The sequence below is a fragment of the Pantoea sp. X-Soil-TKNS-1279 genome, assembly GCF_059730565.1.
The window spans coordinates 1-57404 of sequence record NZ_AP035950.1; the positions used below are offsets into that span (position 1 = coordinate 1).

Genomic DNA, 57404 nt, shown 5'->3' on the forward strand with positions numbered 1-57404 from the left:
GGGTTGTTTATTGATGAGTCGAGTGTGTTACGCGGTATCAGTAAGCCTGCTATAGCCTTTGGCATTACCGGGAATCGACCCCCTCTGTCTTGCTGAAATCCATTCCGACTTATTCACGTTATTCACAGGGTAGATCCAATAATCTGATCTTAATACGATCTTATATCGATCCTATAAAAGCCAAAACGATCCCCGGATCGCTACAGGCCTTGGTATCTCTGGGTTACGTTAAGGTCTGGGTTATCAGTCATATGCAAAAGGTTTCCGTCTGTATGCAAAAGGTTTCTCGTCATATGCAAAGGGTTATCTGTCAGGTGCACTTTGATTTCCGCTTATATGCTGGTAAGGTTATCGGTCATATGCGGTGGCTAATTTAACTGTTGATAAATGGATCCTGTTTATGGCTAAGAAAGTCAATGACTTAGATAGCATGACCGAGGAAGTTAATAAGAAAACGGGCGAAGTTGTCCACTTAAATCCTTCGGCAACTGCAACGGTGCAGCCTGTAGCTCTGATGCGGCTGGGGCTTTTCGTGCCAAATACGGATCACGCGAAGGCTAAGAGCTCCGTCAATACGGTTAAGTCCACCGTGGATGCTACCGAGGATCTTTACCATCTGGAAGTCGTAAAGCGGGAAGGGTATAAAGATATCTCTATCCGCTCTGAACGCCTTGATATGGCGACAGATTTCCGTGTCTGGCTGGGGATCATTCGTTCGATCTACGATAACGGCACCTTTGCCGGTAAGTTAAAACTCCCTTTCACCAAGTTTTTACAGAACTGTGGGTTCGACTCAAAACGTTCAAACAAAGACATGAAGAAGCGTATCGATGACTCATTGATGCGCCTGCGTGGTGTGACAATTCAGTTCCGTAATGACACTGGTTCTCTGACTACCGGCCTGGTCAATAGCGCGCATTACAACATGGTGAAGAACGAAGTCGAAATTGAGGGAGATCATCGGCTGGCTGACCTCTATCAGATGGATTACAAAGTTTATCTGCGTCTCAAGGCTATCGATCATTTGCCCCGTAAAGAGTCTGCACAGGCCCTCTACACGTTTATTGAAAGCCTTCCCAGAAATCCGGCCCCGGTCTCAATGAAACGCCTGAGAGAGCGTCTGAGGCTGAAATCGCGCATTGCTTACCAAAATCACATTGTGCGTAAGGCGCTGGAGGAGCTCAAAGAGATCAATTATCTCGAATACACCGAAACCAAGCGGGGCAGGTCGGTCTATTTCAACATTACCAAGCGAAATCCAAATCTTATCCCGGATAAGTCGTTGAAACTCGACAGGAGCACGGAGGATGAACCTCAGGTTGTTGATGAGGCGATGATCGCCAAAATCAGTAAGCTGAAAGATTCCGGCTTTAGCGAGGAAGAGATAGCCAAGATCCTGATCAGTCTCGATTCCCGGTGAGTGGCATCTCAGTGATAACTTTGCCAGCATACCACGGCTAACCTTTCTAATTTCATCAGCTCATTCAGCCAGTTATGGATGAGCTGATTGTTTTTCTCTGGTGCAAACCATCGCTTTCACACTGCGGTTACCTGCAAACATAACCGCAAAACAGCATACAACCGATAACCTTTCCATTTAATCAACCCTGATAAGCATACGACCGATAACTTTTAAACCCCATGTACTTCATCAATACAATATCTGCGTACGACAGCCAACCTTCCAGTTATGAAACCCTGAAAGATAAACCTAATATTCTGATGTTTAGCGGGAAAGCGAGCATCACACGTTGCCACAATGCATCAATAAATGCGGTATCTTCAGCATACGGCAGATAACCTTTTAGCATACGACTGAAAACCTTTTATGCATCATATGGCAAAAAACAGGAAGTTAACGCATTTGCGTCATTCGACTGACTGGCATATGACGGGAAACTTTTTGCATACGACAGATAATCTTTTGACCCGGCAAATACCCTGTCTGCGTACATTGTGTTTAAACTTCAAACGGCCAGAGGATCCTCGACGTGTTTAGAGCATATGACGGGAAACCTTTTGCATATAACAGCCAACCTTTATTGATCAGAAAAGGGCCGTAAACGATCTTCACACGACCGCCAATACTGCTGATTTCTGGCATATGACAGATAACTTTTGGCATACGACTGGAAACCTTAAAAGATTGAAAGTGAGTGAGTTGACTGATAAATAAGAAGAAGTCATTTTGCATATGACTGATAACCTTGCTCTCCATCCTGGAGCGTGATTCACGTCACATTTTTCCAGATCTCTGAATTATCAAAGAGTAGAAGCGTATGAATGCCAATTTTCAGCATACGACTGGAAACCTTTGAGCAAACACTGCGGTGTAGCTTTAAAAGATCGCAGCCCGGATCCGATATGTGATCCTGTCACGTTGAACGTTTTGGCATATGACCGATAACCTTTTTGGGGGATACCCAGAAGAGCCAGCCGTAGAGTATTAATGTATCAATATGAATTTTATATGTTTTTAATATTGGTTAGCTCATATTTTCTTCATTTTAATCCGTCTGACCGTGTTTCACTTAACCCCTACTGAGCATATAACTGGAAACCAATGCGCAAATATTCATCAGCAATGTGACAGGATCACAAATTGATTCTTGTGACACGGCATTGTTGAGAGCAGAACCTTCTATTTAACGCACACGTCTTGTTCAGGAGATGTACTGGCATTGTCGGCGCGTACAACTTTTTCCTGAAAAACGAAAAATGTTGCACGTAGCAAAATGCCATGTACACTTAGGAAAAATTTTGCCAATGGAGTAATGGTATGAAAAGTAACTATGGTGGCGTGGACGAAACTGCCCGCAGGGCGAACGCTATGCTGCGCAGTATGAGTGACGACATCATCGATAAACGTCATGAATTTGGACTTGACCGTTACTATCAAACCTTTACCCGAAATTCAGTTGCAAACATGCCGAAACTCAGCCGTCGTGCTGTTGAGCAGGCCATTGATGAAATGGAAGCCGCCGGTCATGAGTTTGGTAAGAAAGATGCCGGTAATGCCCGACATTACGCGCTGACCGTGCAGGATGTGGTGGATATTTATGCCCATCGTAAGGTGCCTAAGTATCGCGATATTCATGCCGGCAAAGGCCCGTTCGTTATCTTTGTGGTGAACCTGAAGGGTGGGGTATCTAAAACCGTCAGCACCGTAACGCTGGCGCACGGGCTTCGCGTGCATCCGGATCTGTTGCAGTATGATCTGCGTAACCTTGTCATCGATCTCGACCCGCAGGCTTCCAGCACCATGTTCCTGAACCATACCAACAGTATCGGTTCCATCATGGAAACAGCGGCACAGGCTATGCTGAATGACCTCGATGCCGAGCAGCTGCACAAGGACATCATCCAGCCAACCATCATTCCTGGCGTGGATATCATCCCAGCCTCCATCGATGATGGCTTTGTCGCCAGCCAGTGGAATGAGTTAGTGCACGAACATTTGCCTGGCCTGTTGCCCTCTGAGGTGCTGCGTCGCAATATTATCGACCGTGTCGGGAACGATTACGATTTCATCTTCGTGGATACCGGGCCGCATCTGGATGCCTTTATGCTCAACGCGATTGCGGCAAGTGATTTGCTGCTCACCCCGACACCACCGGCCCAGGTCGATTTTCACTCGACACTGAAATATCTGACTCGTCTGCCAGAAATGCTGGAGCAACTGGAAGAGGAGGGGATTAACCCGCGCATTAAGGGCAATATCGGATTCATGTCAAAAATGACCACCAAACGTGATCATGAGATGACACATGGTCTGGCCCGCGACGTATTTACATCCTACATACTGGACGCCACTTTGCCGCGTCTTGACGGATTCGAGCGTTGTGGGGAAACCTTCGACACGATAGTAAGTGCTGACCCACAATCTTATCCTGGTAGTGCCGAAGCGCTGAAAAATGCTAAGCGCGAGGCGGAGCGATTTACCCAGGCGGTTTTCAAAAGGATCGAATTTGTGAGGGGTATCAAATGACCAAAGTCATGAAGAAAATGGGCCGCACATTAGGGAACTCTAATTTCTCTAAAATGCTGAGTGAAAGCGAAGGTGCCCGAGTATTCGTTCTCAAGTCTGGAAAAGAAGCCCGTTTTGTCCTCACGAAAGTACTGCACGACGAGATTGAAGCGCAGACCTATATCGATTCTTCCGTTAATGGACGTGATCAGTCGTTGCTGACACCTGAATCCGTGGCGGATATTTCCCGTACCATTACGTTGCAACAGTTCTTCCCGGCGATTGGCAGGGAAGTCGATGATCGTATCGAAATTCTCGACGGATCGCGTCGTCGTGCTGCCTGTCTGTACAACGGGACGCCATTCGAGGTTCTGGTGACCAAAGATGAGCTGGATCTGGCCGATGCGCGCCAGCTTGCCGTGGACATTCAGACCGCTAAAGAACATACCCTGCGTGAACTGGGTAAACGTCTTGAACTGATGTATCCCGGTGATATGAGCCAGGCAGAGATTGCGAAATCAGAAGGGATTTCTGCGGCAAAAATCACCCGTGCTTTCCAGGCGGCATCCGTCCCGGAAGAGATGATCGCCGTTTTCCCGTCAGGCAGCGATCTCGCGATCGCCGATTACCAGTTTCTGCTCGATGTGGCGGAAAAGGCCAAAAGCAAAAAGCTGGCTATCAGCGACATTGTGGCTGGGGTGCGCGAGCGTATTGAGAAACAGGGCGAAACGGAATTTGATGATCCGGTCACCAAAGCGAAAATCATTAGCTATTTCCGGGCCGAAAGTAGCCGTCTGAAACCCCCCAAAGCGACCAAAAAAGCGGCGGCGGAAAATCTGGTGGTGTTTAAAGACAAGAAACAGTTTGCCCGTAAAAAGGTCGATACGGAAAAACGTCTGGTGACGTATGAATTCTCGCGTATTTCTGCGGAATTTCAGGCCGAGCTTGATGCGGCGATCCGGGCGGTGGCTGAAAAAATGGTCGCGGATAAACAATCTTAACGACCACATTTCCCGTAGCGTCGCGATTTATCGCACTGTTTAAACCTGCGCGATAAATCGCGACGCTACGGATTTTCCAACCTGCTGATTTTTTGTTTTCAATTGTAGATTGATCGATCTACAATTGTCGCAACATCCAACCAGAATGATGCAATCATGAAATCAGGCCCAGGCAGACCCAGAGAATTTGATCCGCAGGTTTTCCTCAATTCAGCGCTCGAATGCTTCTGGCAAAGAGGTTATCGATCGACATCAATGGCCGATTTAATGCAGGCATCCGGGTTAGCGAGCGCCAGCATTTACAAACTCTATCCCGATAAGCGTTCAATCTTTCTCGCTGCTCTCCAGCAATACATGGACGCCGGACTGGTGCGCGGTCAACAACGTGACGAGGAACTGGCACCAGAAACTGCATTGCGGGAAACGCTGGAATTTGTCGCGCTGTTTTCTTCCGGGCCACAAGGCGAGAAGGGGTGTTTCACCATCGCTGCGGCCTGCGAGTTGCTGCCGGGGGATGATGAAGTCAGAAGCCGGGTTGAATACAAATTTCGCGGGATAGTTGCGCGCCTGAACAGCATCCTGCGCAAAGGTCAGGAAACGGGGGTATTCCGTTCTGACGAACCGGCAGAAGTGATGGCGGAATGCATTTTTATGCTGCTGGAGGGCATGCGTGTCTACGGCAAAATCAAACCGGAGATAAGCGTGCTGAGAAAAAGTAATGAATTTATTATCCAGTCCGTACTGGCCGGTGCAGGGCAAAGGTGAGCATGCTGATGCCCGGGGCGCTGGTTCGTCGCCAGAGAAGAAGAAAAGTGATGGTGGTCCTGCAAACTGAGGGCGATAGCATCACCTGCGGCTGGACAGACAATGGCCGGTTTTATAAGCGACGTTTTCCGGCCGACCAGTTGCGCTTGTGTATGCCCTGGTCGGATATGTGGCCCATGACCTGAAGATCAGATCTTCACAGGATCACGCTGCCAAAATGCAGCGGATTACGCATGACATGAGCAATAGTTTGCAGGTTCTCTGCGCACATCTCGCGTGACCAGGAACCCCCGAGGCAGATACGCAACGCGTCCGGAGGATTATTATCGGTACAGAAAGCCGCGCTTGAAACTGCGCTGACCCCCAGTTCACGCAACCGTACCGCCATTTCAGCCGGATTCCAGTCAAAATGACGTGGCAACAGTAACCAAAGGTGGAAACCCTGCGGCGTGGCGCGGAAAGTAAACTCCTTCAGGATCTCCGATGCCATTTTTTGACGAATCACCGATTCCGCGCGTACCGATTGCAGCACCCGGTCAGCGGTGCCGTCGTTGATCCACTGCGAAGCCAGTGCGTTGGTGATCGGACTGGCCATCACATTCAGGGCGCGTAATGCCCCCGCCAGCAACTGCGTCTGGTGTTTGCCCGGACCTTTAATAAAGGCGGTGCGCAGCCCCGGACCAAAGCATTTTGACATGCCGGTAATGTACCAGGTGAGTTCAGGGATAAGTTCACTGAACGACGCAATATGTTGGGCCGCCAGCGCCGCATAGGCTTCATCTTCAATTACCGGAATGCTGTAGCGTGCTGCCACATCAGCCAGCGCTTCGCGTCGCCTTAACGGCAGGGTCAGGGTGGTGGGATTCTGGATCGTGGGATTGATATACAGGGCGCTGATGTTACCGGTCTGGCACTGGTATTCAAACACCCGCGGCAGCGGGCCATCTTCATCACAGGGCAGGGATTGCAACGTAATATTCAGTTGGCTGGCGATGGCTTTCAGGCCGGGATAAATCAAATCACTCACGCACACGCTGCCTCCCTTGCGGCACAGCAGCGTCAATAATCCCACCAGCGCGCTGTGAATACCCGGTGCTATCAGGATTTCATCCATATTCACCGAGGGTAGTTGCTTCTCCAGCCAGACTTTCGCCATCGCTTTATCATCCGCCTGGCCGCCGAAGTCCTGATAACGCAACAAGCCAAGAATGTTTTTTTGGCTAAAGAGATTGATTGCTCCCTGACTGATGGCCTGCGCCAGCTCTTCTCCCGGCTCAATCGGTGAATTCATGGTCATTTCATAGCTGCTGCCGCCACTCAACGGTACCGCAGGCACCTTACCGCGAATATAACTGCCGAGCCCCCGGCGCGAGTCGATCAAGCCGCGCCGGGTGGCCTCGGCATAACCACGCGTGACGGTGGTGTAATTCAGGGCGAGTTGGATCGCCAGTTCGCGCAGCGGCGGCAGGCGGTCGCGCGGTTGAAACTCGCCGCTGTTGATGCCATCAGCAATGATGTCAGCAATCAACAGATAAGCCGGACGTGCGGTGTTCTGACTTTGGTGGTGATGCCAGCGGCTGACGAGTTTGGTAAGCATGGATTCGATTCCGACAAATGGAGAAGAGAGCATCACTATTGCCTGGCGGAGGTTATTCTGCAATCACCTTTATCATTGATTGCATCAATGATTGCATGATGATTTTTATTGTGTGCATTTTTGGTGCGAATTGGCATCAATCTGGTGCAAAATTCCGCGTAACGCTGTTGTGCCCCTGCGCTAATCCCGTGTGATTGACAGGGTTTAAAAATTTTTCAGCTCACAAGTTGAGCAGTTGATGGGATCTTGATTGCATCCCTGCATTTGGCGGCTGGCACGACCCTTGCTCCATTCTCCCTGCATCACCTGCGGATGTGCCATAACGGGGAGCGTGGCTCCCCCCTGATAAAGACTGGGAGAAAAGTGCTATGCCAAAAGTTACGATGCCTGCCCACCAGACCGGTGATTTCTTTGTTGACTACGAAGAGAAGGTTTTTGAGGACGTAAAAGCGGAACCGGGCCAGAAAGCGTTGGTGACCTTTCATACGGTCGCGTTTGAAGGCTCCATTGGCTTCGTCAATATGTTGCAGGCAACCCGTCTGCAACGCAAAGGCTTCGAAACCTCCATTCTGCTGTATGGACCGGGTGTGCTGCTCGGCGTACAGCGCGGCTTTCCTACTCTCGGCGCGGAAGCCTTTCCCGGGCACCAAAACTACGCCAACCAGCTGAATAAATTTATGTCGGAAGGTGGCAAGGTTTACGCCTGCCGCTTCGCGCTTCAGGCGCTCTACGGTCATGGTGAACCGTCGCTGCTGGAAGGGGTACGTCCGATCAATCCGCTTGATGTGCTGGATCTGAAGCTGCTGCATGTCCGTGACAACGCGGTGATTATCGACACCTGGACTATGTAAGCGGAGGCGCGCTATGGCTGGATCACGCATTATCCGTGCCGCCGCAGCCCAGATTGCGCCAGATCTCCATGAGGCCAGCAAAACGCTGGCCCGGGTACTGGAGGCAATCGATAAAGCGGCAGAGCAGGGTGCAGAGATCATCGTTTTCCCTGAGACTTTTGTGCCTTATTACCCTTACTTCTCGTTCATCACACCCGCAATGACTGCCGGTGCCGCCCATCTGAAACTTTACGACCAGGCGGTGGTGGTCCCCGGTCCGATTACCCACGCGGTGGGGGAGCGCGCCCGGCTGCGCAAAATGGTGGTGGTGTTGGGCGTCAATGAGCGCGATCACGGCACGCTTTACAACACCCAACTGGTGTTTGATGCCAGCGGCGAGCTGGTACTTAAGCGCCGCAAAATTACCCCGACCTACCATGAACGGATGATCTGGGGGCAGGGTGATGGTGCCGGGCTGAAAGTGGTCGACACCGCCGTTGGGCGCGTGGGGGCGCTGGCCTGCTGGGAGCATTACAATCCGCTGGCTCGCTACAGCCTGATGACGCAGCACGAAGAGATCCATTGCAGCCAGTTCCCCGGTTCACTGGTGGGGCCGATTTTTGCCGAGCAGATGGACGTCACCATCCGTCATCACGCGCTGGAGTCTGGCTGCTTTGTGATCAATGCCACCGGCTGGCTGACTGAGGAACAAATCAATGAACTCACCGCTGATCCGGCGTTGCAAAAGGGGCTACGGGGTGGTTGCAATACCGCCATCATTTCCCCGGAAGGGCGTCATCTGGTGCCACCGCTGACGGAAGGTGAAGGCATTCTGATTGCCGACCTGGATATGGCGTTAATCACCAAACGCAAACGCATGATGGATTCCGTCGGGCATTACGCGCGCCCGGAATTATTGAGCCTGCGTCTGGACGCGACCCCTGCCCGCTACGTGGTGGCGCGTGATGATGAATCCGAAACCGGAGGAGAGCGCGATGCAGAACGTTCCGTCTACTCGCCAGCAGCTGATCACTGAGTTACTGACCCAGGGGGTCAACGTCATCAACCCGCAGCAGGAGCATGTCAGTCGTCATGGTGGTGCCGGGCCGTCTGACCACCAGGCGATGAACATTGATGGCGTGACGGTGATGGTGCCGATCTACACCCATTCCGCCCGTCAGTCGCCGTGGCAGGTGAAGCATGAGACGTCCGGGGTCACCCGGCTCTACAACAACACCATTCCGGTGCGGGAAATCAGCATCGCCCATAAGCCCAGGTTTTATGAACGGCAGACAGCGGAGGGTATCCCCTATTCACAGATCGCCACGTTACACGGCACCGATGTGCTGGCGACCACCGTGTTGCAAACCTGCATCCGCTATGAAAATCGCGCGAAGGCTTGCCAGTTCTGCGCCATCGGCCAATCGCTGGCGGCGGGCAGCACCATTGCGCGTAAAACACCGGAACAACTGGCCGAGGTGGCGAAAGCGGCGGTTGAGCTGGATGGCGTCAAGCATATGGTGATGACCACCGGCACGCCATCCGGTAGCGATCGCGGTGCACGCATTCTGGTGGAAAGTGCGCTGGCGATTAAAGCCGCCGTGGATTTGCCTTTGCAGGGGCAGTGTGAACCCCCTGGCGATGCGAAGTGGTTTCAGCGCATGAAAGATGCCGGGATTGATGCGCTCGGCATGCATCTGGAGGCGGTAACCCCGGCAGTGCGCGCCCGCATTATGCCGGGCAAGGCGCAGGTCAGCGTTGATCAATATCTTGAGGCGTTTGCCGAGGCGGTGGCGGTGTTTGGTCGCGGTCAGGTCAGCACCTATATCCTCGCGGGACTGGGCGATACCCCCCAGGCGATTCTGTCGCTGTCGGAAACCCTGATCGCGCTTGGTGTTTATCCGTTCGTCGTGCCGTTTGTGCCGATCAGCGGCACGCCCCTGGAGCACCATCCGGCACCCGACAGCCAGTTTATGTCATCCATTCTGCAACCGTTGGGGCAGATGCTGAGTCAGGCCCGTTTGCGATCCAGTGATATCAAGGCGGGTTGCGGTCGTTGCGGTGCCTGCTCGTCACTTTCCAGCTTCGAGCAGGCGATGGCGTAAGGAGTGAATGATGAACGAGTACGCGGGTTACACCATCAAGTGGGTGACGCTGCCGTGGGAACGGGAGCAGGCTTATGTGTTGCGCCAGCGGGTATTTTGCCAGGAGCAGGGGCTGTTCGCCGGACATGATCTTGATGATATCGATCGCCATGCCCGCCTGCTGGTGGCGCTGGGTAGTGTTGGCGGGTGGCACGATGCGGTGGTCGGTACGGTGCGTATTCATGAGACAGCTCCCGGTATCTGGCAGGGATCGCGTCTGGCGGTGGATAGCGACTACCGTCGCCAGGGACAGCTTGGCCCGACGTTGATCCGCCTGGCGGTGTGCAGCGCACATGCGCTGGGCTGTCGGGAATTTTATGCGCAGGTACAGCATCAAAACGAACCGCTGTTTCGCCGTATGCACTGGCACACGCTGGACTGGCTGGAATTGCGCGGCGTGCGACATGCACGCATGCAGGCCGACCTCAACTTCTACCCGCCCTGTCACGATCCCCTCAGCGGCATGGTCATTAGCGCAGCGACACGCAGGCGGGTTGTGGAGATGCCAACCTTTTTAACGGGGGCGACGGTATGAACCTGAGTTTACCGGCGCTGATTGAGCGCCTGCATACCTTCAGCGGCATCGCACACAAGCGAGATATCCAGCAGGTGGCAAAACAACTGCGGGAAGCCTGGCCGAATCCCAACCCGAATGGTGACGACTGTGCGCTGATCCCTGACGGCGACGGCTACAAGTTGCTGGCGATGGAGGGCTTCATCAACCGTTTTGTGGCGGATGATCCCTGGTTCGCTGGCTGGTGCGGGGTGATGGTGAATCTGAGCGACATCGCGGCAATGGGAGGACGTCCCCTGGCGGTGGTGAACGCTCTGTGGGATGACGCGTTGCCCCATGCGGAACAGATTTTACAGGGCATGGCTGCGGCCTCACGCGCGTATCAGGTACCGATCGTGGGTGGGCATACCAATTTGCGTAGCGATCAGCCGCAACTGGCGGTGGCCATTTTGGGCGAAACCCGCACCCCGCTCAGTAGCTTTGCGGTGCAATCGGGTCAGACGTTGATGGTAGCGATCAATCTTCAGGGACGCTGGCATCCTCCCGGTTACAACTGGGATGCCGCCACCGAGGCGTCTCCTGCGGCACTGCGCCAGGCCTGGTCATTGCTGCCCGAGCTGGCGGAAACCGGGTTAATCCACGCCGCGAAAGACATCAGCCAGGCGGGTCTGACCGGGACTCTGGTGATGATGCTGGAAAGCTGTGGTCTGGGCGCTGAACTGGATTTGGATCAGATCCCGATACCGCCAGACGTCACGCTGGAGCAGTGGCTGTGCGCCTTTCCCAGCTTTGGTTTTTTGCTGGCGGTGGAGGAGGAACATCGCGAGGCGGTACAACAACGCTTTGCCCACTGTGACATCGCCTGTGCTGCGGTGGGTCGTTTCACCGCGCACAGAAAGCTCGACCTGCATTTCCGGCAGCAGCACGCCTGCTACTGGGATCTTACACAACAATCCCTTACCGGGATGACCTGTTAACAGAGGAAGACATCATGCCTGCTATGCACTTTGTCGTTTGCTGGCCTGACGGCAGCAAAGATACTTGCTACTCCCCCTCCACCGCGATTGAGAAGCACCTGGAGGTTAACCATCCTTATGCCCTGGAAGAATTCGTGACTATCACCACCCGCGCCCTCGACGAGGCCAGTGAGCGGGTGAAAGCGAAATTCGGCTATTACTGTTCCAGCGCCCAGGATCAGTCAGCGGTGATCGTGCAAAAAGCCCGGCAGTTCGGGGCCGAGCAGCAGGTCATTGTCGAAAAGATCACTCCCGTCCCGGCCTGATAACCAGCGAGAAAACCATGAACAACAACCATTATCCTGTCGTCATTATTGGCGGCGGGCAGGCCGGTCTCGCCATGAGCTGGAACCTGGCACAAAAAAATATCCGTCATCTGGTGCTGGAACGTCACCGTCTGGCCTGGGCGTGGCGTGAGCAGCGTTGGGACAACTTTTGTCTGGTGACACCGAACTGGCAATGCAAACTGCCCGGTTTTCCCTATGACGGTGACGATCCGCACGGCTTTATGCTGCGCGATGAGATCGTCGATTATGTCGAACGTTATGCGCGGAGTTTTGACGCGCCGCTGCGTGAAGGGGTCAATGTACTGCGGGTAGTGAAAACCGATGGCGGCTTCCTGCTGCATACTTCGGCAGGTGAATTTAGCGCGGATCAGGTGGTGGTTGCCGTCGGTAACTACCATCGTCCACGCTTCCCGGCGATTGCCGCAGAGCTGCCCGCACATATCATGCAGGTGCATTCCGCCAACTATAAATCGGCGCGGCAACTGCCGGCAGGCGAGGTACTGGTGGTCGGTTCAGCGCAATCTGGTGCGCAAATCGCTGAAGATCTGCATCTGGCTGGTCGCCGCGTCCATTTGTGTGTGGGAAGCGCACCGCGTGTGGCGCGTTTCTATCGCGGGCGTGACGTGGTGGACTGGCTGGATGATATGGGCCATTACCGGTTGACGGTGGATGATCATCCACTCGGCGAAGATGCGCGACGCAAGACCAACCACTATGTCACCGGACGTGATGGTGGACGTGATATCGACCTGCGCGCCTTTGCGTTACAAGGTATGCAGCTTTATGGCCGTCTGCTGGGTTATGGCGATGGCGTGTTACTGACCGCTGATGACCTGCAACAGAATCTTGACGGCGCGGATGCGACCTCGCAAAAAATCAAAGACAGCATTGATGTCTGGATTGCAGAACAGGGTATCGATGCACCGGAAGAGGCACGCTATCAACCGCTGTGGCAACCGGAGAATCCCGCCACCCGCATTGATCTGACCGCTATCTCCGCCATTATCTGGGCTGTCGGTTTTCACACCGATTTCAGTTGGATCGAGGCGCCTGCATTTAATGATAACGGCTATCCCCTGCATAGCCGGGGTGTTTCGGTACAGCCGGGCCTCTATTTCCTTGGCTTGCCCTGGTTGTGGACATGGGGTTCCGGCCGTTTTGAGGGGGTAGGGGAAGATGCGGCATGGCTGGCAGAGGCCATTGCCGCACACCCGCTGCAAGCCACGCATGTGGAGGGTGTTTATGTCCACGATCACCGTTAATGACGCGGCTTTCTGGCAACAGGAGGCGCAGCGCCTCGACTGGCAGCAGGATTTCACCTCCGTGGTTGAAGAGATCGACGGTGGGCCACGTTGCCGCTGGTTTCCTGGCGGGCGTACCAATCTGAGTTATAACGCGCTGGACCGTCATCTGGCGGAAAAAGGCGATCGCTGTGCGATTATCCAGCGTGACTACCGGGGAGCGACGCAGCGACTCAGCTACCGTGAGTTATGGCAACAGGTGAATGCGTTAAGCCACCTGATGATCAGCTGGGGGATCCGTCAGGGTGACCGGGTAATGATTGTGCTGCCGATGACGCCGTTGGCTGCCGTTGCCATGCTGGCCTGTGCCCGATTAGGGGCGGTGCATGTGGTGGTCTATTCGGGCGTGACCAGCGATGCGCTGGCGCAACGTGTCGTTGCTTGTCAGCCTGCGCTGCTGCTGCATTGCAGCGAACCCCGTGGCCGTCAGGAATTACCGTCGATCCCGACAGCCAGCGCCCCCTTACGGGCGGTGGATTGCTATTCCCCGGACTTTACCCAGGCACTGGCACAGCATATCGGTTGTGTCGTGCCCTGCGTCTGGCTGGAGGCTTCTCAGCCCTCACATCTGTTGTTTACCTCCGGCACCACCGGGGCACCAAAGGGGATTGTGCGGGATACCGGCGGCTACGCGGTGGCTTTGCTGGCCAGCCTCCGACATCTGTTTCATGTTCAGGATGATGAGATCTTCTTTACCACTGCGGATGTGGGTTGGGTCACGGGCCACAGCTACGGTATTTACGCGCCGTTGTTGGCGGGGATCACCACGGTGATGTACGAGGCCAGTACGGTCAATACCCCTGGAGAAAGTTGGTGGCAGATGGTGGCGGAGCTGGGGATCACCCGTATGCTGACCATCGCCGGGGCGATTCGTCTGGCACGGCAGCAGGGAAAACCCCATGCCAGTCTGGCATCGCTGCGTTCTCTCTATCTTGCGGGGGAACCGCTGGACCCTGCGACCCACGGCTGGGTCACCCGCGGGATGGGCGTTATCTGTGAAAATCACTACTGGCAGACTGAATCTGGCTGGCCGTTGCTGGCAGGCACCGGCAGCGGTTTAGCGCCGGTATTTACGCGCGCGGTGGACATTGTTGATGTCACCAGCGGTGAGTCCTGCGCGTCGGGGCAGGCGGGTATGCTGGTGATTAAGGACACCCTTGGGCCAGGGGGAATGTCGACCCTATGGCAGGACGACACACAACACGATCAACGTTACTGGCTGCGGCGTGATGGGCGGTGGTTTTACGCCACGCATGATTGCGCGGTACGGCAAAACGACAGCATCGTCATTCAGGGACGGATGGATGATGTGATCAATATCGGCGGTAAACGTCTGGCGACAGCCGAGGTAGAAAATGCTCTGGCTGGTATCGCGGGTATTATTGAAGTCGTCGCCACCCGTACGCCGCACCATTTACTGGGCGAAATGGTGGCTTTGTTTGTTGTCACCGAGGGGTTAACCGTGCAGCAGGAAGGGATGCTGAAACAGCAGATACGTGAACGGTTGGTCAGTCGTTGTGGCCGGTTTGCCTTGCCGAGAAAAATCCATTTCCGTCGTTCATTGCCGAAAACGTTTTCGGGAAAGTTTCTACGCCGGATGCTAACGGCATAGCCAGCGCGGGTGATGCGATATCGCACGCTGAATATCGCATCACACCTGCCGGTAAACACCGTTTTTATGCCAGATTCATGGGTTTAGGTTGATAACGTTGTGCCCAGCTATCCAACACGTCGGTGTCGCCATCAAGGGTACCGAACACAATCACCGTGGCTTTACGACCATGTGATTCAATGACATTCAACAGCTCCGCGTTGGGAAACGTCACCAGATAAACAGCGTCCAGCAGGATATGTTCTTTCCTGAGCGTCTGACTTGAGAACAAACCGATCTTCACGCCTGATGAGATCAGTTGTTTTTTATTACGCATCGCGCGGTAAATTTGCCCGTCAAACACCTGACTGAGAAAATCTTCACAGAATGGGGAAGATTTGTTTGGCACGCAAATCCTGACATTACGTCCGGACTGGCTGGCATGGTTGATGGCAAATGCAACCACGTTGTTGTACTGCGACACCAATTCATTCTGAGGTTTAACAAGGATAAATCTTTCTTTCAACGGCATGATTTTATGTAAAGTTCCTGAGCAAAAAAAAACGAAGCCCCGACGTTAATCGGCGAGGTTTTAGTTAGCGCATCATCTCATCAGGAAGATAACGACACAGATAATGGTGCGAACTGCCTTCAGGGCGACCAGCATATTTTCCTTTCTGCTGCTGTTCTGAGTTTGGGGCATCGCCTTGTGCAGTCAGTTGGAGGAATCCATTACTTTGATAATAGCCTGGGCTATGATTTCGCGCCATGAAGGGCAGCAGGTTCTTATGACGTTATGATTGGGCTGTCGCTAATTTTTTAATAGCCGGCGCATTGTCTAAAGATTGATCAGTAATCATTCTCATCATTCCATTCTTTTCCCGCACTTAACGCAAATCATCTTGTCGGATTTATTTATTTCCAAAGTATGCTTTTGTTCGCAAAACGGTCATTCACACACAAACGGTCAAACTCGGTCACGATAGTTTCATTTTAAAATTATTTCGCACCGTTGCGATTTGTTCTGCGTTTTTATTAAAACAGCCGTTATCTGTGATGAAGGTCGCGTTATTAAATGTATATAAATCCATTTTTCATTTTTTTTTCAATAAAAGTCACTTTTTTGGCGGCGGTAAATTCGCTGCCTGACACTTTTGCCTGGTGCACATTTTGCACCGGTCGAATCCACTAACTTAATGGCATCGGAGGTCACCATGTTACCGATTGAACGTCACCGTCAGATCATGGAGGAATTAAATTTACATGGTCGGGTATTGGTGGTTGAGCTGGTTAAACTTTGTCGGGTTTCTCAGGAAACCATTCGCAGGGATTTATCTCAGTTAGAAAAAAAAGGATTATTACAACGCAGTCACGGCGGTGCGGTGATGGCGCAGAAACACCAGGGGAATCTGGCAGGGAAAAATAATAAACCGAACGAGTATGAATCTACATTTCGCCTGCGCATGAATGAGAATACTCAGGCGAAAACATTAATTGCTAAAAGAGCGCTCGATTTTATCACGCCGGGCGACTGTATATTGCTGGATAGCAGTACCACCTGTTGGTTTTTGGCCCGGCAATTGCCAGACATCGAACTGACGGTGCTGACTAACTCGCTACGTATCGTGCAGACACTGGCCGCCAAAGGCCATATCCGCACCATCTGCCTGGGAGGAGAGTATTCCGATCACAATGAAGATTTTAATGGCATCGTTGCCGAGCAGCCGCTGAAAGATTATTTAATCAACAAAATATTTTTCTCCTGTAGCAGCCTGGGCAATGACGGATATTTACGTGCGGCGAACGAAAATAACGCACATCTAAAACAACAAATGCTGATGGCATCAGAAAGAAAATATCTGCTTATTGATGCGGGGAAATTCCTTCGGCCATCTTTTGCCAGAATTTGCCATTACCGTGAAGTGGATTTTTTAATTACCGACAGCATGAAAGATAAAGAATTACAACAGGAGCTGGCCTGGAACGGTGTCAATATTATCGATTGTTCACAACGCCAGAATACCATGCAATTAATGAACTCTCAGGATATTTAACCCTATGAAAAAAACACTTATCGCCTGTTCCCTGCTGGCGCTGTTTGCTGCCACCACCGCCCATGCTGCTGACAAGCTGCGCATGGGGATCGTGGTCAAAGTAGGCGGCATTCCGTGGTTTAACGCGATGGAAGCGGGCATCAAGAGCGAAGCGGCCAAGGAGGGGATCGATGCCTGGATGGTTGGCCCTACCTCGGCTGACCCGGCGTTGCAGGTCAGGGCGATTGAAGATCTGATTGCGCAGAAAGTTGACATCATCGGCGTGGTACCGAATGACCCGAAAGTGCTGGAGCCGGTGCTGAAACGCGCCCGTGATGCTGGTATCCGCGTGCTGGTGCATGAATCGCCGGATCAGAAGTACGCCAACTGGGACTTTGAGTTGGTCGATGCCAAAACCCACGGCGAAAACCATATGAAGGCGCTGGCCGAATGCATGCATGGCGAGGGCAAATATGTCGCCTACATGGGCGGCCTGACGGTGCCGCTGCACAACGCCTGGGTGGATTCCGCCGTGGCGTATCAAAAGGCCCATTTCCCGAAAATGCAGATGGTTGGCGACAAGTTTGGCGTTGGTGAATCACTGGATGACTCCATCCGTACCACCAACGAAGTGATGTCTAAATACCCGGATCTGAAAGGCATCATCGCCTTTGGTTCACAAGGGCCAATCGGTGCCGGCCGCGCGGTGATGGCGCGTAACAAAATTGACCAGGTCTGCGTGATCGGGGCCTTTAGCCCAGGGCAGGGTCAGATGCTGGTTAACCGTGGTGCCATTAAAGGTGGCTACATCTGGAACCCGATGACGGCAGGTGAAGTTTTCGTGCGTCTTGCGGGCATGATGCAGAAAAACCAACCGATTACCGACGGCATGACCATCGACGGTCTGGGCAAGGTGAAGGTCGATGAGCAGACCCACACCATCCTCGGCAACAACACCGAAAGTCTGGACAAAACCAACCTGCCAAAACTGGTCAAACTGGGGCTGTAATATGCAACTGATCGAACCACAGACGCTGATTGCCCTCGAGAGCCTGTCGAAAACCTTCGGCGGCAACCGGGCATTAAGTGATATCTCACTGTCGTTAATGGCTGGGGAAGTGCATTGCCTTGCTGGTACTAACGGCTGTGGTAAGAGCACCCTGATTAAAGTGATCTCCGGGGTGCATGCCCCGGATGCAGGTAGCAAAATCATCCTCGGTGACCGTGGCGAACGCTTTCCGCGCCTGACGCCAAAACAGGCGCGCGATTTTGGTGTGCAGGTGATTTATCAGGATCTGTCGCTGTTTCCCAATCTCAGCGTCGCCGAGAACATCGCGTTTGAGCACAACCTCGGTAACCTGCTTGGCTGGTACAGCAAGAAAAAACTGCGTGCCAGCGCTGAGAAAATCATCACCGAACTGAAGTTTGACCTGAATCTCGATGCCAAAGTGGCTGAACTGTCGATTGCACAACGTCAGCAGGTGGCGATTTGTCGTGCGCTGGTGGCGGACGCCCGTCTGGTGATCATGGATGAGCCAACCGCGTCGCTGACCCGCACCGAGGTGAATCAGCTGCTGCGTACCGTGCGTTACCTGAAAGAGAAAAATATCTGCGTGGTGTTTGTCAGCCACCGTCTGGATGAAGTGCTGGAGATCTCCGATCGCGTCACCGTGATCCGTGATGGCCGCAAAATGGGTACCTGGCCTGCCAGCGAAATGGACGGCCATCGCCTGACTGAATTGATGACCGGGCTGACACTCGATTATCACCTGAAAACCCCAACCCTGAATCCACATCGCAAGCTGCTGGAGGTGGAAAACCTCAGTCGCAAAGACCAATACCATGATGTCAGTTTTTCGCTGCATGAAGGCGAAGTGCTGGGACTGTGTGGCCTGCTGGGTTCCGGGCGTACCGAACTGGCGTTGTCGCTGTTTGGCATGACCAAACCGGACAGCGGTAAAATCTGGCTTGACAGCAAGCCGGTGCGTTTTCGCAACCATGAAGATGCTATCAAATCTGGCATTGGCTACGTCTCAGAAGACCGTCTGACGCTCGGGCTGGTTCAGCAACAGTCGGTCGCCGATAACATGGTGCTGTCGATTCTCGACCAACTGCGCAACCGCTTCCACATCATCGATGAATACCGCAAAAACAAACTGATCCACGACTGGATTCAGCAGTTGGGCGTTCGCGTGGCCGACCCGGAACACGCCATCTCCACGCTCTCGGGGGGAAACCAGCAAAAAATCGTGCTGGCGAAATGGGTGCTGACCCAACCCAAAATCCTGATCCTCGATTCGCCGACCGTCGGCGTCGATGTCGGCGCCAAGGCGAGCATTTACACCCTGATCCATCAACTGGCGAAAGAGGGGCTGGCGATCATCCTGATTTCCGATGAAGTGCCGGAGGTTTATTACAACTGCGACCGCATTCTGCATTTCCGTGACGGCACCGTGCATGCCGAGTACCAGCCGCAACAGGTGGCGCAGCAGCAACTGGCGGAGGTGATCAATGCCTGATTTATCGTTCTTCAAACCCCAGTCGAGTCAGGGCTGGCTGGCCTGGGTGCTGGTGTTCTTCTTCGTAGTGTTCTCCCTCGTCAGCGATCAGTTCCTGACGTTGCAGAACCTGCTCGACCTGACGGAAACCTATGCTGTCACCGGCATCTTCGCCCTCGGCCTGTTTGTGGTGCTGGTCACTGGCGGGATCGACATCTCCTTTGCGGCGGTGGCTTCGGTGGTGCAGTACGTCATCGCCTCGTTGTTTGTGCAGTTCGGTTTCGACAATGCCCCGCTCAGCATCCTGCTGGCGATTGCCTGCGGCACGTTGTTTGGGGTGATCAATGCGGTGCTGATCTACTGGCTGCGCATTGTCTCGATCATCATCACCATCAGCATGCAGTCGCTACTGTTTGGCATGTTGATGTGGATTACCGAGGGACGCAGCCTCTACAACCTGCCGGAGTGGTGGGTGACGCTGCATAACATCCTGCCGTTTAGCGTCCACGGCCAGACCTACCAGATTGGCCTGCCGCTGACCATCATGCTGGTGATTGCCGCCATCACCTGGCTGCTGCTGAACAAAACCCATCTGGGCCGTCAGTTGTACGCCACTGGTGGCGATCAGGAGTCGGCTCGCCGTATCGGCATTCGCGTCGGACTGATCCATATCCTTGCCTACGGATGGCTGGGCGCGCTGGCGGCGGTGGGTGGCCTGGTACAGGTCTACCGTGTCGGTGAAGTGGTGCCCAATGCGTTGGTTGGCGGCGAGCTGGATGTACTGGCGGCCACGGTGCTGGGGGGGGCCAGCCTGATGGGCGGCAAAGGCACCGTCACCGGGACACTGATGGGGGTCTTCCTGATCGCCATCCTGAAAAACGGCCTCAACCTGGTCGGTATCTCCAGCTACTTCATGAACATTGTGATCGGCGTGGTGATTATGGTTGCCATCACCGTCACCCATTACAAAAAGCGCAAAGAAACCGACGTCAGCTTCGTCTGATCGGGGAGAGTGTGATGAAACATCTGAATTTTCTGACCAGTGAAAAAGCGCATCCCGGATTGCTGTTGCTGATTGCGCTCGGCGTTGCGGTGTTCAGCATTATGCTGCCGGGCCGCTTCCTGACCGACTCTACTTTTATGAGCATGGCCTTCCAGTTGCCGGAACTGGGCCTGCTGACGCTGGCGATGTTTATCGCCATTCTCAGCGGCGGTCTTAACCTGTGCATCATCGCCACCGCTAACCTGACGGCGCTGTTTATTGCCTGGGTGTTGTTGAACTTTATGCCTGCCGGGGCGGGCACCGGGCTGCAACTGTTGTGGCTACTGATGGCGCTGGTGGGGGCGGCATTGATCGCCACGCTGATTGGGGTGATCACCGGGCTGATGGTCAGCCGGGTTGGGGCGCACCCGATTCTGGTGACGCTGGCCACCATGATGACGGTCAACGGCATTGGTATCTGGCTGACACGCGGTGCTGCCGTCAGTGGAATGCCGGATGTGGTGCGTGCACTCGGTGCAGACACCTTCCTGACCATTCCGTTGCCGCTGTGGCTGTTCTTCGCCACCGCCGGACTGATGGCGCTGTTCCTTGGCAAAACCCGTGCCGGTAAATGTATCTACATGGGCGGCAGCAACATCAATGCCACCTGGTTCAGTGGCGTGAATACCCATCGTCTGCTGATTCTGGTCTACGTCATCTCCAGCCTGCTGTGCGTGCTGGCGGGGCTGGTGATGATGGCACGGTTTAACTCGGCGCGTATGGGCTATGGCGACTCTTATCTGCTGATCACCGTGTTGGCGATCATTCTCGGTGGTACGGATCCCAACGGCGGTTTTGGTCGCGTCACTGGCGTGGTGCTGTCGCTGATTGCGCTACAAATCCTCTCCACCGGATTCAACCTGTTAAACATCAGCCAGCACTTCAGCCTGGCGATGTGGGGTGCGGTACTGATTGTGGTACTGGGCCTGAAGTTCTTTAAAACCAAATTCACTCATTCCCGTGCGGTGCGTCGCAGTACTTTACTTGCACGCCAGGCCGGCCTGACTAAAAAAAAGGAAGTCTGATGCGTACCCAAATTTCTCCCTCTTTGATGTGCATGAACCTGATGGAAATTAAACAGCAACTGGCCGTGCTCGACACCCGAGCTGATTTCCTGCACATCGACATCATGGACGGTCATTACGTCAAAAACATCACCCTGTCGCCGTTCTTTATCGAGCAGATCCGCCCGCACACCAAAGTGGCGCTCGATGTACATCTGATGGTGGAGGAACCGACTGACTTTATCGAGGTGATTGCTAAAGCAGGCGCGGATTACATCTGCCCGCATGCGGAAACCATCAACCGTGATGCGTTCCGCGTGATTAACCAGATCCGCTCACTCGGCAAGAAAGTGGGTGTGGTGCTGAACCCGGCAACGCCGGTGTCGTACATCCATCACTACATCCATCTGCTGGATAAGATCACCGTGATGACCGTTGATCCTGGTTATGCGGGCCAGCCGTTTATCACCGAGATGGTGAAGAAGATTGAGGAGCTGCGCGACCTGAAAGCACGCCACGGCTACAACTATCTGATTGAGATTGATGGCTCCTGCAATCAGCGCACCTACCGTACATTGCTGGACGCGGGCGCAGAAGTGCTGATTGTCGGCACCTCCGGGTTGTTTAACCTCGATGACAACCTTGAAACCGCCTGGGACCAGATGATGGACAACATCGAGCAGGCAAAAGGTGCGTTACGGGAGTCAGCATGAGTCGAACCTGGCTGGGTATAGATATTGGTGGTACCAGCACCCGGTTGCTCACCCTGCGCGGAGAGGATCAGTGGGCGGGATTTCGCAAATTGCCGACCGCCAGCTGGGCAAAGTCAGCCGATGCGCTGAGTGCACTGGCGGGGTTGATTAATGAGGTGCTGGCGCAGCAACCGATTGATGGCGTGATGCTCGGCCTGCCGGGCATCCTGAGCCGCGATCGTCAGCATGTGGTGTCGTTACCCTTTATCCAGGCGCTGGACGACACCCCGGTGGCGGCGCATCTTAGTGAGATGACCGGTATCCCGGTGGCGATGGATAAAGACGTTAACCATCTGATGTTATGGGATTTAATGCAACTTGATACGCTGCCGGATAACGCCGTGGGTTTATATCTGGGCACCGGCATGGGCAACAGTTTGTGGCTGAACGGTCAGTTCTACCACGGCGAGCACGGCGGCGCGGGCGAGATTGGCCATATCCCGCTGGCAAATAACGATCTGCCCTGTCCGTGCGGGAATCACGGCTGTGCTGAAACCCTGACGTCAGGACACTGGCTGAGCCAGTGGGCGCGTCAGCACTGCGCACAAACCGATATGTCGCAACTGTTCACGCTGCACGGCGATCATCCTGATTTGCAGCAGTTTGTCAGCCGCCTGGCAAAAATCATCGCCAGCGAGATGAACATTATTGACCCGCAATATCTGATCCTCGGTGGCGGCGTGCTGGCCATGAATGATTTTCCGCTGGCGTCGCTGCGCAACCAGATCGTGCGGCATTTGCGCCCACCGGTAACCCGCAGTGGATTGCGCATGGTCATCAGCCATGCCACCGATCAGACCGGTTGCCGTGGTGCCTGTCTGGCGGCTGCACGGCAGTTTGGGAGGTAAACATGAAAGGCAAAGTGTGCGTGTTTGGCTCGTTCAACCTCGATATAGTCACCAAAATGTCGCGGTTTCCGCAGCCTGGCGAGTCACTGGTTGCACACAGCAGCATGATGGGGCCGGGCGGTAAAGGCTCGAATCAGGCCACGGCGGCACTGCGAGCCGGTGCCAGGGTGCACTACATCGGCAAGGTCGGTAATGACGACTTCGGTCTGTTCGCCCGTCGCCATCTCGAGAAGACCGGCTTTGACGCCATCACGTTGTTCACCTGCAAAGAAAAACCGACCGGTAACGCGATGATCTACGTGGCCGGTGATGATGCCGAAAACATGATCTCGGTTTATCCCGGCGCCAACCTGATGGTCACGGCGGCGGAGGTGAACCGTTGCCAGCCTACGGTGGCGGCCGCTGACATTTTGCTGGTGCAACTCGAAAACAACCTGAGCGCCATTCAACGGATGGTGGATAACGCCCGTCAGGCGGGAACCTATGTGATTGTGAACCCGGCCCCGTGGCAAAAGGTGAGCGATGCCTTTCTGCGTCATGTTGACCTGCTCACGCCGAACAGCACGGAAGCCGGCCAACTGACCAACACCAAAGTGACCGACCTGGCTTCAGCACAGGTGGCGGCGCAGATCCTGCACGGCAAAGGGGTGCGTCAGTTGATCATCACCCTCGGTATCCAGGGCGCGCTGCTCTCAACCGGTGAACGGATGTTGCTGGTGCCGGTCTTTCCGGCGCAACCGGTGGACAGCACTGGCGCGGGGGATTCCTTTAACGGCGCACTGGCGGCGCGTCTGGCGGCCGGAGAACCGCTGGAGCAGGCGGCGCTGTTCGCTTCGGCGTACGCCTCGGTGTGTGTCGAACGTGCCGGGGCAGCGAACTCAATGCCGCGTTATGACGACGCCGTAAAACGGATGCAGCAATACCCGGAACTGGCGATCAGCGAGATCGGTGTTTCCGCCAGCGCCTTACCGTGAAACCCAGGGGCGTTTGCCCCCGGTGATGTTTGCTTAACAGTTTGTGTCAGACATGCGTTTTCATAAGTGTATAATACTGTGTAGACTACACATGTAACGGTATGGACGGAGGTGCAGCATGCCAAACGCAGTGCTAAAAACACGCAAGCAGAACGTCACACTCACTCTGGAACCCCAGCTACTGCAGCAGGCAAAGGAGGCAGGGTTAAGTTTGTCTCAGCTATTAGCCAATGCGATAGCCGAAAAACTACGTGAAAATGCGGTTGAACAATGGCAGCGGGAAAATACAGATGCCATTTCAGACTTGAACCGACACATGGCGCAAAACGGCGTATTTTCAGACATGCACAGGAAATTTTAACTGATGCAGTATCGGGTATATAAAAACAAAAATGCGTCTAAGTTTTATCCACTGTTGCTGGATGTACAGAGCGATATTATTGAAAGTATTGATTCGCGCATCGTGATCCCGCTGACCCCAATTGAACTCTATCAGGGAAAAGTTGTGCAGCGCCTAAACCCAACTCTACATGTTGAAGGTAATGATTATCTGATGATGACGCATGAGCTGGCAGGTGTTCAACTCACTGTTCTGGGTACAGAAGTCTGTAGCCTTGCCAGCCAGCGTGAAACGATCAGGACCGCTCTGGATTTCATTATTGACGGATTCTGAACCGCCCGAATTACGGCTTACCCGGCTGCCATGTCCCCACATCCTGCGCATCAATTCGTTTTGGCAGCAGTTTCGCAGCATAAAACGCATCGGCAATCTTCTGCTGTTCGCTCAGGTCGCTGCTCGTCATTGGTTCAATCTGGTAGCTGCGCTGAGCATTGGCTTGCTCCGTGGGAGACGGCGTTTCTCGCGCGTAATAGGTAAGATCGACTCCTGCCAGCAATAGACGTCGCGTGTGCATGGCCGTTCCTTTTAATGTTTAACATTAAAAGGAGGGTAAGATGGGGACGGCAGTGTTCCAACTGCCGTGTTTGCATAAGATTTGCCGGATTTTGACTTAGTAGCGGCGCGATTTATCGCGCAGGTTTTGCCGGACTGCGCGATAAATCGCGACGCTACGAATTTATGTAATCTGAGGCCCGAAATGATTGCGCTTCCGGGCCGGATATCAGCAATCAGTTGCCCGCAAGCTTACTCACCAGACGCTTAGCCACTTCTTCTGAACTGGCCGGGTTTTGCCCGGTAACCAGATTGCCATCCTCAACCACAAACGGCATCCAGTCAGCGCCTTTCTGGTAGTGCGCGCCAAGGGCGATAAATTCGTCCTCGATCAGGAATGGCACCACGTCGGTCAGTTCGACGGCAGCTTCTTCGCTGTTGGTAAAGCCCGTAACCTGTTTACCTTTGATCAACGGTTCACCGCTGGCGGCTTTAACATGACGCAACGCGCCCGGCGCGTGGCAGACGAAACCAATCGGTTTACCGGCGCGATCGAAGGATTCAATCAGATTAATCGACTGAGCAGATTCCGCCAGATCCCACAATGGACCATGACCGCCGGGATAGAACACGGTATCAAACGCGGCCTGATCAACGCTTTCCAGTTTCACCGTCGTTGCCAGCGCCTGTTGTGCGGCCGGGTCCGCCTTAAAGCGGTCGGTCATTGCGGTCTGAAAATCGGGCAGGTCGCTTTTCGGATCAAGCGGCGGCTGTCCGCCTGCCGGTGAGGCCAGCACGATCTCTGCTCCTGCGTCCTTAAACACGTAGTAAGGTGCCGCAAACTCTTCCAGCCAGAATCCGGTTTTCTTGCCGGTATTACCCAGCGCATCGTGGGATGTCAGTACCATTAACACTTTCATGATAAATCCTCTTTTTACACAGTAACTTACTGCTGTTGATCGAGCAGGGATGTCAGTAACGCCATCTTGTCCTGATAAGGGGCGCGCAGCCGCAGATTGGTGGTGCCCACCTCGTCCTGCACCACCACAGGTTTGGCATGGCTAAAGCGGCGGAAACCGTGAATGCCGTGATATGCGCCTGTACCGGATGCCCCGACGCCGCCGAATGGCAAACTGTCGAGAGAAGCATGGGTCATGACGTCATTAATCACCAATGCGCCCGAGGTGGTGCGCTGTGCCATCTGTTGTTGACGTTGTGCATCGTTACCAAAATAGTAGGCCGCCAGCGGGCGCGGGTGTGCGTTGATGTAATCAATCGCTTCTGCCACCGACGTTGACCAGGTCTTGACAGGCAACAGTGGGCCAAAAATCTCCTCCTGCATCACTGCCATCTCTTCCGTCACCGCCAGAATTAAATGCGGGGCGATTTTTCTGCTATCGGCATCGAAAGCCGGTTCACCTTCGGGGGCCAGACTGATAATGCGTGCGCCTTTATTTTGCGCATCCTCCAGCAGATTGATCAGCCGTTGATAATGGCGATCGCTGATGATAGCGGTGTAATCCGGGTTCGACTGTACGGTCGGGAATGCCTGCTGCATAAAGCTGCGAGCGGCGGTGACAAAGGCGTCTTCGGCACCCTCCGGCAGCAGCAGATAATCGGGAGAGATACAGATTTGCCCGGCGTTAAAGGTTTTGATGGTCAGGGTTCTCGCTGCGGCCAGCGCCGGATCCGCATCCACATCGACCACCACCGGCGATTTACCGCCCAGTTCCAGCGTGACCGGCACAAGATTTTCCGCCGCCGCACGCATAACGTGTTTGCCGACATTGGTGCTACCGGTAAACACCAGATGGTCGAAAGGCAGACGGCTGAAAGCCTGTCCGACATCGGCATCACCCAGCACCACGGTAAGCTCCTGAGGATCAAAATAGCGGGCAACCAGTTCGGCCAGCAGTTCCGAGGTTTTCGGCGTCAGTTCTGAAGGCTTCAACATCGCTGTATTCCCGGCAGCAAACACACCTGCCAGCGGGCCAAAGGCGAGGTTAATCGGAAAATTCCACGGGCTGATAATGCCGACCACCCCGAGCGGTTGCGGCACAATCCATGCCTGCATGCCCGCTACCGGTACGTCGGCGCTTTCCGCTGCCATCCAGCTTTCAAGATTATCAGCGGAATGTTGCAGCATATTGATGGTGGTGACCAGGTCTGCCGCCATCGTCTGGTAAGCGCTGCGATGGCCGAAATCGGCGTTAATTGCGTTAGCGATCGCAGCATGATTGTCGCGAATCAGCGCGATGCTGCGTAGCAGACGGTCGCGACGTAATGCCGCAGAGGCTGGACCTGCCTGCAAATGGGCGTTTTTCATGCTGTGCAGAATGTGCAGCAACTGCTGATCGTGTTGGGTAGCGTTCATCATGTTGTCCTGTTAAATCGGGTCACTGATTAAGATGCGACGAGCTTACCTGCGCTGGATTTAGCTGGCTAACAAGGCTATTTTGGTGGGGGTATAAATTTATTTATGGGGTCTTATGTCACTGGTCCGTTTGCGTACCTTTATGGAGGTCTACCGTCAGCGTTCAATATCCGGTGCTGCCAGAGCGCTCAACCTGACGCAGCCTGCGGTTTCTCAACATATCAGCGGATTGGAAGTGGCCATCGGCCGACCGTTGTTTGAACGCCAACCGCAAGGTGTCTTACCCACGCCTGCGGCGGAAGATTTGGCCGCAGATATCGGCAGCAGCCTCGACACGGCGGAGTCAGCGCTGGCGTCGGCGAGAGCGCGTTCGATGGATGTCAGCGGTACGCTGCAAATCATCGGTCACGCCGATTTTATGGCGGATAAGCTGGCGGGGGAGTTGCTGCTGCTGCTGGAGAGTGGCATCCGGGTTCATATGCATACCGGGGACGGACCGCTGGTGACGCAAATGGTGGTTGAGGGGCATTGCGATTTAGGCATTACGGCCCATCCGGTGACGGATAGCCGATTAAAAGGTGAAGTGATATTTCGCGATAAGGTTCTGGCAGTTGCCTCACCGGGCGTGGCGTCGCGACTGAATGCCAGTGCGGATTTTGCCACTGACTTACTGCGAGAACCGCTCCTCGCGTATAACCTGGAATTGTCGCTGATTGACCACTGGCTGGAAAAAAACCGCATCAGCTACCAGACGCTGCTCCCGGCGATGGTCGGTCAGGATTTACGCGGTCAACGTAGTTTGCTGGTCCAGGGGTTTGGCTGGTCGGTGATGCCGCAGTTTCTGTGCCAACAGCAGATCGAGCAGGGGGAGCTGGTGGCGCTCCACGCCCCGGTGGGGGACACCGAGATTCGCTACAATTTGGTGTGGCTGGCCAGCGCGTTACGTCAGCCCCGAGTCGCCCACGCCCGCCAGACGCTGGTGTGGCGGCTTAACCGGGCCGAGTGACAACTCACCCGCCCGGTCAGGAGATCATTACGGCTGAATCTCCAACCTGCCGCCTTTAGCGACATAGTTCTTTTGATTGTCAGGACCAATAAAATCGCTGGCCGGCTTACTCACCACCAGATTGTCATAGGCTGCTGATTTCACTGACACATAATTCTCCGCCTTTTCGGGTGAACCTGTACCCTTGTATTGCGCGATATACGGATAAGGGAAGACCGGTCGGGTGGCTTTTAAGGGAGGCATGGCAGAGGCTAGCGGTGAACTGGCGCGCTGAACGCCGTGAAATTGCACTTCGGCGCTTACGTTGCCCGCGGGCATTTTGCCCTGGGGCGGCATCGGCGGCATATCCACCTTGGCTTGTTGCGCTGACTTACCTGTCATCAGCGCTTGCGGTGCAACCTGTTGCTCGGTCCATGCCATCAATGGCGTCAGCAAATCGATCTGATCTAACCCCTCACCACCACCACAATGGCCCACGCCTGGCAGCAGAAACAGGCGGATAAATTTCTCAGTGGATTGCTTACCGAGATAAGCCTCAACGCCACGGTAGTAAGCGATGGAGAACGCCGGGCTGACAGAATCATCCGCCAGGCCGTGCCACATAATCAGCTTACCGCCGCGCGCCATATAGCGACTCAGGTTGGTGTTAGCGGCGTTATACAGCGGAGCCAACTGTGCGACAGCCGTGAAGTTCTGTTTGTTGAGTGGGAAGTCACGCATCGTAGTGATGTTCTGCTTGCCACCTGGCAACAATACCGATTGCAGCGCAGGCAGCGCCATCATCTCTGACATTGAATGACCGTCTGCGCTCTCTGGCACCGGCCAGCGTAGCTCTGATCCCAGTGGCAGACCCGCCACCACAAATTGATTGCCTGCGCTGTCGTAAGCTCCACGATAGAGTTTTTCCGCCACGCCGATTTCTTCTGCGGTCAGACAGTCTGATTTATCGCTTTGGTTGGCGGCACAGGTCTTAACCCAGTTGGGGGAGAAGGCGCAGGCATACGGATTTGCCAGCAAACCATCGTTGACGCCAGAAAGTGTTGGACAGTGCGCCAGCACCGCACGATGGAGAATCGGCAGGCGGTCTTTCAGCAGGATTGCGCTGCCATCCGCGCGTTGATTGGCGACCACATTCCAGCCGTGGAAAAAGGAGTTTTGGAACTGGAAAAACGCTGCCGGTGCGCCGGCGCTGATACCATCAAAATCATCCGGGAAGCGCTGTGCTTCCATCAGCGCTTCGCGTCCGCCATCGGAGCAGCCCATAAAGTAGGCGTACTTTTGCGCCTGACCGTAATACGCCTGGATCAAGGCTTTTGCCAGCAGCGCGGTGAGATGATTGGCGCGATACGCAAAATCGATACGTTTTTGTGGATCCTCTGCCCAACTGGCATCCATCATGCCACCGCTATGGCCCATATCTGTCGCTGCAACGACAAACTCGCCCTGAGTGGCGGGCACACAGCCGTTGGCATTCGACAGGCTGAGGTTAATTTGGCCACATAATCCGCCACAGCCCACTTGCAGAAAACGTTGTGTCCACTGCTGTTGCGGTAGCGCTACCTCAACACCGATCGCCGGTGCGATGCTGGCCTTAACCTGGCAGAATGTCCCTTTATCGGTTTTCAGGGACGTGGCAGATGTGAGGGTGACTTTCTCACCAAGTTTGTCGCTAAAGTTAACGGTCGTTAACTGGCCACACTCCATCACCGGCTTTACAACGGCTAAGTTCACGGAGGCACTAACCTGCGTCGCAAACATCATGACGCCGGTGACTATCAGCCATCCTAAAATTCTGTTTTTTATTGCATTCATGGTATCGGTTCCCGTTTTGTCACCGCTGTGGTGTGGTTTTAATCTGGGAATGATAGACAGAAGCAAAATTTTAAAGTGGATTTTTTCAATATTTTAACGAATCAAACTAACCAGACCGTGCTATCAACTGTTTTCCAGCCAGCCAATAAAAAAATCACTGAACGCCGCCACCTGTAACGGTTGGAAACGCCGCTGTGGATAGACGAACTGTAATCCTACCTGACGACTGTCATTGCGGCTGAAACCGATAAAGTGATCGCCAAACAACACTACCAGTTTGCCTTGTTCCACATCGCGCTTAACATCCCACCACGACTTGCTGGCGATACCTGCACCAGCCAACACCCACTCGCGGATCAACGCGCCATCATCGGAGATCATTGCCGGGCTGATTTCCAGCGTCCTGATCTCACCTTCCACTTCAAAACGCCACACGTTGAGTAACGAACCACGCTGCTCCATGATCAGGCAGCGATGCTGGGGCAGTTCCAGCGGATGGCCCGGCGTTCCCTGGGTGGAGAGATAGCCCGGTGAGGCCACCAGTACCCGGTGATTAGGTTTGATGTCGCGTTTGATCAGATTACTGTCGGGCAAATTGCCAAAGCGAACGCTCATATCGAGGCGCTGAGCAATCAGGTCTTCGATGTCCTCGCTCAGCAGTAACGTGCTTTTGACTCCGGGATGGAGGCGGGAAAACGCCAGCAATGCCGGGGAAAGGTACTGACGACCAAAATCCGACGGTGCCGAGATGCGCAGGGTCCCGCTCAGCACACCCTCCTGTTGCGCCAGTTTTGCCTCAGCCTGCTCCATCTCCTCCAGCACGCGCAACGCCGATTGATAGAATTCTTCACCCACCCGGGTGAGAGAGATCGCGCGGGTCGAACGATGGAAAAAACGCGTCTGATAACGCTCCTCCAGCGCTTTCAGGCGTGCGCTCATGGTGGCCGGTGACAGGTTCATACGGCGGCCAGCCGCTGCCAGTCCTCCCGCCTCAACCACCTGCACCAACAAGGTCAGGTCTTCCAGTTTGCCCATATTATTCAGCTTTTCCGAACAGAGATTCAGTTTTTATCATCATTATCAAAATACCTGCAAGGGTTTAGTGTCAACGTTTTCTATTCACGAGGAACGTAGGGATGGCAGAGAAAATGTTGTTACAGCCAACTCAACTGGGCGGTATGAAATTAGCAAATCGTATCGTTATGGCCCCAATGACACGGGCGCGCACCGCGCAACCGGGTAATATTCCGACGGCACTGATGGCGGAATATTATCAGCAGCGCGCCACGGCAGGGTTGATCATCACCGAAGCGACGCAAATCTCGCCGCAGGGGCAGGGTTATTCCTGGACACCGGGTATGCATACGGCGGAACAGCAGGCCGGTTGGCGTCTGGTTACGGATGCGGTGCACCACGTCGGTGGCAAAATTGTCTCGCAATTATGGCATGTCGGACGCATGTCCCATCCCTCCTTTCATCCCGATGGGCAGCCGTTTGCGCCGTCCGCCATCCCGTTTGACGGCCAGGTGTGGATTGTTAACGAACATGGAGAGGGGAAGATGATTGACTGTCCTGTGCCGCGCGAGATGACGCAACAGGATATTCAAACGGTGATTAACCAATATCGTCAGGCAGCGCTTAACGCGATCAATGTCGGTTTCGATGGTATCGAGGTACACGGTGGCAATGGTTACCTGGTGGATCAGTTCCTGCGCCGCACTTCTAACCAGCGCACCGATCAATATGGTGGCCCGCTCAGTAACCGCATCCGCTTTGCGCAGGAGGTGCTGACGGCCATCAGCGATGCGATTGGTGTACAGCGCACCGGTATCCGCCTCGCACCGTTTATTACCCAGCGTGGCATGGACGATCCTGAAGCGGTGGATGCCATCCTCGCCCTGGCACAATGGTGTGAGGAAAAGGGCATTGCCTTTATCCACCTGGCAGAAGCCGATTGGGATGACGCGCCCACCATCCCGGATAGCTTCCGCAAGTCGCTGCGTGCGTCGTTCAGTGGAACACTGATCGTTGCCGGGAACTACACGGTGGAAAAAGCAGAAACCTATCTGCGGGCGGGGTGGGTAGATCTGGTGGCTTTTGGTCGTCCTTTTATCGCCAACCCGGATCTACCGGCGCGTATTGCCAAGGATCTGCCACGGGCGGTCGTCACCGATCCTTCCACGCTCTTTGGTGGCTCGGCGGTTGGTTACACCGACTATCCGCGCTATGACAGCATCGCGGCAACGCAGGAGTAACTTCTGATGTCACAACGTACATTGATTATTGGCGGCACGTCAGGTATCGGCTTTGCGGTGGCTAATCTGCTGACGCAGCGGAGTGATAAGGTGATTCTGGCGGGACGCAACGTCGATAAGTTGCAGGCTGCGCAACAGCGACTTGCGGCAGAGGCTGAAATTCATGTCCTTGATATCGCCAATGAAGCTCAGCTAGCTGAGTTGGCAGGCACGCTCGGCAAGGTTGATAACATCATCGTGACCTCGGCATCGTTTGCGCAGGGCGGGGCGCTCAGTACCCTCTCGCTGTCTGCGGCGAAAGAGGCGTTCGACACCAAATTCTGGGGCAGCCTGGCCGTAGCGAAATATCTCAGCCCATGTCTCAATCCACGCGGCACCCTGACCTTTACCACCGGATTTCTGGCACGTCGCCCGATTGCCGGAACCATGGTGAAAACTACCATGAATGCTGCGCTGGAATCGGCCGTTAAAATTCTGGCGAAAGAGCTTTCACCGATACGCGTCAATGCCGTTAGCCCTGGTTTAACCGACACCGAGTCACATGCGCATCTGGACGCACAGGCGCGTCAGCGAATGCTGGATAACGCTGCCGCCTCATTGCCGGTAAAAACCTGGGGCAAACCCGAGGACATCGCGCGTGGGTATCTGTTTATTATTGATAACCCTTTTGTCACTGGCACGATGATTGATATTGAAGGGGGCGGGTTGGTAAGTTAGTCAGTGAATGACGTCCGTTAGCAAGTATTGTGACGGACGTTTGTCATTAGTTTGTAGGGGGGTACTTTATGACGAAGTCTGCATATGCTCTCGGTTACCAGCACAATGTCCAGATCTACTGTTGCTCTAAAAGGAGCATCGAGATTTTTGAAATGCAATGCGCAGGCGTTGGCAGCCACCGATCAGGATGTACTCTTCCTGGTAAGCTTGCATATGTTCCGTTAAAAATCGCTCACCTTCCATAGATTCCCCTTTCATCCCTCTTGATCTTTAAGGTTGTTATAAATGTCCATTTCCAGCTTATGAAACGTGGTTTTCACGCGAACATCTGATCTGTTCAGACGAGAAAAGATCAGAAACACCGGGTCGATCACACCGTTCTCTATGAGTGGGGTATAAGGGAAGATCTGTAACTTTCTGAGAAGAAATAACGAGTAGCTCGAGCAGTCCCTTTAACATCAATAAGTTGCTTTGCTAACAATTTCCTGACAGCGCGCGATACAGCCATTTTAGGCACACCTAAAATTCTGATGATGTCAGTGCTATTGAAACCGTCACCAAAATATCCCGATAAGCAGTAACACACAAAATATGACGGAATAATCCCAAAGGTTTTTTCGGTATCAACACGGGTTGTGTCATCAGTGCGTTCATCCTTCTCACGATGGACGAACAGTGAGGGTAGCATGGTATAACGCCCAGGGATGATTAACCCAATTCTCAATTGCTTAACCAGAATCTTTAACTCGGAGCTAACCTTATTCGTTACGAGAATGAGTGGCAGGTTAAGCTGACTCTCGATTCTTCTTATCTGGAGGAAGTTATTTGCTGCAAGCACGTTGGCATCAGCAGCAGCCAGAATCAGGAACGGCTTCGTTTCAATCCGAACTTGCCTAAGTTCAGAACAGTTTTTGAGCTGAAAAGGTAGCTGGTCGTTGAGGTTTTCTTCAATGGATGTGTCTAACAAAAATGATGAGGAAACATACTTAATGCGTCATGGATTAATCGATTCATTTTATCCCCTCTCTATCCAGATAAGTAGAGTAACTAATATGCGTTACTATAATGGTCTTTTTGTTATCTTATTGTTTATAATGCATTTATTAAAAACAATGCGTTACGTTAATGCTGGTGGTATTGAGGAAGCGTTAATTACCTTTTCCCCGTAACAACGGCATTATCATGGTTTTAACAAAAACCACCAGAATAACCTCTGGCCTTCTAATTGAGCACGCCAAGCCACTCTCTCAGTACATCGGCGTGGTTCTGCGCCGTATTCTTCGTTGCATATAACAGCGTGATGTTACCTCTCGCCACTAGCCTACGCCCTTCATCCACATGCTCTGTAAGCTCCTGCAAATAACGTGCACGAAACGCGGCGAAATCGATCAAATCAGCGTGAAACGCTTTACGCAGCACAGTCGACGGTGCCAGGGTTTTATTCCATTCATCATATTGGAGGTCAGTTTTCTTCACTCCGCGTGGCCAGAGCCGGTCAACTAACACCCGATAGCCATCCTCGGGTGATGCGGATTCATAAACGCGTTTACATTGGATCACGCTGATTGCTCCCTTTCTTTTTCGTATCTCCTTATTTTATCCATAATTTTAATTGTCCGGTGATTACCCTCAGGATTGAGATAAAGGACGTAACCTAATGCGATTAGGTGTGTCATTTTGTTTCGGTTATGTCAAATATAGGAATGATTATGATAATTATTCTCATGCTCATTTCTGAGTGTGGAAAATAATAACTGGACGTAACAAAATGTCTCACTTAATTGGAAAAAGGAAAACGACCCTTTCATTACTGATTGGGCTGGTCATCCACAGTGGTTTCTCTCTGGCAGCCGAAACACCATCAAATGTTTTATCGTTACAGGAGCAGGGGGCAGCAACCGCAACTGACGCTAACTCAGCGCAGAAAAGCAAAACCGAACCGACGGTCAATCCGACCAACGAAGACACTATGGTCGTTTCGGCCAAAGCTGAAGAGAAACTGAAGCAGCAGCCTGGTGCATCGCTGATTACCAAAGAAGATTTGGAACGCAATCCGCCGGTCAACGATCTGTCCGAAATCATTCGCAAAATGCCGGGTGTGAACTTAACCGGTAACAGCGCAACCGGTAGCCGTGGTAACAACCGTCAGATTGATATTCGCGGTATGGGACCAGAAAACACCCTGATCCTGATTGATGGCGTGCCCGTCTCTTCCCGTAGTTCCGTGCGCTACAGCCGCACCGGCGAACGTGACACCCGTGGCGACAGCAACTGGGTTCCGCCGGAAATGGTCGACCATATCGATGTGTTACGTGGCCCGGCGGCGGCACATTATGGTTCCGGCGCGATGGGCGGCGTGGTGAATATCGTCACCAAACGTCCGACTAACGACTGGCATGGCTCGCTGTCGCTTTACACCAATCAACCGGAAGACAAGGATGAAGGCGCGACCAAACGCATGAACTTCAGCCTGAGCGGTCCACTGGTGGATGATGTGCTGACCATGCGTCTGTACGGCAACATCAACAAAACCGATGCTGATGCCTACGATATTAATACCAACGAAAACGGTTCTTACGCGGCAGGTCGTGAGGGCGTGCGCAACCGCGATATCAACACGGCGGTGCAGTGGAAGATCAATCCGCAGCAGTACATGGATTTCAACTACGCTTACAGCCGCCAGGGCAACATCTACGCGGGTGATACCCAATACAGCAACAGCAACCTGAGTACCCTGGTGCCGACCTTATACGGTCAGGAAACCAACCGCATGTATCGCCAGGCCTACAGCGTGACCCATAACGGCATCTGGGACTGGGGCCAGTCCAAACTGACCCTGAGCTATGAAGATACCCACAACACGCGGCTCGACGAAGGCTCTACCGGCAAAGTGGAAGGGATGATCAATAGCGACACCTACAACACCAGCCGTTATAAAACCTGGCGCATCAATAATGAGTACACCATCCCCTTCACCCTGCTGGTGGACAATACTCTGACGCTGGGAGCTGAATGGAATAAGGAGCAGTTGAACGATCCGGCATCAATGCAGGAAACGGATGCGACCGGTATCGATATCAACGGTGTATCGGGCGATCCTTCCCAGCGCAGCAGCAAAAACAGCCAGGAACTGAGCGCCATTTACCTGGAAGACACCATTGATGCCTTCGACGCCACCACATTGATTCCGGGTCTGCGTTTTGATTACAGCGATCGCTTCGGCAGCAACTGGAGTCCCAGCCTGAACATTCAGCAGGAACTGGGTGATCACTTCACGCTGAAAGCCGGTATCGCGCGTGTGTTCAAAGCGCCAAACCTGTATCAGTCCAGCGAAGGTTACCTGCTGGCAAGTAGCGGTAACGGTTGTAACATTGGGGGCAGCAACGGCTGTTACTTGATGGGCAACGCCGACCTCAAACCCGAAATCAGCGTCAACAAAGAGATCGGACTGCAATGGACGGATGAAGGTTACAGCGCCGGACTGACGTATTTCCGCAACGATTATCAGAACAAAATCGTCGCGGGGGATAATTCGCTGGGTACGGTGAGTGTGGCAAGTTCCTGGTATTCTTCCACTTATGATATCTACCAGTGGCAGAATGGCGGTAAGGCGCTGACGCAGGGCCTTGAAGCCAACCTGACCATTCCGTTGGTGGAAGATACCCTGAACTGGCGTACCAACGCGACTTACATGTTCACCTCGAAATATAAATCGACCGGTAACCCGTTATCGTTGATCCCGAAATACACGGTAAACAGCTGGCTTGATTGGCAGATGACCGATGCACTCTCCGCCACCTTAAGCTGGACCATGTATGGCCGCCAGCATCCGCGTACTACGGCAGAAATTCGTAAGGAAGCCAGCGGATTGTCGGAAAATGAGGTGGGGGCTTACGCCATCTTTGGTGTCGGTATGAACTACCAGTACAACAAGAACCTGCGATTCACTGCCGGTATCAGCAACCTGCTGAACAAGCAAATCTATCGTGAAAACGAAGGCGCTTCGACCTATAACGAACCGGGTCGCGCGTATTATGCAGGTGTGACAACTTCGTTCTGATCGCTGAAAGGGAAGACCTGAGAAAATCGTAGCGGCGCGATTTATCGCGCTGCTACCAACCAGTCGAGGGTTTTTTCCATGGTCTGGCGTTCCTGATCGGCCTGCATAATAAAAGGCGCAAGGAGATGGGCACCCGGCGCTGATTTTTCCAACACGGCCAGACTGTCCCCGATGCCATAACCACCATGCGTGATAAACGGAACAATCGTTATTCCCGAGAAATCATGGCGCGTTAAAAAAGATCGGACGATGGCAGGCAAACTCATTCCCCAGATTGGATAGCCAAGGTAGAGGGTTTTATAACGTTTTATCTCAGCCAGATCATGCAGCAATGGCGGATTAAATCCGTTTTTGCGTTCATCGCTTGCCTGTGCAACCATCTGGAGATAATCAGCCGGGTAGGGTGTTTGCGGCAGGATTTCATGTAGATCGGCTTGCAGGGCGCGCTGAAGAATCCCGGCAATCACCCGCGTGTTGCCGCTGCGTGAATGATAAGCCACCAGCGAATCCGACTGACCGGTGATGATTGCCGCTGCGGCTGGCTGCGTCAGCAGGGAAATACCCGCGAGAAAAGGCAGTAGCTCCCTGCGAGACAGGTTAATGTTATCGTCCATACGACCTCATCATAATTTATCCAACTCAAACAACCTTAAAGGTTAATCTGCGCGGATAAATACACGTTTTGCGGCATTATTGATGAACGGAGGTCATAGGCCTTATTTCATATTTGGCGGAGAACGTGACGGCGGGGGGAAAATGGCAGCACGCGGCTGCCATTTTTTAAATCAAAGAATCGAGAACGGATATTCAACAAATACGCGTACTTCATTACCGCCGACATTATAATCAGCAGCGTCTGAGGAGACGCGCAGTGAAGAGAAGCGCAGCTTCACTTTCAGGTCTTTAGCGGCACCATCAGGCACCTTGTACTGCACCTGATTAAAGAATTCATGTTCGTGCCCATTATCGGTGGCCGAGGTTTTGATATTGTCACCACGTACATAAGCAACGTCATAGCTAAGACCGTTAATGCCGACACCACTCAGGTCGATCGAGTAAGCAACCTGCCACGAACGCTCGTCCTCGCCATTAAAGTCAGACCAGTAAGAGTTCGCCAGCCAGATGGTGCTGCCGCCATCACCGACGCCGCCCTGATTGCGGTAGCCGCCATAATGGTAACCGGTGCTGCCGCTGCTTTGCTGATAAGCCACCTTGAAGGTATGAATATCAAAGGTATAGCTTGCCGCCAGACTCCAGATGGTATTGCTGCGGCCAGTGTCGAGTTGATTGGCGTATTCCTGATTCAGGCGCGAATTATAGCCGTTGAAGTCGAGGCCAAAGGATTGATTGTCTGCCAGCGGCGTTTTGTAATTCAGGCCAAGGTATTGCTTATTAATCACGTCTTCGACATTGGAAGCGTAAAAGGCACCGCTCAATTGATCGGTAAACTGATAACTGGCACCGGCAAAACTCAGCGATTTCAGGCCGGTATCATGGCTGTCGTCGCTTTTCTGTTGTTCATCGGTAAAGTAACCGGCGGTGACGTTTAATCCGGCCACTTCCTGCGAGTTCAGCATAAAACCGGTATAAGTTTCATCAAGCAGACGCGAGTCATCTGCTGTCAGGATTGGCAGCATCGGGCGCTGAGTACCGTAGCTGAGCACGGTATTGGAAAAGCGCATTTTGGCGGTGGCGCCGAATTTCGCCAGATCAGATTTGGCTTTGCCATCGTTATCCTGAGCAAAGAAATCGATACCACCTGCGCCGCTACGGCCGCGACCGCCATCCAGTCTGACAGCATATTGCGCCAGACCATCAACGCCAAAACCTACCGGTCCCTGAGTAAACCCGGAAGAAAAGTTGGCAATGATGCCCTGTCCCCACTCACGACGAGTGCGAACACCTTCGTCTTTATAATCCCTGTTGATATACGCATTGCGTAAAAGTACATCAAGATGACTGTCTTCAAGGAAGCCGTTTGATTCCTGAGCCGCAGCGGCCATTCCAGAGAGGCCAATTAATGATGCCACCAGTGAAAGTTTGAATATCTTTTTCACGTTATGTCTGCCTTATAAATTCGATATTATTTTGTTAATGCTGAAAGTGCGCGCGGGATATTAACATTTTACGCTTCGTGAAAATGGGCTCATTTTTATCGATTTATGCGGTTTTATTACGGTCAAATCATGACGGGGCGTGACGATATTATTCGCGAGTATTGATGCCTGCTACCGAATATAAAGGGAACAGGCATACCTGAAGGGGCAATCAGGGGTTGTCAGTGGCGATCAGACCTGACCAGCAGGTCTGAGGTAAGCACCACCAGGCCATTGGCCGTCGGTACGGTGTTGATCAGTGCTCGCGCCACTGCCCGTGCTGACACCGGGCGGTAAGCGCCGGGCAGGAGGGGGGCGAAGAGTCTGGCAATCGGGCTGGCAATGATTTCGCCCAGTCGCCGTGGTTGTTGCAGATGCGCCCGCGAACCGAGCAGCAGCGAGGGTTGGGCAATCACCAGCGCGGTGAAATCCATCGCTTTCAGCGCATCCTCCAGATCTCCTTTCACCCGGTTATAGAAAATAGCGGATTTTGCATTGGCAGCGGCAGCGCTGACCAATCCTACCCGCCGTGCGCCTGCCGCTCTGGCGACCGCCAGATTGGCCTCGAAGTCGACAGCACGAAACGCGGCCTGGCTGCCAGCGACTTTAATGGTGGTGCCCAGCGCCAGATAGACTTCATCCGTCGGTGGCAGCGCAGGTAACTGGCTAAAATCCACAACATGGACCTCAAGTTTTGGGTGTTGAAGGGGTAATGGCCGACGGCTGAGAGCATGCACTGCCGAGACGGTCGGGTCGGCCAGCAGAGCCTCAAGGATCAATCCCCCCACCAGGCCGGTGGCACCGGCCAGTAGTACTGTTCTTGTGGACATGGCGCAATGCTCCTTTAGCCGCGAAACTGTTCAAGTTCTTCATAATTAATAGTCAATTTCCGGTCATCCCGGAAGGCGTTCAGCAGGTAATCAACGACAACCTTAACGCGTGGAGCAATCAAGGCGCGATGGGGATATTGAATCACCATCTCGTAATTGCCGGGGTCATGCTGACCATAAAGTACGATTTTGAGCTTGCCGGATTGTAAGTGGTCGAAGGCGTTGTGAACACCGACCTGAGCAATGCCGTAATCCAGTAACGCAGCATCGACCAGGGCTTCGGGGGCGGAAACCGTCAGGATGTTCCCTTCCGGCTCCAGAACTGAGTAGCTGCCGTCCTGGTTCCTGAATCCCCACGGTGAAACCCGTCCCACCAGGAAGCGTCGGGTGATCAATCTGTGGTTGCTTAACGCTTGTGGATTGGCAGGGATACCATAACGATCGAGATAGGCGGGCGAGGCGACCAGAACCATGTTCATACGGCAGACTGAACGAGAAACCAGTGAAGAATCAACGATTCGGCCGCCCCTGACCGCCAGGTCATAACCCTCTTTGATGATATCCGTCACTCTGTCATCAAAGTCCATTTCTACCGTCAACGCGGGGTATTGCTCGGTCATACCTGGCAGCACGGGCAGAATGTGGATGCGGCCAAAAGCGGAACTGGTTGAAATCCTGACGTGCCCGCTGATTTGCGCCTTCTGTGCCACCAGCGTATCAACTGCACCCTCAAGTGCGTTCAGGGCAATGCGCGCCTGATGGATAAACGCGTTGCCTTCTTCAGTCAGCGTCAGGCGGCGCGTTGTCCTGTTAAGCAGGCGCACCCCAAGCGCCTGCTCCAGACCGGCAATATTTTTACTCACAGCGGCAGTGCTGATCCCAAGCTGCCGGGCACAGGCGGCAAAACTGCCCTTATCCACTGTTTCCACAAAGGTGAGGATGGCACGGACATGGCGTGAAATCTCCAACCTACTCTCCCATAATGCGATTAATAACCTTAAGTTAACTCAAGTTCAACCACGGGTGTAGTTCAGGTTAATAATATTATTTTTTATACTTCCCCACGTCGTACCGCCTTCCCCTGAATATGCTTGCTATCTGGAGAGTTCCTATGAAACCCGCCTTCATTATTTTTACTTTCACCGTGACCGATCCTGAAGGGATGAAACCCTACCTGGCAAAGGTGGCAGAAACACTGAAAACCTTTAATGCACAACTCCTGGTACAGGGGGCCGAAAGTTTCTGTCTGGAAGGAACCGCACCAGAAGGGAAAACGGTGATTTTGCGCTTTGCCGACCTTGAAACCGCCAAAGCCTGGTATTACTCGCCAGCCTATCAGGCAATTCTTCCTTATCGCCTGACATCAGCCATTACCCATAGCTGGATTGTTGAAGGTGTGTAATTTCACTCTCAGAAAATGTGTTAATTAATTCAGACTGCAAGAGATACCCAATGAAAACATTAATTATCGTTTCACATCCGTATAAACAACGCTCTCATGTGATTAAAGCACTTGAGCATACCGCTGAAGCACAACCCAATGTTGTGGTACGTAACTTAGACGATATTTACGGTGATGATGTCACCGCTTTCGATATTGTACTGGAGCAATCTTTCTATGCCGATGCTGAACGAGTGGTGTTTATTTTCCCCATTCACTGGTTCAATCTCACGCCAATGCTTAAGGCTTATTTAAATGAGGTCTGGACCTATGGCTGGGCATTTGGTCCGGAAGGCAATGCGCTAAAAAATAAGGAATTGTTGGTTGTTGCTTCGGCCGGTGCCAGTGAATTTACTTATTCTCATGCCGGTTTGATTAACAGCACTTTCGCAGAAGTGATGACGCCGATGAAAGCGACAGCGCTGTATTGTGGTATGCACTACCAATCGCCTCTTTCCTTCTATGGTGTGGCGGGTGCAGGTCCCGATAAAATTGCGGAATACCAGGATGTGTTAGCGCAGAAATTGCGTGCCTGATGCGAAAAGGGCCGGATCTGTATTCCGGCCCCGTCGTATCGCGTTAAGCAGGCAAACGTGTTCGGCTGATCATCCACCAAATCAGTGACATCAGCATCGCCATCGCAGCAATCAATTTTAGTCCGGTAATCAGGTTCTCATCACCGGCGTAGCTAATCAGCAGGCCAAAGACCGCCACCCCCATTACGCCACCCATCTGCCGCGCGCAGGAGAAGAGTGCTGAGGCAGATCCGGCTTCCTCATTGGATGCCTGAGAAAAGATCAGGTTTGCTACCCCGGGCATCGCCAGGGAGGTTCCGGCCCCCAGCAACATCATCGGCAGGAACAATTGCCAGGCGCTCCAGTCCGGCTTTATGAATAACAGCAGCGCGAAACCGACACAGCTCACCAGACTGCCCAGGCAGGACAGCCAGCGGAGGCGAAAACGTCTGCCGAGCTTACTACTGCTGAAATTCACCACGGCGGTAAACAGCATCATCGGCAAAAATGCCAGACCGGTCTGCAACGCGGTCAGCTTCAGCTCGCTCTGGAAAAAGATACTGAAAATGAAGACGGCACCGTAAAACACCATGTTGCACACAAAGCCGATGATCACGCTGCTGACGATCAGTTTATTGCGTAGCACGGATGGCATCACCACCGGATCGGCGGATCGCTTCTCGTGCAGCACAAATCCCACCAACGCGAGCAGCCCGACCAGCAAAGCGGATAAGGTGATCGGGCTTCGCCAGCCGAAACGGGCGGATTCTGTCAGGGCAAAGGTCAACAGGCCGAGGGCGAGTACAATCAACACCTGACTGGAGAGATGAATTTTCCGCTGAAAACGCGGGCTGACAGGGGCAAATCGTAACGTGAAGTACACGCTCACCAGGCCGACAGGCACGTTGATGAGGAAAATACTTTTCCACCCCAACAACTTAATCAGCAAGCCACCGACAACCGGGCCTGCGGCCAGCGCGAAGCTGCCAGATGCAGCCCACATGGCAATCGCCCCGGCGCGCGCGTGAGCATCTGAAAAATATTGGCGCAGCAAGGTTAGTGAGCTGGGAACCAGCAGCGCAGCGCCCACTCCCTGAATGCCACGGGCGGTATCCAGCCAATATATGCTGGGTGCAAAGGCGCAACTGAGTGAAGCGCCGATGAAAATCAAAATCCCGGCGATAAAAACGCTTCTGACCCCAAAGCGATCGCCCAGGGTGCCAGCCCCCAACAGCAACGCAGCAAACAGCAGGGAATAGGCATTCATCACCCATTCAAGATCGCTGATTCCGGCATCGAAATGATGGCGGAGCACCTCCAGGCCGACGTTAACGATACTGACATCCAACTGGACCAGAACAAAACCCAGACATACGGCGGCGGTGAATAACCGGTCCCGGCCTGTTTTATTTATAAGCATGATAATTCCACAGATAACCGGGCCAACATCGGTTGGCCCCTGAGCGATGATGAAACAGAGAAAACACCACCTGATAAACCCGGTCAGGTCAGCGTTGGGGAGGATGTTAGCGCGCGGTGATGGGATTATTAATAATCAGAAATCCACATTTGTTTGGTGAAAGTCTCATTCCTGCTTATCAGATGCAGCATGTTTATCCCTGAAGGAGGACAGTCGATACAGCGGTCCATCGCGCGATGCAGCCCGATGCGCGGAAGGCGAGACACCGTAAACCCGCCGGAAGACGGTGCTGAAGGTGCTTTCAGCGGCATAGCCCAGGCGAAACGCCAGATGCTTGATCGGTTCGGTGCTAAGTCGCAGGGCCTTGCTGGCGAGCTGCATTCTCCAGTGGGTGACATAATTCAGGGGCGATGTCCCGGTCGTTTCAGTGAAACGACGGGCAAAACCGGCACGCGACAGGCCGGCAATTGCGGCGAGCTCCATCAGTTGCCAGCTTTTGGCCGGTTCCGCATGAATTGCCGTTACCGCCCGCATTATCCGTGCGTCCTGCAAGGCGCCGATCCAGCCATGCAACTGTGCCTCCTCAGAAAATAACCAACTACGAAACCCTTCGATCATCACCAGATGCATCAAATGGTTGCCCGCCAGCGCCGAACCGGGGCGATTTGACTGGCTTTCATCATGCAGCCTGGTCATCAGCCAGTTAAGTGTGGAGGAGGACTCAGAAGTGGAATGCAGAGGAATCACCACCGGCAAAACGTTGAGAAGTTGTTCAGCGGAAACCGGATCAATCTCCATTTTTCCCGCCAGCAACAGGCTGTCTTCACCGCCATAATCGGCCAGGCCATTTTTTCTCACATAAGGCACGCTTTCTGATGAGACAGGCAGCAGTGCCGGGTCGGAGGCCATGATAAAAGGTGCGGATCGCGTAATAATGACCCCGTCACCCGGCGACAACGCTCGCCAGTGATTCTCTGCCTCCAGACGAAACCAAATTTTTCCCTGCCGGACCGCCATAAATTTCATGCCGGAAAAGCCAGGGTAACGCATCGACCAACAGGGGCCGGTGGTCTGCCCGGTGGTCACATAACTTTGTGCCGACAGAAGTTGAAGCACATCAGACAGCAGGTCCATAAGACTTTCACCAAAAAAAGAGTCCCATTAGATTAGCAAAAGACTCATCAGCAAGCGTCTGGCTATTGATGATTTTATTTCATAACACCATTGGCTTTTAACGGCTTAATTTCACGATGGATGTTTGCTAAAAAGGCCGATTATCCAGCCATTTTCCGTTATGAACAGAAGGAGAACGCGTGACCAAACTGGCACCCTCAGTGGGGATGTCCCAAAGCCTGACCCTGTTATTCTCCATTGCTGGCGGTATGGCGGTGGGCAACCTGTATTGGGTACAGCCGCTGCTGCACGATATCGGTGATGCCTTCCATATCTTGCCGGGCCATGCGGGTTTGTTGGTGACGCTGACCCAGATTGGCTATGCCGTGGGTGTGATGTTGATTGTCCCCCTTGGCGATAGTCATAATCGCCGCCGCCTGATCCCGGCGATGATGGCGGTTTCCGCGCTTGCGCTGCTCGCCAGTGCGCTTTCTCCCTCCTTTGCTTTCCTGCTTGTCTCGCTGTTTTTGGTGGGGCTTACCACGGTGACGGGGCAACTGCTGATTCCACTGGCAGGTGACCTGGCGGCAGACAACCAGCGGGGCAGGATCGTCGGGACGGTGGTTTCGGGGGTGTTGACTGGCATTCTTGCGTCACGCACCGTCAGTGGGCTGGTGGCCGATGCATTTGGCTGGCGGGCTATTTATCTCTTTGCTGCGATGATGACGCTGGTGTTGGCCGCGATCTTATGGCGTGCTCTGCCCGGTGATCGGCCACGTCAGGCGGGTTCATACCTGCAACTGTTGAGCTCCGTGGTGACGGTGGTGCGGCAGCATCCCACCGTGCAGGTGACACTGATATTAGGTGCCCTCGGTTTTTCGGTTTTTACTCTGTTCTGGACCGGACTGACGTTTTTACTCAGCGCGCCCCCGTTTGGATTTAGCGCCAGCCAGATTGGTCTGGTCGGCCTTGTGGGACTGGCCGGTGCGCTGGCAGCACGACGAGCGGGGCGCTTGCACGATCGGGGATGGTCGGTCGGTGCGACAGGGGCTGCGCTACTGCTGGTGATGGTTTCACTGATCATCGCGGAGGCCGGTGCAACATCCATCATCGCGATTCTGGTGGCGGTGTTATTGCTGGATGTGGCGATTCAGGCGATCAACGTACTTAATCAAACCCGGTTGTTCGCGGTGGACGCACAGGCCCGCAGTCGCCTGAATACGGCTTTTGTGGTCAGCAACTTTATCGGTGGGGCGATTGGTTCCGCGCTTGCCGGTACATTGTGGCAACTGGGTGGCTGGTCAGGCATCACCACCGGGGAGATGATGCTGACCGCCTGCGCGCTGCTGATCTGGCTGGCACAACGCAGGCGGCTCAGGGGGTTAAGTTAGGGCAGGGCGATGTTAGATTAACGCTGCGTTTTCTCCAGTACCCGGCAGGTGATCACCGCACCTGCGGCGCACAGCAGGGCGGGGACAAAATAGTCATGGTTCATATGGGTAAACTCCATCACCAGCGTTACGGCGGTCAGCGGCATTTGCATTGAGGCGGCGAGGAAGGCGGCGCCGCCCACCAGCGCAAAGCTGCCGATGTCGCCACCGGGGAACGTCAGTTGCCAGAGTGCGCAGAGCAGCAGGCTGAGCAGACCACCGACCGTCAGACCAGGGGTCAGTAACCCGCCTTCGGCACCACCGCGTAATACCGCCAGAATCACCACCATTTTTAAACCTAATAACCACGCCGCATGGTGAAAATTGATGCTGTCGCTCAGCGCCAGTTGCATGGGGCCTTTGCCGTTACCTGGTAGTTCCGGGAACCAGAGGCTGAGAACAGCCAGCAGGGAAAATGCCAGCAAACAGAATACGGGCATCTGCCAGTTGCCTTTCACCCCGGCGCGGGCGGCACCGGTGGTTTTACGGAACAACCACGCACCAGCTCCCAACACCGGGCCAGCAACAATCGCCCACGCCAGAAATGACGGAGACAGGACACCAGAGGCAAAGTGATATTGTGATTCATTGCCCAAACCCAGCGTGGCGGTCCAGGCAGCGATGGCCGAAGTGATAATCGCCGCCAGCGTTTTCTCCCAACTGAATGACAGCAACAACACTTCGAGGGTAAACAGCGCACCAGCCAGCGGCACGTTATAGACGGCAGCCAGACCGGCACCGGCACCACAGGCTATCAGCGTACGCGCCTCATCAGCCGCTAATCCTAGGCGACGGGCCATAAAGCCGCCTGCCAGCGCCCCCATTTCACGCGGGGCAACTTCGCGCCCCAGCGGTGATCCCAAGGCAACGGTGACAATTTGCAGCAGTGCGTGCAGGGTGGTGGTGCCTGGCGGCATCGGTGTGGCGTTGGATGAAACGGCGGCTTTGATAGAAACCCGTTTGCGGCCATAGCGTCCCAGTAACCACCAGCCACAACCCGCCACCAGGCCGCCGGTGATAATCGCGGCAAGACGCCGCAAGTGATCGGCATCGGTCACGCCCTGGAGAAAGGATTCGGGACTAATGATGCGGTCCATGCTGTAACCAAATGCGAGATGCTGAATGCTGTGCAAGATCATGGCGAGAAGCATCCCCGCCAGACCGGCGAGGAATCCGGTCATCACCACAGCGACCAGACGTATTAGCGGCTTCGTTTCGCCAACAGGATGAGTCATTACCTGGCGTCCTTGAAGAATTGAAGACGCAAAGATAACAGGAACTTAGTAAATATATCGTCTATCAAGACCAATCTGCCAGCGCGCAGACACGTCTGAAGGGGGATGCTCAGGGATCGAGAGATTCAGGGATGCTGATTTTTTTGAGTTTTATCATGAATCGATCGCCCTCTTTTTTAATCTTTGCTCCCCGCTCACACCAGTAATCAGAGAGGGCAAAAAAGTCATCGCTGCTGATATCAAAATCAATGATGACTTCTTTATGTTCACCGCTCAGCAGCTTGTCGTTAACGTCACGAATTGAGATCGCTTTTACGCTTTTCATCTCGTTCCCCGGATTTTAGAAAACAGATCGTAGCGGCGCGAGTTATCGCGCTGTTGTCAGGTTAAACCCACGCGATAACTCGCGCCGCTACGAGTACGTGCAAACACTACGCTTTTTTTAGCACAGTTTTTTGGCCGCTTCGGAAAATTCGGAGTAAACCACGCGAAATGTTAAGCGCCGCGGCAGCTTAACGGCTGAGCGTAACGGTTACTTTTGGTACTGTTCGTCGGTGACTTTTTCCATCCAGTCAACCGGGCTGCCATTCAGGGATTCGGCAATCGCGATATGCGTCATGGCATTGTCAGGTGTAGCGCCATGCCAGTGCTTCACCCCTTCCGGGATAAAGACGATGTCACCCTGATTCATTACCACCGTTTCTTCACCTTCACACTGAATCCAGCCCTGGCCGTGGGTGATGATCAGCGTTTGTCCCAACGGGTGGGTATGCCAGGCGGTACGCGCACCCGGTTCGAAAGTGACCGTCGCGCCACCGACACGCGCTGACTCCGTACCGCTGAAGGGGGCATCGATCCTCACCGTACCGGTGAAATACTCTTCCGGGCCTTTACGTGATGGAACGGAGCCGTTAGCGATAATTTTCAACATGTGATGTCCTCTTTTGTCGTTCACGAGTGATGCAATCACTCTAGCAAAGGCGGTGTTAAGTGATTAGATAGCGTAATGCGATTAAACCTATGAGCATTGCTCATGAGTTCCGCCCAGTCAGAGATACTGACTGGGCGGGACGATTACACGAGGATGTCCTCTTCGTCCTCATCGTCGCGGGGCTTGCCGCCAAAGCGGTTACGCACCACCACAAAGAACACCGGGACAAAATAGATAGCCAGCAGGGTTGCCGCCACCATCCCGCCGATTACCCCGGTACCGACGGCATTCTGCGCACCGGAACCGGCACCAGAACTCAGTGCCAGCGGCAGTACACCGAGAATAAACGCCAGCGATGTCATCAGGATCGGACGCAGGCGCATACGGGCCGCTTCCAGCGTGGCTTCCACCACGCCTTTACCTTCTTTCTCGATCTGGTCTTTGGCGAATTCTACGATCAGGATGGCGTTCTTCGCCGACAGACCGATGGTGGTTAACAGGCCAACCACGAAGTAAACATCGTTATTCAGCCCACGCAGCATGGTAGCGACCAGCGCACCAAACACGCCAAGCGGCACCACCAGCATCACCGAGAACGGAATCGACCAGCTCTCGTACAGCGCCGCCAGGCACAGGAACACCACAATCAATGACAAGGCGTACAGCGCCGGTGCCTGCTCGCCGGTCATGCGTTCCTGGTACGACATGCCCGTCCAGTCAAAGCCGACGCCAGGTGGCAGTTGTTTCGCCAGTTGTTCCATCAGCGCCATCGCTTCGCCCGAACTTTTACCCGGTGCCGGTTGACCGAGAATTTCCAGGGAAGACAGGCCGTTATAACGTTCCAGACGCGGTGAGCCGTAAACCCACTCGGCTGTCGAGAAGCTGGCAAATGGCACCATCTTGCCGTTGCTGGCGCGCACGTACCAGTTATCCATATCTTTTGGCATCATGCGATACGGCGCATCGCTCATCACGTAGACCTTTTTCACCCTGCCGTGGTCAATGAAGTCGTTAACATAACTGCCGCCCCAGGCGCTGCTCAGGGTGGTATTGATGTCGGACAGATCGACGCCCAGTGCGGTGGCTTTCTCCTGGTCAATGTTGACTTTGTACTGCGGGCTGTCTTCCATGCCGTTCGGACGCACCGCCACCAGCGTATCGGGATGCTGGCGTGCCAGATCCAGCAGCTGGTTACGTGCGGCGACCAGTTTGTCATGCCCCAGACTGCCCTGGTCAATCAACTCAAAGTCAAAGCCGGTCGCGTTACCCAGCGCAATGATCGGCGGCAGGTTAAAGGCCACCACATTGGCATCCATGATTTTGCTGAACGCTTTAGCGGCACGGCTGACAATCCCGTCAACTTTGTTCTCTTCACCCGGACGCTGTGACCAGTCCTTCAGGCCGATAAAGGCGATTCCCACGTTCTGGCCCCGTCCGGCGAAACCGAAGCCGTTGACCGTCAGCACGTTCTCAACGTTGCTTTTCTCGTTGTTCAGGTAGTAATCATTGACCTGATCCAGCACTGCCTGGGTACGTTCCTGGGTAGCACCGGCCGGCAGGATGGCCTGGGTGGCGAGCACCCCCTGGTCTTCCGACGGCAGGAACGAGGTGGGCAGGCGCATAAACAGCACCGCCATCCCGGCGACCAGTACACCGTAAATCACCAGATAGCGCCCGCTCTTGTTCAGCATACGCGCCACAGAACCGGTGTAATGATGTGCACTTTGCTCAAACTTGCGGTTAAACCAGCCGAACAGCCCGCGATGTTGCCCGTGGCTACCGGGTCTAACCGGCTTCAGGATGGTGACACACAGCGCCGGAGTGAGGATCAACGCCACCAGTACCGAGAGCGCCATCGCGGAAACAATGGTGATGGAGAACTGGCGATAGATTACCCCGGTACTGCCGCCAAAGAACGCCATCGGCACAAACACCGCCGACAACACCAGCGCAATGCCGACCAGCGCTCCCTGAATTTGCCCCATCGATTTACGCGTGGCGGCCTTCGGTTTCAGGCCCTCCTCAGCCATCACGCGCTCGACGTTCTCCACCACCACGATGGCGTCATCCACCAGCAAACCGATCGCCAGCACCATGCCGAACATGGTCAGGGTGTTAATCGAGTAACCGAAGGCAGCGAGGATGCCAAAGGTACCCAGCAGCACCACCGGTACGGCAATGGTCGGGATCAGCGTGGCGCGGAAACTCTGCAAAAACAGGTACATCACCAGGAACACCAGCACGATGGCTTCAAACAGCGTTTTCACTACCTCGTGGATCGAGATACTGATAAACGGCGTGGTGTCGTAGGGATAGACCACCTTCAGTCCCTGCGGGAAGTAAGGTTTCAATTCATTAATTTTCGCGCGGATAGCATTGGCGGTATCCAGCGCGTTAGCGCCTGCCGCCAGCTGAATACCCAATGCTGACGCCGGTTTGCCATTGATTTTAACCACAAAGTTATAGTTCTCACCGCCGCGCTCGATCCGCGCCACATCATGCAGACGCACCTGCGAGCCGTCGCTGTTCACTTTCAGCAGGATGTTGCCAAACTCTTCCGGCGAGGTGAGTCGGGTCTGGGCAATGATCGAGGCGTTAAGCTGCTGACCTTTTACCGGCGGCGCGCCACCAAGTTGACCGGCGGCAATCTGCGCATTCTGGGTTTCAATCATGCTCATCACATCCACCGGCGTCAGCTGGTAGTTGTTCAGCTTGTTGGGATCGAGCCAGATACGCATCGCGTACTGCGAACCAAACAGCGTGGTATCCCCCACGCCGTTGATACGGCTGATGGGATCTTTCAGGTTAGCCGCCACGTAATCGGCAATATCTTCCATGCTCATGCGGCCGGTTTCATCGACGAAACCGGGCACCAGGAAGAACACGCTGGAGGATTTGCGCACGGTGATGCCCTGCTGCTGCACTTCCTGCGGCAGCAGGGGGGTGGCGAGTTGCAACTTGTTCTGCACCTGCACCTGAGCGATATCCGGGTCAGTGCCGTTCTCAAACGACAGCGTCAGCTGAAGCGTGCCGGATGAATCGCTGGTGGAGGACATATACATCAGGCCATCCAGCCCGCTCATGTTCTGCTCAATCACCTGGGTCACGGTGTTCTGCAACGTGGTGGCATCCGCACCTGGATAGGTGGCACGGATTTGCACTGAGGTGGGCGCAACGTCCGGGTATTGCTCCACTGGCAGTTTCAGGATCGAAATTCCCCCGGCCAGCATGATGATAATTGCCAGCACCCAGGCAAAGATCGGGCGGTCAATAAAGAATCTGGACATCAGTCGGCGGTTCCTGTGGGCGAAGGGGCGGTGAGAGGATTAACGGTCATACCGGGTTGGGCACGTTGAATGCCGGAGACAATCACGCGTTCGCCGGATTGCAGACCGCCAGTCACGCGCCATTTGTCACCTGCGGTCTGCGAGACGCTGATGGTGCGCACTTCTACCTTGTTAGCGCTGTCAACCACCAGCGCAGTGGCGTCACCGCGCGGTGTACGGGTCACCGCCTGCTGTGGGATCAGCAATGCATTGGGATCGGTGCCTTCATCCAGGCGGGCACGGACAAACATACCGGGCAGCAACGCGTGATCCGGGTTGGGGACAATAGCGCGCAGGGTGATGGAGCCGGTAGTTTGGTCAACGGTGACATCAGAAAATGCCAGCGTGCCACTATGGGGATAGACAGAGCCATCGCCAAGGATCACGCTGACCACCGCTTTACCGGCATTCTGATGCAAACGACCGGAGGCCAGCTCCTGTTGCAGACGCAGGAAATCCTGGCTCGATTGGGTGACATCGACATACAGCGGGTCCAGTTGTTGCACGGTAGCCAGCGCATCGCTTTGCGCATCCTGCACCAGCGCACCTTCAGTCACCGATGAGCGCCCGATACGGCCACTGATTGGCGAGGTGATGGTGCTCCAGGCGAGGTTGATACGGGCGGTTTCCAGTGCGGCATTGGCTGCATCCACGGCGGCACGCGTCTGGGCTGCGGTGGCCTGTGCCTGGTCATAATCCTGACGGCTGATGTAATTTGTCCCGGTCAGCGAGCGATAGCGATTCAGGGTCACCTGTGCCATGCGCGCGTTGGCTTCCGCTTCATTCACGGCTGCCCTGGCATTGTTGTAGCTGGCGCGGAAAGGGGCAGGATCGATCTGGTACAGCGTCTGACCGGCCACCACATCGCTGCCCTCGGTGAAGGTGCGTTTTAAAATTATGCCTGACACCTGTGGGCGAACTTCCGCTACACGGAATGCCGAGGTACGTCCGGGGAGTTCTGTGGACACGGGCAGTGACTGGGTAGCCAGAGTCTGGACCTGCACCTCGGGTGCGCTCTGCACTTCGGCGGCTTTTCCGGCTGAATCATCACATCCTGTTAAATTTAAAATGACGAACGCGCATAGCAAAGCCAGAGGCTTAAGTGCCACGTTATGGGGCATTGTTATTTTCTCCCGGAAACCGGTAATGACGATGAGTTAAACCAGAAAATTTAAATGATGTGTTTGTAAACGCCGCCAGGTTGCGGGTGGCACATGGTATTTTCTGGCAAAAGAGCGGGTAAATGACTGCTGGGAGTCGTAACCATATTTAACGGAAATATCAATGACTGTTTCACGGCTTTGAATCAAATCAAGCGCGGCCATTTCCAGCTTTTTATCACGAATGTAATTGCCTAAGCTGATATTCATAATACGCTGAAACATTCTTTGTAAGTGCCATTTTGAATAGCCGGATCGCTGAGCAACGTCTTCTATCTTAAGAGGGCGGCGAATATTTTCGTCAATCCACGCAATTAAGTCATGGATGATAACTTCGTGTCGATCCATTTCTTTTGCACCTTATTAATAAAATTAAGGTTAGAGATGAAGGAAGACGAAATAAAGCACAAGCGAAACGGGCAGTGAACACACCAACAAATAGTATGCACAGCAGGGCTAAGGAAATCGGGCAGTGAGCTTGTTCAGGGATATTTCGTCTTTAGAAGGGGTGGTTATTTATAAATCTCCGCCACACCATAAAGTTTATTTTCACCACCGGCGGCGATGATTTTCATCGAGGTGGCACCTTCCGCCTCGGCTTTGTCAGCAAGTTTGTTGGTCAGGCCATCAAGCGAATAAGCACCAGACGCGGAAACAACACCGACTTTTTGTTTGCCAGCGGCATCATTGATGACATCGACGGCAAAGGCGCTTTGAACCGCAAAGACGCTGGCCAGAGCAAAGGCGGAAGCAATTAACGTTTTCATGGAAACCTCACATAATCATAAAGGGAATAACGAACTACGGAATAATAGTATCATTACAAATTACACTTTATTAGCGGCTAAAAATTTATAACCGTTATGAGATGGATTCATTAATCGCGCTACAAAAGGTTAAGTATTGGCGCGGAATCTGGCTTAGAACATGACACCCATCACACGCGATGAGTTTTTTCTGGTCAACTCGTGAGTAACTCACATATATTTCAGTTTATGTATAGCCGTCAAGGCCCGAGCCTGACAAAAGATGACAAAGAGGCACACTGATGCTCAGGGAAAATTTTAACGACCTCATCTATCTGGTGATGGTGGCGCGCGAGCAGAGTTTTACCCGCGCCGCCGCCAAACTCGGGGTGTCGCAATCGGCGTTGAGCCACTCCATTCGGGGACTGGAAGAACGGCTCAATACACGATTATTAACCCGTACCACCCGCAGTGTGGCCCCCACCGAAGCCGGTGAGCGGTTAATTCAAAATGTTGGGCCAATGATCGCCGATATCGAAAAGGCCCTGCTGCAATTGTCCGACGAACAGGGAAAACCCTCCGGCAATATTCGTATTACCGCGGGAGAGCATGCGCTGGCATCGACACTCTGGCCGCTGTTGAAACCCTTTTTACAAGCCTATCCACAAGTCAACGTTGAATTATCCGTCGACAATACCTTAACGGATATTGTCAGTGGCCGGTTTGATGCCGGGGTTCGCCTGGGTGAACAGGTTGAAAAAGATATGGTGGCGGTCAGGATTGGTCCCGACTGGCGCATGGTGGTGGTGGCAGCACCGGAATATTTTGTTCAACATGGTATGCCTGAGACGCCGTATGAACTCCAGAACCATAACTGCATCAATATGCGTTTACCCACACTGGGTGGCATCTACAGCTGGGAATTCCAAAAAGATGGCAAAGAGATTCGGGTAAAAGTGGAAGGACAGCTAATTTTTAATAACCTTGCCTCGCGTGTTGATGCTGCTTTAACCGGAATGGGTGTGGCCTATGTGCCGGAAGATTGCGTGCGAAAATACATTGATGAAGGCAAACTGCAAATTGCGCTGGATGACTGGTGTGCGCCTTTTGCCGGATATTATCTTTACTACCCCAGTCGCAAACAACATACGGCTGCGTTTTCGAAATTGATTGAAGCGGTGCGCTATCAGGCGTAACGCGAAAGGGCAGTGGCTCGCCACTGCCCTTGTTTCTTAAGCCTTCAGCGAAGCAATATCGATAACAAAACGATACTTCACATCGCTTTTTAACATCCGTTGCCACGCATCATTAATATCTTGCATGTTGATCATTTCGACGTCTGACGTGATGCCATGCTCGCCGCAGAAATTCATCATCTCCTGCGTTTCCGCAATCCCGCCAATTACCGAACCGGCGACAGATTTACGGCCCAACACCAGCGGGGCGCTATTCAGTACCGGGTCCAGATCGCCCAGGTAACCCACCAGTACCAGGGTGCCGTTCAGCGCCAGGGTAGGGATATAAGGTTTCAAATCATGGACATACGGCACTGTATCAATAATCAGATCGAACTGGTTATACACCGCCTTCATCTGCGCATCGTCGGTGGAAATCACGATATGTTCAGCACCGAGACGACGGGCATCTTCCGATTTATTCGGTGAGCGGCTGAACAGGGTCACATCTGCCCCCAGCGCTTTGGCGAATTTCAGCGCCATATGCCCCAGGCCGCCAAGACCGACCACGGCAACTTTGCTGCCCGGCCCCACATTCCAGTGACGCAGTGGCGACCAGGTGGTGATTCCGGCGCACAGCAGAGGCGCCGCGCTTTTCAGATCCAGGCCTTCTGGCACTTTGACCACGAATTTTTCCGTGACCACGATTTTGTCGGAGTAGCCACCATAGGTCGGCATCTGGTCATGACGATCAACGTCGTTATAGGTGAGGGTATTCCCTTCTTCGCAGTACTGCTCAAGCCCCTGTTCACAGGCGCTGCAATGCTGACAGGAATCCACCATACAACCCACGCCGACATGATCGCCAACGCTGAATTTGGTCACGGCTTTACCCACATGCGTGACACGACCAATAATTTCGTGGCCTGGCACCATCGGGTAATTGGCCCCGCCCCAATCGTTGTAAGCGTTGTGAATATCGGAGTGGCAAACACCGCTGTAAAGGATCTCAATGACAACATCATTGTCACGCGGATCGCGACGCACAAAATTATGCGGCACCAAATCTTCTTTGGCGGCAAAAGCGGCATAGCCTTTTACATTTAACGTCATTCTGTTTTTCCTGAAAGCATTCTATTAACGCGGGCGACTGACCATCACGTCATCCAGTAGCTGCATGCCGCGTTGGGCTTCATGGCTGACGACGGTGTTACCATAGACCACAAACAGGTCTTTCACCTGCTGTTCAGTTAACCCGACATTGAGACCACCACCAATGTGTGATTTCAGTTGCGATTCCACACCGCCAAGACCGGTGAGCGCGGCGATAGTGGCGATTTCCCGATCCGGTAAGCCGAGATTGTCGCGGGCAATCACATCAGCAAAAAGATGTTCTTGCAGGAACTGGTTAATTTCAGGCAAAAATTCGATGAAATTGCCTTTCTCAGCTTTCAATACCCGTCCGGCAATGAGCGTCTGAATATCAGACCCTACTTCAGTCCGTGATTTATCCTGCGGTGCCGGGGAAGGGGCTTTACCGACCGGATCGTTGATGCCTTGTTCTGCGCGCTGTTTAATCACGCTCATAAAAGTTGTAATGCCATTCAGGCTTCTGGGAAAGCCACAGTAGGCATACATTTGCAGCAACACTTCTTTTATTTCATTGATGGTCAGACCGCTGTCTAACCCTGCGTTGAGTGCCTGAGAAAGTGCGGGTAAATCACCTTTGGCGGTCCAGGCCGCAATGGGAATAATTGCCCGCTGGGTGGCATTGAGTGATGCTGTTGTATTCATATTGATATTGCCTTTATCACCTGACGCATAGATAAGTCGTGACGTTGCTGTCAGCAGTCACGCGTCCTTCACCTTAGAATAAAAATCCGCAGGAATCAGCCTGTTATTACCGGTTTATGCTGAATGACGTTATGAATTGAACTCATCATTAATGCCGCAAAATGCTAATCCAACAAGGCTTAATTTCCGCAATTCTACCGTAGCGGCGCGATTTATCGCGCTATTACCTTGCGCGATAAATCGCGCCGCTACCGATTCGCGTAAATATTATGCACTTTAAAATATCTTCTGGTGAAATACGACCTTTGGTGACGATGAATGCGTTTTGATAAATATTATCAATTTTTAAATGTCAGGCCGAAAGAGCTGAAAACGCTGGCATGGTCGATGTTGTATGTCTTTTCTTTATTTGTTGCTTATTATCTTTTGCGCCCGGTACGTGACGAGTTAGGTGTAGCGGGAGGGGTGAATAATCTTCCCTGGTTGTTCAGCGGTACGCTCGCTGCGATGTTGCTATTGACACCATTATTTTCTTTTCTGGTAAAACGCTATCAGCGAATAACCGTCATCAGGATAAGCTACCATTTTTTTGCCAGCAATTTGCTGCTGTTTTTCGTGTTGCTACTCCCTGCGTTCAGTGAATATCGTATCTGGACTGGCCGGTTTTTCTTTATCTGGTTATCGGTATTCAACCTGTTTGTCGTTTCCCTGTTTTGGTCATTGATCGTTGATATTTTTACCTCCGAACAGGGGATGCGGCTATTTGGTATCCTTTCTGCTGGGGCGACACTGGGGGCGCTAATCGGGTCTTCTCTGACGCTGATTTCAGTGGAGCGTATTGACCAGCGCGGCCTGGTGTTGCTGGCGTTTCTGCTGTTGGAAATCAGTCTGCTATCGGCTCAGCGGGCTGCT

The 57404-nt window shown here is 53.6% G+C and carries 55 protein-coding genes and 1 pseudogene (1 of these 56 running past the window's edge); 32 read left to right on the forward strand and 24 right to left on the reverse strand.

From position 1 onward, the window contains the following. Positions 1 to 400 precede the first annotated feature (400 nt). The 5 genes from AC6I8N_RS23310 to AC6I8N_RS23330 all read left to right on the forward strand — a co-directional run bounded on the left by AC6I8N_RS23310 (position 401) and on the right by AC6I8N_RS23330 (position 5918). A complete protein-coding gene (locus AC6I8N_RS23310) occupies positions 401 to 1420 on the forward strand; it encodes a RepB family plasmid replication initiator protein (RefSeq protein WP_208727276.1) in 1020 nt (339 codons plus the stop codon). A 1359-nt stretch (positions 1421 to 2779) separates the two neighbouring features. Then, positions 2780 to 3988, forward strand: a complete 1209-nt coding sequence (locus tag AC6I8N_RS23315) for an AAA family ATPase (protein WP_036627981.1) — start codon at positions 2780 to 2782, stop codon at positions 3986 to 3988. Further along, complete coding sequence (locus AC6I8N_RS23320) at positions 3985 to 4968, forward strand: ParB family protein (RefSeq protein ID WP_497831262.1); 984 nt, start codon at positions 3985 to 3987, stop codon at positions 4966 to 4968. Before AC6I8N_RS23315 ends, AC6I8N_RS23320 begins: the two co-directional genes overlap by 4 nt. 156 nt (positions 4969 to 5124) lie before the next feature. Next, positions 5125 to 5733, forward strand: coding sequence for a TetR/AcrR family transcriptional regulator (locus tag AC6I8N_RS23325; RefSeq protein ID WP_497831263.1), 609 nt, complete (start codon positions 5125 to 5127; stop codon positions 5731 to 5733). Between the two features lie 2 nt (positions 5734 to 5735). Next, positions 5736 to 5918 carry a hypothetical protein gene (locus AC6I8N_RS23330; protein WP_021186300.1) on the forward strand — a complete coding sequence of 61 codons (183 nt, stop codon included), beginning with the start codon at positions 5736 to 5738 and terminating at the stop codon, positions 5916 to 5918. Positions 5919 to 5929: 11 nt separating this feature from the next. Here the strand turns inward: AC6I8N_RS23330 and AC6I8N_RS23335 are convergent, their stop codons facing one another. Then, entirely contained in the window at positions 5930 to 7330 is a 1401-nt protein-coding gene (locus tag AC6I8N_RS23335) for an aminotransferase-like domain-containing protein (protein ID WP_497831264.1), read from the reverse strand. 368 nt (positions 7331 to 7698) lie between these two features. Between AC6I8N_RS23335 and AC6I8N_RS23340 the strand changes: the two genes are divergently transcribed. From AC6I8N_RS23340 to AC6I8N_RS23375, 8 genes are read left to right on the forward strand one after another with little or no spacing between them, the layout of a single operon-like run. Continuing rightward, positions 7699 to 8181 (forward strand): MSMEG_0572/Sll0783 family nitrogen starvation response protein, encoded by a 483-nt coding sequence (locus AC6I8N_RS23340; protein ID WP_021186297.1) that lies wholly within the window; start codon positions 7699 to 7701, stop codon positions 8179 to 8181. Between the two features lie 13 nt (positions 8182 to 8194). Beyond that, positions 8195 to 9196 (forward strand): Nit6803 family nitrilase, encoded by a 1002-nt coding sequence (locus AC6I8N_RS23345; RefSeq protein ID WP_021186296.1) that lies wholly within the window; start codon positions 8195 to 8197, stop codon positions 9194 to 9196. Next, a complete protein-coding gene (locus AC6I8N_RS23350) occupies positions 9156 to 10265 on the forward strand; it encodes an MSMEG_0568 family radical SAM protein (RefSeq protein ID WP_497831347.1) in 1110 nt (369 codons plus the stop codon). Before AC6I8N_RS23345 ends, AC6I8N_RS23350 begins: the two co-directional genes overlap by 41 nt. A gap of 10 nt (positions 10266 to 10275) precedes the next feature. Next, positions 10276 to 10839 carry an MSMEG_0567/Sll0786 family nitrogen starvation N-acetyltransferase gene (locus tag AC6I8N_RS23355; RefSeq protein WP_497831348.1) on the forward strand — a complete coding sequence of 188 codons (564 nt, stop codon included), beginning with the start codon at positions 10276 to 10278 and terminating at the stop codon, positions 10837 to 10839. Next, positions 10836 to 11795, forward strand: coding sequence for a sll0787 family AIR synthase-like protein (locus AC6I8N_RS23360; RefSeq protein ID WP_497831265.1), 960 nt, complete (start codon positions 10836 to 10838; stop codon positions 11793 to 11795). The genes AC6I8N_RS23355 and AC6I8N_RS23360 overlap by 4 nt, the downstream gene beginning before the upstream one ends. 14 nt (positions 11796 to 11809) lie before the next feature. After that, positions 11810 to 12100, forward strand: coding sequence for an MSMEG_0570 family nitrogen starvation response protein (locus AC6I8N_RS23365; protein WP_497831266.1), 291 nt, complete (start codon positions 11810 to 11812; stop codon positions 12098 to 12100). Between the two features lie 17 nt (positions 12101 to 12117). Next, the gene (locus AC6I8N_RS23370; RefSeq protein ID WP_497831267.1) at positions 12118 to 13383 is read left to right on the forward strand and encodes an MSMEG_0569 family flavin-dependent oxidoreductase; all 1266 of its coding nucleotides are present in this window, start codon (positions 12118 to 12120) and stop codon (positions 13381 to 13383) included. Beyond that, positions 13364 to 15034 carry an AMP-binding protein gene (locus AC6I8N_RS23375; RefSeq protein WP_497831268.1) on the forward strand — a complete coding sequence of 557 codons (1671 nt, stop codon included), beginning with the start codon at positions 13364 to 13366 and terminating at the stop codon, positions 15032 to 15034. Before AC6I8N_RS23370 ends, AC6I8N_RS23375 begins: the two co-directional genes overlap by 20 nt. A 64-nt stretch (positions 15035 to 15098) precedes the next feature. Here the strand turns inward: AC6I8N_RS23375 and AC6I8N_RS23380 are convergent, their stop codons facing one another. Then, positions 15099 to 15497, reverse strand: a complete 399-nt coding sequence (locus AC6I8N_RS23380) for a hypothetical protein (RefSeq protein WP_235056635.1) — start codon at positions 15495 to 15497, stop codon at positions 15099 to 15101. Between the two features lie 730 nt (positions 15498 to 16227). Here AC6I8N_RS23380 and AC6I8N_RS23385 point away from each other — a divergent pair. The 10 genes from AC6I8N_RS23385 (at position 16228) to AC6I8N_RS23430 (ending at position 24837) form a co-directional block, all read left to right on the forward strand. Further along, a complete protein-coding gene (locus AC6I8N_RS23385; RefSeq protein ID WP_021186286.1) occupies positions 16228 to 17067 on the forward strand; it encodes a DeoR/GlpR family DNA-binding transcription regulator in 840 nt (279 codons plus the stop codon). Between the two features lie 4 nt (positions 17068 to 17071). Beyond that, positions 17072 to 18055: a substrate-binding domain-containing protein gene (locus AC6I8N_RS23390; RefSeq protein WP_497831269.1), complete on the forward strand. Its 984-nt coding sequence runs from the start codon at positions 17072 to 17074 to the stop codon at positions 18053 to 18055. A 1-nt stretch (position 18056) separates the two neighbouring features. Then, a complete protein-coding gene (locus AC6I8N_RS23395; protein WP_021186284.1) occupies positions 18057 to 19565 on the forward strand; it encodes a sugar ABC transporter ATP-binding protein in 1509 nt (502 codons plus the stop codon). Next, positions 19558 to 20547 (forward strand): ABC transporter permease, encoded by a 990-nt coding sequence (locus AC6I8N_RS23400; RefSeq protein WP_497831270.1) that lies wholly within the window; start codon positions 19558 to 19560, stop codon positions 20545 to 20547. The genes AC6I8N_RS23395 and AC6I8N_RS23400 overlap by 8 nt, the downstream gene beginning before the upstream one ends. A 14-nt stretch (positions 20548 to 20561) precedes the next feature. Then, complete coding sequence (locus AC6I8N_RS23405) at positions 20562 to 21611, forward strand: ABC transporter permease (RefSeq protein WP_021186282.1); 1050 nt, start codon at positions 20562 to 20564, stop codon at positions 21609 to 21611. After that, positions 21611 to 22303 carry a D-allulose 6-phosphate 3-epimerase gene (alsE, locus tag AC6I8N_RS23410; protein ID WP_497831271.1) on the forward strand — a complete coding sequence of 231 codons (693 nt, stop codon included), beginning with the start codon at positions 21611 to 21613 and terminating at the stop codon, positions 22301 to 22303. The genes AC6I8N_RS23405 and alsE overlap by 1 nt, the downstream gene beginning before the upstream one ends. Then, positions 22300 to 23190, forward strand: coding sequence for an allose kinase (gene alsK / locus AC6I8N_RS23415; RefSeq protein ID WP_497831272.1), 891 nt, complete (start codon positions 22300 to 22302; stop codon positions 23188 to 23190). The genes alsE and alsK overlap by 4 nt, the downstream gene beginning before the upstream one ends. Before the next feature lie 2 nt (positions 23191 to 23192). Next, positions 23193 to 24164, forward strand: a complete 972-nt coding sequence (locus AC6I8N_RS23420) for a ribokinase (RefSeq protein WP_497831273.1) — start codon at positions 23193 to 23195, stop codon at positions 24162 to 24164. 118 nt (positions 24165 to 24282) lie between these two features. Further along, positions 24283 to 24525 (forward strand): type II toxin-antitoxin system CcdA family antitoxin, encoded by a 243-nt coding sequence (locus tag AC6I8N_RS23425; RefSeq protein WP_497831274.1) that lies wholly within the window; start codon positions 24283 to 24285, stop codon positions 24523 to 24525. 3 nt (positions 24526 to 24528) lie between these two features. Beyond that, positions 24529 to 24837 (forward strand): CcdB family protein, encoded by a 309-nt coding sequence (locus tag AC6I8N_RS23430; protein WP_021182259.1) that lies wholly within the window; start codon positions 24529 to 24531, stop codon positions 24835 to 24837. A 10-nt stretch (positions 24838 to 24847) separates the two neighbouring features. On the opposite strand, the pseudogene AC6I8N_RS23435 reads toward AC6I8N_RS23430, so the two are convergent. From AC6I8N_RS23435 to AC6I8N_RS23445, 3 genes and pseudogenes are all read right to left on the reverse strand, one after another. After that, positions 24848 to 25006 (reverse strand): annotated as a pseudogene (locus AC6I8N_RS23435) (ABC transporter substrate-binding protein); the annotation flags it as partial. Between the two features lie 286 nt (positions 25007 to 25292). Then, positions 25293 to 25976: a type 1 glutamine amidotransferase domain-containing protein gene (locus AC6I8N_RS23440; protein WP_208727198.1), complete on the reverse strand. Its 684-nt coding sequence runs from the start codon at positions 25974 to 25976 to the stop codon at positions 25293 to 25295. Positions 25977 to 26002: 26 nt separating this feature from the next. After that, entirely contained in the window at positions 26003 to 27430 is a 1428-nt protein-coding gene (locus AC6I8N_RS23445; protein WP_497831349.1) for a coniferyl aldehyde dehydrogenase, read from the reverse strand. 115 nt (positions 27431 to 27545) lie between these two features. On the opposite strand from AC6I8N_RS23445, the gene AC6I8N_RS23450 reads away from it, so the two are divergent. After that, on the forward strand, positions 27546 to 28436 hold the full coding sequence (locus AC6I8N_RS23450; RefSeq protein WP_497831275.1) for a LysR family transcriptional regulator: 891 nt from the start codon (positions 27546 to 27548) through the stop codon (positions 28434 to 28436). Positions 28437 to 28463: 27 nt separating this feature from the next. Here the strand turns inward: AC6I8N_RS23450 and AC6I8N_RS23455 are convergent, their stop codons facing one another. Further along, entirely contained in the window at positions 28464 to 30248 is a 1785-nt protein-coding gene (locus tag AC6I8N_RS23455) for a tannase/feruloyl esterase family alpha/beta hydrolase (protein ID WP_497831276.1), read from the reverse strand. 123 nt (positions 30249 to 30371) lie between these two features. After that, positions 30372 to 31283: a LysR family transcriptional regulator gene (locus tag AC6I8N_RS23460; RefSeq protein ID WP_497831277.1), complete on the reverse strand. Its 912-nt coding sequence runs from the start codon at positions 31281 to 31283 to the stop codon at positions 30372 to 30374. Positions 31284 to 31384: 101 nt separating this feature from the next. Here AC6I8N_RS23460 and AC6I8N_RS23465 point away from each other — a divergent pair, with 101 nt between their 5' ends. After that, a complete protein-coding gene (locus tag AC6I8N_RS23465) occupies positions 31385 to 32503 on the forward strand; it encodes an alkene reductase (RefSeq protein ID WP_497831278.1) in 1119 nt (372 codons plus the stop codon). Positions 32504 to 32509: 6 nt separating this feature from the next. Next, positions 32510 to 33220, forward strand: coding sequence for an SDR family oxidoreductase (locus AC6I8N_RS23470; RefSeq protein ID WP_497831279.1), 711 nt, complete (start codon positions 32510 to 32512; stop codon positions 33218 to 33220). A gap of 382 nt (positions 33221 to 33602) precedes the next feature. Here AC6I8N_RS23470 and AC6I8N_RS23475 read toward each other — a convergent pair whose 3' ends face one another. Then, positions 33603 to 34187, reverse strand: a complete 585-nt coding sequence (locus tag AC6I8N_RS23475) for a MarR family transcriptional regulator (protein WP_497831280.1) — start codon at positions 34185 to 34187, stop codon at positions 33603 to 33605. 254 nt (positions 34188 to 34441) lie between these two features. Beyond that, the gene (locus tag AC6I8N_RS23480; RefSeq protein WP_497831281.1) at positions 34442 to 34780 is read right to left on the reverse strand and encodes a DUF488 domain-containing protein; all 339 of its coding nucleotides are present in this window, start codon (positions 34778 to 34780) and stop codon (positions 34442 to 34444) included. Between the two features lie 208 nt (positions 34781 to 34988). Here AC6I8N_RS23480 and AC6I8N_RS23485 point away from each other — a divergent pair, with 208 nt between their 5' ends. Further along, on the forward strand, positions 34989 to 37280 hold the full coding sequence (locus AC6I8N_RS23485; RefSeq protein ID WP_497831282.1) for a FepA family TonB-dependent siderophore receptor: 2292 nt from the start codon (positions 34989 to 34991) through the stop codon (positions 37278 to 37280). A 41-nt stretch (positions 37281 to 37321) separates the two neighbouring features. Here the strand turns inward: AC6I8N_RS23485 and AC6I8N_RS23490 are convergent, their stop codons facing one another. From AC6I8N_RS23490 to AC6I8N_RS23505, 4 genes are all read right to left on the reverse strand, one after another. Next, a complete protein-coding gene (locus AC6I8N_RS23490) occupies positions 37322 to 37894 on the reverse strand; it encodes a flavodoxin (protein WP_497831283.1) in 573 nt (190 codons plus the stop codon). A gap of 171 nt (positions 37895 to 38065) precedes the next feature. After that, the gene (locus AC6I8N_RS23495; protein ID WP_235056546.1) at positions 38066 to 39283 is read right to left on the reverse strand and encodes an OprD family outer membrane porin; all 1218 of its coding nucleotides are present in this window, start codon (positions 39281 to 39283) and stop codon (positions 38066 to 38068) included. 275 nt (positions 39284 to 39558) lie between these two features. Further along, positions 39559 to 40206 (reverse strand): NAD(P)H-binding protein, encoded by a 648-nt coding sequence (locus AC6I8N_RS23500; RefSeq protein ID WP_497831284.1) that lies wholly within the window; start codon positions 40204 to 40206, stop codon positions 39559 to 39561. 14 nt (positions 40207 to 40220) lie between these two features. After that, positions 40221 to 41174, reverse strand: a complete 954-nt coding sequence (locus tag AC6I8N_RS23505) for a LysR family transcriptional regulator (protein WP_497831285.1) — start codon at positions 41172 to 41174, stop codon at positions 40221 to 40223. 143 nt (positions 41175 to 41317) lie between these two features. Between AC6I8N_RS23505 and AC6I8N_RS23510 the strand changes: the two genes are divergently transcribed. Together AC6I8N_RS23510 and AC6I8N_RS23515 are read left to right on the forward strand one after the other, a co-directional pair. Further along, complete coding sequence (locus tag AC6I8N_RS23510) at positions 41318 to 41608, forward strand: DUF1330 domain-containing protein (protein ID WP_021182273.1); 291 nt, start codon at positions 41318 to 41320, stop codon at positions 41606 to 41608. 50 nt (positions 41609 to 41658) lie between these two features. Continuing rightward, positions 41659 to 42183, forward strand: a complete 525-nt coding sequence (locus AC6I8N_RS23515; protein WP_497831286.1) for an NAD(P)H-dependent oxidoreductase — start codon at positions 41659 to 41661, stop codon at positions 42181 to 42183. A 43-nt stretch (positions 42184 to 42226) separates the two neighbouring features. On the opposite strand, the gene AC6I8N_RS23520 is transcribed toward AC6I8N_RS23515, so the two are convergent. Together AC6I8N_RS23520 and AC6I8N_RS23525 are read right to left on the reverse strand one after the other, a co-directional pair. Next, on the reverse strand, positions 42227 to 43582 hold the full coding sequence (locus tag AC6I8N_RS23520; protein WP_497831287.1) for an MFS transporter: 1356 nt from the start codon (positions 43580 to 43582) through the stop codon (positions 42227 to 42229). A gap of 165 nt (positions 43583 to 43747) precedes the next feature. After that, complete coding sequence (locus AC6I8N_RS23525) at positions 43748 to 44716, reverse strand: AraC family transcriptional regulator (protein ID WP_021182276.1); 969 nt, start codon at positions 44714 to 44716, stop codon at positions 43748 to 43750. 179 nt (positions 44717 to 44895) lie between these two features. Between AC6I8N_RS23525 and AC6I8N_RS23530 the strand changes: the two genes are divergently transcribed. Further along, positions 44896 to 46086, forward strand: coding sequence for an MFS transporter (locus AC6I8N_RS23530; protein WP_497831288.1), 1191 nt, complete (start codon positions 44896 to 44898; stop codon positions 46084 to 46086). A 17-nt stretch (positions 46087 to 46103) separates the two neighbouring features. Here AC6I8N_RS23530 and AC6I8N_RS23535 read toward each other — a convergent pair whose 3' ends face one another. From AC6I8N_RS23535 to AC6I8N_RS23565, 7 genes are all read right to left on the reverse strand, one after another. After that, on the reverse strand, positions 46104 to 47360 hold the full coding sequence (locus tag AC6I8N_RS23535) for a chloride channel protein (protein ID WP_497831289.1): 1257 nt from the start codon (positions 47358 to 47360) through the stop codon (positions 46104 to 46106). Between the two features lie 109 nt (positions 47361 to 47469). Continuing rightward, complete coding sequence (locus tag AC6I8N_RS23540) at positions 47470 to 47685, reverse strand: hypothetical protein (RefSeq protein WP_021182279.1); 216 nt, start codon at positions 47683 to 47685, stop codon at positions 47470 to 47472. A gap of 207 nt (positions 47686 to 47892) precedes the next feature. Then, a complete protein-coding gene (locus AC6I8N_RS23545) occupies positions 47893 to 48291 on the reverse strand; it encodes a (R)-mandelonitrile lyase (protein ID WP_415174238.1) in 399 nt (132 codons plus the stop codon). Positions 48292 to 48434: 143 nt separating this feature from the next. After that, complete coding sequence (locus tag AC6I8N_RS23550; protein WP_497831290.1) at positions 48435 to 51578, reverse strand: efflux RND transporter permease subunit; 3144 nt, start codon at positions 51576 to 51578, stop codon at positions 48435 to 48437. Then, positions 51578 to 52738 carry an efflux RND transporter periplasmic adaptor subunit gene (locus AC6I8N_RS23555; protein WP_497831291.1) on the reverse strand — a complete coding sequence of 387 codons (1161 nt, stop codon included), beginning with the start codon at positions 52736 to 52738 and terminating at the stop codon, positions 51578 to 51580. The genes AC6I8N_RS23550 and AC6I8N_RS23555 overlap by 1 nt, the downstream gene beginning before the upstream one ends. A gap of 36 nt (positions 52739 to 52774) precedes the next feature. After that, positions 52775 to 53125 carry a helix-turn-helix domain-containing protein gene (locus tag AC6I8N_RS23560; protein WP_208727225.1) on the reverse strand — a complete coding sequence of 117 codons (351 nt, stop codon included), beginning with the start codon at positions 53123 to 53125 and terminating at the stop codon, positions 52775 to 52777. Between the two features lie 164 nt (positions 53126 to 53289). Further along, positions 53290 to 53544 (reverse strand): YdgH/BhsA/McbA-like domain containing protein, encoded by a 255-nt coding sequence (locus AC6I8N_RS23565; protein WP_208727227.1) that lies wholly within the window; start codon positions 53542 to 53544, stop codon positions 53290 to 53292. Positions 53545 to 53825: 281 nt separating this feature from the next. On the opposite strand from AC6I8N_RS23565, the gene AC6I8N_RS23570 reads away from it, so the two are divergent. After that, entirely contained in the window at positions 53826 to 54719 is an 894-nt protein-coding gene (locus tag AC6I8N_RS23570) for a LysR family transcriptional regulator (RefSeq protein ID WP_497831292.1), read from the forward strand. 36 nt (positions 54720 to 54755) lie between these two features. Here the strand turns inward: AC6I8N_RS23570 and AC6I8N_RS23575 are convergent, their stop codons facing one another. Then, positions 54756 to 55811 carry an NAD(P)-dependent alcohol dehydrogenase gene (locus AC6I8N_RS23575; RefSeq protein WP_497831293.1) on the reverse strand — a complete coding sequence of 352 codons (1056 nt, stop codon included), beginning with the start codon at positions 55809 to 55811 and terminating at the stop codon, positions 54756 to 54758. Positions 55812 to 55835: 24 nt separating this feature from the next. After that, on the reverse strand, positions 55836 to 56492 hold the full coding sequence (locus AC6I8N_RS23580; protein ID WP_497831294.1) for a carboxymuconolactone decarboxylase family protein: 657 nt from the start codon (positions 56490 to 56492) through the stop codon (positions 55836 to 55838). A 318-nt stretch (positions 56493 to 56810) separates the two neighbouring features. Between AC6I8N_RS23580 and AC6I8N_RS23585 the strand changes: the two genes are divergently transcribed. Next, on the forward strand, positions 56811 to 57404 hold the 5' portion of the coding sequence (locus AC6I8N_RS23585; protein WP_497831295.1) for an NTP/NDP exchange transporter. It continues 678 nt past the right edge of the window; only the first 594 of its 1272 coding nucleotides appear in the window; it begins with the start codon at positions 56811 to 56813; its stop codon lies beyond the right edge, outside the window.

Bases quoted from the DNA above. Each gene is read 5' to 3' on its own strand.
- AC6I8N_RS23555 (WP_497831291.1), bottom strand. From the start codon at position 52,738: ATGCCCCATAACGTGGCACTTAAGCCTCTGGCTTTGCTATGCGCGTTC.
- AC6I8N_RS23560 (WP_208727225.1), bottom strand. From the start codon at position 53,125: ATGGATCGACACGAAGTTATCATCCATGACTTAATTGCGTGGATTGAC.
- AC6I8N_RS23580 (WP_497831294.1), bottom strand. From the start codon at position 56,492: ATGAATACAACAGCATCACTCAATGCCACCCAGCGGGCAATTATTCCC.
- AC6I8N_RS23420 (WP_497831273.1), top strand. From the start codon at position 23,193: ATGAAAGGCAAAGTGTGCGTGTTTGGCTCGTTCAACCTCGATATAGTC.
- AC6I8N_RS23310 (WP_208727276.1), top strand. From the start codon at position 401: ATGGCTAAGAAAGTCAATGACTTAGATAGCATGACCGAGGAAGTTAAT.
- AC6I8N_RS23485 (WP_497831282.1), top strand. From the start codon at position 34,989: ATGTCTCACTTAATTGGAAAAAGGAAAACGACCCTTTCATTACTGATT.
- AC6I8N_RS23350 (WP_497831347.1), top strand. From the start codon at position 9,156: ATGCAGAACGTTCCGTCTACTCGCCAGCAGCTGATCACTGAGTTACTG.
- AC6I8N_RS23495 (WP_235056546.1), bottom strand. From the start codon at position 39,283: ATGGCCGCTGCGGCTCAGGAATCAAACGGCTTCCTTGAAGACAGTCAT.
- AC6I8N_RS23455 (WP_497831276.1), bottom strand. From the start codon at position 30,248: ATGAATGCAATAAAAAACAGAATTTTAGGATGGCTGATAGTCACCGGC.
- alsE (WP_497831271.1), top strand. From the start codon at position 21,611: ATGCGTACCCAAATTTCTCCCTCTTTGATGTGCATGAACCTGATGGAA.
- AC6I8N_RS23535 (WP_497831289.1), bottom strand. From the start codon at position 47,360: ATGACTCATCCTGTTGGCGAAACGAAGCCGCTAATACGTCTGGTCGCT.
- AC6I8N_RS23355 (WP_497831348.1), top strand. From the start codon at position 10,276: ATGAACGAGTACGCGGGTTACACCATCAAGTGGGTGACGCTGCCGTGG.
- AC6I8N_RS23325 (WP_497831263.1), top strand. From the start codon at position 5,125: ATGAAATCAGGCCCAGGCAGACCCAGAGAATTTGATCCGCAGGTTTTC.
- alsK (WP_497831272.1), top strand. From the start codon at position 22,300: ATGAGTCGAACCTGGCTGGGTATAGATATTGGTGGTACCAGCACCCGG.
- AC6I8N_RS23320 (WP_497831262.1), top strand. From the start codon at position 3,985: ATGACCAAAGTCATGAAGAAAATGGGCCGCACATTAGGGAACTCTAAT.
- AC6I8N_RS23540 (WP_021182279.1), bottom strand. From the start codon at position 47,685: ATGAAAAGCGTAAAAGCGATCTCAATTCGTGACGTTAACGACAAGCTG.
- AC6I8N_RS23390 (WP_497831269.1), top strand. From the start codon at position 17,072: ATGAAAAAAACACTTATCGCCTGTTCCCTGCTGGCGCTGTTTGCTGCC.
- AC6I8N_RS23330 (WP_021186300.1), top strand. From the start codon at position 5,736: ATGCTGATGCCCGGGGCGCTGGTTCGTCGCCAGAGAAGAAGAAAAGTG.
- AC6I8N_RS23425 (WP_497831274.1), top strand. From the start codon at position 24,283: ATGCCAAACGCAGTGCTAAAAACACGCAAGCAGAACGTCACACTCACT.
- AC6I8N_RS23345 (WP_021186296.1), top strand. From the start codon at position 8,195: ATGGCTGGATCACGCATTATCCGTGCCGCCGCAGCCCAGATTGCGCCA.
- AC6I8N_RS23525 (WP_021182276.1), bottom strand. From the start codon at position 44,716: ATGGACCTGCTGTCTGATGTGCTTCAACTTCTGTCGGCACAAAGTTAT.
- AC6I8N_RS23570 (WP_497831292.1), top strand. From the start codon at position 53,826: ATGCTCAGGGAAAATTTTAACGACCTCATCTATCTGGTGATGGTGGCG.
- AC6I8N_RS23565 (WP_208727227.1), bottom strand. From the start codon at position 53,544: ATGAAAACGTTAATTGCTTCCGCCTTTGCTCTGGCCAGCGTCTTTGCG.
- AC6I8N_RS23395 (WP_021186284.1), top strand. From the start codon at position 18,057: ATGCAACTGATCGAACCACAGACGCTGATTGCCCTCGAGAGCCTGTCG.
- AC6I8N_RS23385 (WP_021186286.1), top strand. From the start codon at position 16,228: ATGTTACCGATTGAACGTCACCGTCAGATCATGGAGGAATTAAATTTA.
- AC6I8N_RS23515 (WP_497831286.1), top strand. From the start codon at position 41,659: ATGAAAACATTAATTATCGTTTCACATCCGTATAAACAACGCTCTCAT.
- AC6I8N_RS23550 (WP_497831290.1), bottom strand. From the start codon at position 51,578: ATGTCCAGATTCTTTATTGACCGCCCGATCTTTGCCTGGGTGCTGGCA.
- AC6I8N_RS23405 (WP_021186282.1), top strand. From the start codon at position 20,562: ATGAAACATCTGAATTTTCTGACCAGTGAAAAAGCGCATCCCGGATTG.
- AC6I8N_RS23450 (WP_497831275.1), top strand. From the start codon at position 27,546: ATGTCACTGGTCCGTTTGCGTACCTTTATGGAGGTCTACCGTCAGCGT.
- AC6I8N_RS23360 (WP_497831265.1), top strand. From the start codon at position 10,836: ATGAACCTGAGTTTACCGGCGCTGATTGAGCGCCTGCATACCTTCAGC.
- AC6I8N_RS23340 (WP_021186297.1), top strand. From the start codon at position 7,699: ATGCCAAAAGTTACGATGCCTGCCCACCAGACCGGTGATTTCTTTGTT.
- AC6I8N_RS23465 (WP_497831278.1), top strand. From the start codon at position 31,385: ATGGCAGAGAAAATGTTGTTACAGCCAACTCAACTGGGCGGTATGAAA.
- AC6I8N_RS23520 (WP_497831287.1), bottom strand. From the start codon at position 43,582: ATGCTTATAAATAAAACAGGCCGGGACCGGTTATTCACCGCCGCCGTA.
- AC6I8N_RS23375 (WP_497831268.1), top strand. From the start codon at position 13,364: ATGTCCACGATCACCGTTAATGACGCGGCTTTCTGGCAACAGGAGGCG.
- AC6I8N_RS23470 (WP_497831279.1), top strand. From the start codon at position 32,510: ATGTCACAACGTACATTGATTATTGGCGGCACGTCAGGTATCGGCTTT.
- AC6I8N_RS23440 (WP_208727198.1), bottom strand. From the start codon at position 25,976: ATGAAAGTGTTAATGGTACTGACATCCCACGATGCGCTGGGTAATACC.
- AC6I8N_RS23365 (WP_497831266.1), top strand. From the start codon at position 11,810: ATGCCTGCTATGCACTTTGTCGTTTGCTGGCCTGACGGCAGCAAAGAT.
- AC6I8N_RS23545 (WP_415174238.1), bottom strand. From the start codon at position 48,291: ATGTTGAAAATTATCGCTAACGGCTCCGTTCCATCACGTAAAGGCCCG.
- AC6I8N_RS23575 (WP_497831293.1), bottom strand. From the start codon at position 55,811: ATGACGTTAAATGTAAAAGGCTATGCCGCTTTTGCCGCCAAAGAAGAT.
- AC6I8N_RS23500 (WP_497831284.1), bottom strand. From the start codon at position 40,206: ATGTCCACAAGAACAGTACTACTGGCCGGTGCCACCGGCCTGGTGGGG.
- AC6I8N_RS23400 (WP_497831270.1), top strand. From the start codon at position 19,558: ATGCCTGATTTATCGTTCTTCAAACCCCAGTCGAGTCAGGGCTGGCTG.
- AC6I8N_RS23315 (WP_036627981.1), top strand. From the start codon at position 2,780: ATGAAAAGTAACTATGGTGGCGTGGACGAAACTGCCCGCAGGGCGAAC.
- AC6I8N_RS23510 (WP_021182273.1), top strand. From the start codon at position 41,318: ATGAAACCCGCCTTCATTATTTTTACTTTCACCGTGACCGATCCTGAA.
- AC6I8N_RS23445 (WP_497831349.1), bottom strand. From the start codon at position 27,430: ATGAACGCTACCCAACACGATCAGCAGTTGCTGCACATTCTGCACAGC.
- AC6I8N_RS23430 (WP_021182259.1), top strand. From the start codon at position 24,529: ATGCAGTATCGGGTATATAAAAACAAAAATGCGTCTAAGTTTTATCCA.
- AC6I8N_RS23370 (WP_497831267.1), top strand. From the start codon at position 12,118: ATGAACAACAACCATTATCCTGTCGTCATTATTGGCGGCGGGCAGGCC.
- AC6I8N_RS23490 (WP_497831283.1), bottom strand. From the start codon at position 37,894: ATGGACGATAACATTAACCTGTCTCGCAGGGAGCTACTGCCTTTTCTC.
- AC6I8N_RS23335 (WP_497831264.1), bottom strand. From the start codon at position 7,330: ATGCTTACCAAACTCGTCAGCCGCTGGCATCACCACCAAAGTCAGAAC.
- AC6I8N_RS23460 (WP_497831277.1), bottom strand. From the start codon at position 31,283: ATGGGCAAACTGGAAGACCTGACCTTGTTGGTGCAGGTGGTTGAGGCG.